This is a genomic window from Arthrobacter sp. Y3221087, from assembly GCF_059089905.1.
In genome coordinates, this window is sequence record NZ_JBNHFE010000001.1 from 393,945 (window position 1) to 449,338 (window position 55,394).

Sequence of the window (55,394 nt, forward strand, 5' to 3'; positions counted from 1 at the left end):
GGGCCTTGGCCGTGCTGTGAAGGTCAGAGGAACCGGGCCGCAGCGGGTTGAACCCGGCGCCCAGCTCACCGAAGGCGTAGGCGCTCTCTGCGTGCTCGGACAGGTCCACGCCGGCAGTCTCCGCTTCGTGGCTGACCCGGAACCCGATGGTCTTGTTGATGGCCCGGCCGATGACCAGGGTGCCGAGTCCGGAGAGCAGCATGGTGACGACGACGGCCGCCGTCTGGGCGATGAGCTGCTGGACGCCGCCGCCGTAGAAGAGCCCGCCGCCCTGGCCCTCAACGGGCAGGGCAATGAAGCCAAGTGCCAGGGTGCCGATCAGACCGGCACCGAGGTGGACGCCCACTACATCCAGGGAGTCATCCAGTCCGAACCGGTACTTGAGGTCGACGAAGACGGCGCAGGCGGCACCGGCCACCAGGCCCAGGCCGATTGCGGCCACCGGGCTGATGTTGGCGCAGGACGGGGTGATGGCCACGAGTCCGGCCACCACACCTGATGCCGCCCCCAGGGATGTGGGGTGGCCGTGCCGGATCTTTTCCGTGACCAACCAGCTGAGCATGGCCGCGGCCGGGGTAACCAGCGTGTTGACCCAGATCAGGCCTGCCTGTTCGGCGGTGGTGGCAGCGCCGCCGTTGAAACCGAACCAGCCGAACCAGAGGATGGCCGCACCCAGCATGATGAAGGGCACGTTGTGCGGGCGGTGGTTCGGGTCCTTTGCGAAGCCGTGCCGCTGCCCGACGATGAGGGCGAGGACCAGGGCCGCTGTTCCGGAGCTGATCTCCACCACGGCGCCGCCGGCGAAATCGATGACCTGGCCGAAGACCGCGGTGAGGGCGCCGCCAGGGCTCAGGAGCCCGCCGCCCCAGATCATGTAGGCGAGGGGGCAGTAGACCGCCGTGATCCAGAGCGGCACGAACAACGCCCAGGCGCCGAATTTCGCCCGGTCGGCGATGGCACCGCTGATCAGGGCCACGGTAATGATGGCGAACGTGGAGCTGAAGCCGGCCTTGATCAGGTCCGGGGAGCCCATCAGGTTCTGGAGCCCGAAGCTGGTGAAGGGGTTGCCGAAGAGGCCCAGCACGCCGTCGCCGGTGGTCATGGAGTAGCCCCACAGCACCCACACCACCCCGACGATGCCGGCGGAGATGAAGCTCATCATGATCATGTTGAGGGCGGCTTTGGCGCGCGTCATGCCGCCGTAGAAGAGACCCAGTCCCGGAGTCATCAGCAGTACCATCGCGGCCGACATCATCAGCCAGACGTGTTGGGCAGAAATTTCCACCGGCGGTCCCTTCGCGCAAGATCCTCCCGGGACGATTCTGACGTCCCGGCAATTCCCCCGGGGACCAATCTTTCGTTGCCTGTGTTTCGGTTATTGCCCGGGAAAGTTGCGGCGAGGTTACGCAATTCGCTTCGGCGTGAAGTTCGCGTGTCGAAGATGTTTCGGCTGTGTTAACGGGGGCCCTCGGGGCTGTGCCGGAAATGGGTGGGCGGCTCTCGCGCGCCGGAATGGCGGGGAAGGTCCGGGGGAAAAGGTGAGGAACGCCGTCGTACGCTTCCGCCGCCATGTTTCCTGCCCGTGAACGGCGGCTCACAGCCGTGGGCTAGAACTGCCGGGCGTTGGTGAGGACCGGGAGCTTGGCGCGTACGTCCTCAACCGTGGAGGGATCGATGTCCACCACGGCGAGTTCTGGCTTGCCGCCGAGCGCTGCGAGGGTGGAGCCCAGCGGGGAGATGACGGCGCTGTGGCCGATTCCGGTGGGGGCGCTGCCGGCCGGTCCTGCGCCGGTGGTCTCGGGGTCGGCCTGGCCGCAGGCCACCACGAAGGTGGTGCTGTCCAGTGCCCGGGCGCGGACCAGGAGGTCCCACTGTTCCGCCTTGCCTTCACCGGCACCCCAGGAGGCGCACACGATGTTCACCTGTGCGCCGGCCTTCGCATTGGCCGTAAACAGGGCCGGGAAGCGGACGTCGTAGCACGTGGCCAGGCCGAAGACGGTTCCGTCCACCTCGAACGTGACGGGGCTTTCCCCGGCGTCCACGTTCTTGGATTCGGTGAAGCCGAAGGCGTCGAAGAGGTGGACCTTGTCATAGGACGTGTCCACGCCGGGGCCGGTCACCAGCAGGGTGTTGCGGACCCGGCCGTCCTTCCCGGGGGTGAACATCCCCGCCACAATCACAATCTGGAGTTCCCTTGCGATTCCCCTGACTTTGTCGGCCCACGGGCCGTCCAGCGGTTCCGCAATGTCCTTCAGGGAGTGGCCGAATGCCCGCATCGCCGCCTCGGGGAAGACCACCAGTTCCGCACCGGCCGCCTTGGCCTGTGCGGCATAGTCCCGGATCAGCTCCAGGTTGGCCGCCGGATCGGCGCTGCTGATGATCTGGGCGACTGCAAGACGCATGGAAGAACTCCAATCTGGTGCCGCAGGCAGGTGCGCCGAGCGGGGGGACATTCCCAGCTTATCGAGCTACTGCTTGTAGCCCTCCACCTCGCTGACGGGCCTCGGTTCAGCCTCATTGGGGTTCTCCCCGGAGTCCGACTTCGCCCTGCGCTGGCGCAGCAGGTCCCAGCACTGGTCCAGGCTTTCCTCCACCTGCCTGAGCCGGGCCTGGTCCGGCACCTGTCCGTCACCGGCCGCCTCGCGCAGGGAATGCTCCTCCTCCACCAGGGCCTGGATGCGCGCCAAAATGTCCTGATCGTTCATTTTTTCCCTCTTTCCCTTGCCTGTCCCTCCGGTCCCCTCAGGGTACGTAGTCGCTGCAGAACCCACCACCCCCTGCGCGGTACCATCAGGTTCATGCCTACTGTGCTTGATATGGCAGGTCCAATCCTGGAAATGCTGACCTGGATGTGCCTGCCCACCGGCCTGGGCCTGCTGTTCTACACCGGATTCCTCCGCCGCTTCGTGCACCCCTGGGCAGTGGCCGACGCCGTGGTGTACTCGGACAGCACCGGCGTGGGTTTCCGCTGGCTGGACCGGAAGCAGCAGATGCACCGGGCACCCATGTCGCCCTATGACATCAAGCACCTATCCGAGGGCGATACGCTGCCTATCTACTACCATCCCAAACGTCCCACCCAGTGGCAGACCGTGGAGCCGGAGGAGGCCGGCCGGACGGCTGCGGTGCTGGGGCGTGTGCTGACCGGCATCGGGGCCGTGGCCCTGCTGGCCGGTTTTGTCCTGCCGATGTTCTGAAAGGGGCGCCCGGCGGCCGGCAGCTAAGCGGCGAGGACCACGCCGATGCCCAGGCCGCCCAGCACAACCCCCGCGAAAGCCGTCCACAGCACCGCGGCGATGTCGGCGTCGACACGTTCCCTGGCTATGCCGCGGGAGCTGGTGCTGTAGCGCCGGCGCTGGGTGAGGTAGATGGCCAGGGCGGCAGCCGAGGAAACGGCGAACAGCAGCAGGATGGGAAATCCGTGCACCGGAAGCCAGCGCAGGAAAATCGCGCTGACCGTCACCAGCGCCATCATGGTGCGGCCCCACGCAAGGCTGGTTCGTTCAGGCTGCAGGCCCGGATCACCGTGAGGGCCGGGGCGGGAACGTGCCATCGGTCAGCGCCAGAGGATGAAGACAAGCACGACGGCGGCCGCCAGGGCGCCTGCCCCGGCAAGCAGCGGCACAATGAGGGGCAGCGGCAGGGGTGCTTTGTTGCGCATGCTCCGTTCCACCCGGAGCCACCGTACGGCCGCCCCGGCGCTGAGCAGCATGCCCAGCAGCAGCAGGACTATGGCCAGGCCCTTGCGGACCGGCTCCAGGAACAGGTCGGCGGTGAACGCCTCAATGGCGATCCCGCCCGCCAGCAGCGCCAGGGATGTGCGGATCCAGGCAAGGAAGGTGCGCTCGTTGGCGAGGGTGAACCGGGGGTCCGGCTCCTCCCCGCCCGGCAGCAGCCGCTCGGCGATCTTTCCGCGCGGCGGCGGCGTAGGTTCGCTGGATGCCGGCTGGGAGTTGGTCACGGTGCCAGTCTAGGCGGTGCGACCGGACCTCCTTTAACTGCCGCTCCTAACTGCCGCTCCGTGGTGCGAACATGATCACGGCCACGCCCAGCAGGCAGATGAGGGAACCGGCGATGTCCCAGCGGTCAGGCCGGAAACCGTCGAAGACCATGCCCCAGGCGAGCGAACCGGCAACGAACACGCCCCCGTAGGCTGCCAGGATCCGGCCGAAGTGGGCGTCCGGCTGCAGGGTGGCCACAAAGCCGTAGGCGCCGAGGGCGATGACGCCCAGCCCTGCCCACCACCAGTCCTTGCCTGCCCGCACGGATTGCCACACAAGCCAGGCCCCGCCAATTTCCGCTGCGGCGGCCAAGGCGAACAGCAGGACGGCCTTGCCAATGGTCAATGTCGTGTCAGGAGTACCCACACAGCCATCATGCCAGCCGGGAATGCCACCGGGGTCGCGGAGGTTGGGGACAGGTATGGAGCGCATTGGATTCTTGTCATTCGGCCACTGGGGTCCCGGCCAGGGCTCCCGCACCAGGACCGCGGGTGAGGCGCTGCTCCAGGGCATCGAACTGGCCGTGGCCGCGGAGGAGCTTGGCGTGGACGGCGCGTTCTTCCGCGTCCACCACTTCGCCCGCCAGCAGGCCTCCCCGTTCCCGCTGCTGTCCGCCATCGCGGCCCGCACCAGCCGGATTGAAATCGGCACCGGGGTGGTCGACATGCGCTACGAAAACCCCCTTTACATGGCAGAAGAGGCAGCAGCCGCCGACCTGATCAGCGGCGGCCGGCTCCAGCTGGGCATCAGCCGGGGATCACCCGAGCCGGCCCGGCAGGGCGCATCAGCTTTCGGCTACGTGCCGCAACCGGGTGAAACCGACGCCGATATGGCCCGGCGGCACACGGCCCTTTTCCGGAAGGCGATCAGCGGCGCCGGTGTGGCAGAGGCTGATCCGCGGTACGCCGGCGATGCCACCGGACTGCTGCCGGTCCAGCCCCAGTCGCCCGGCCTCGCCGAACGCATCTGGTGGGGAGCAGGGAGCCGCAAGACCGCCGTCTGGGCTGCCGAGCAGGGCATGAACCTGATGAGTTCCACCCTGCTGACCGAGGACACCGGCGTTCCGTTCCACGAACTGCAGGCCGAGCAGATCCGGTTGTTCCGGGATGCGTGGGCCGCGGCCGCCCACCGGCACGAGCCCCGGATCTCCGTCAGCCGCAGCGTGCTGCCCATCGTGGATGCCGAGGACAGCCGCTACTTCGCGGGCAGCGCCCTGCGGGACAGCCGGGACCAGGTAGGGATCATCGACGGGCTCACCGCCAGGTTCGGCAAGAGCTATGTGGGCGAACCCGACCAGCTGGCAGAAGAACTGGCCGCAGACACCGCCGTCCAGGCAGCGGACACCCTGCTGCTGACGGTCCCCAACCAGCTGGGCGTGGAGTTCAATGCCAAACTTCTGAATAACGTGGCCAGGCACATCGCCCCGGCGCTGGGATGGAGCCCCTCCCGCTCCTGACCGGCCGTAATCTCTCCCGGGTGGCACGTAATGTCCGCCCGTCAGAGCCTCTCCAGGGTATATACTAAGCATGCTTACGATGAACGCGGGAACCGTCTGCGCACGCCAACCGTTACTCTTAGAGTGCGGCTTGGGGGCTTAGCGCCCCTTTTACAGCGTGACTGCGGAACGGTCATATGACGGAGAGAGAGAAATATGGCTCGCGCCGCTCTAGGCTTAATCGCATGATCCGGCTAAGACAGCTGGCCCAGGCGGCCTCAGTACTCACCACGCCCCTGGCGCCCGAGGACATCCTAGCCCTGTTCAACCCGGTGTACTCCGCCCGGCAGCTGCGCGGGGTGGTCACGCGCGTGGTGCAGGAAACCGCGCAGTCTGCCACCATCTTCTTCCGGCCCGGCCGCGGCTGGCACTCCCACCTCGCGGGGCAGTGGGCGCGCATCGGCGTCGAACTCAACGGCGTCCGGCACTGGCGCTCCTACTCCCTCAGCGCTCCCGCCGGCAAGGACCCGGCCATCACCGTCACGGACGTGGGCGCCGTGTCCGGAACGCTGGTGCGCACCACGCGTCCCGGCGATGTCCTCTTCCTGGCACCGCCGCAGGGCGACTTCGTGCTCCCGGAGCACCCGCGGCCCCTGCTGATGGTCACAGCGGGCAGCGGCATCACTCCGGTGATGTCCATGATCCGCACGCTTGTTCCGCGGCGCCCGGATGCCGACGTCGTGCTGGTCCACTCGGCCAAAACGCCCGGCGACAGCCTGTTCCGCGAGGAACTTGCCGAGCTTGCCGACCAGTTCCCCAACTTCAGGCTGGCCCACTGGTTCACCGGTGAGCAGGGGCGCATGGACCTGACCAGCACAGCCCAGCTGGACGAGCTCTGCCCGGACTGGAGGGAACGCGCGGCCTACGCCTGCGGGCCGGACAGCTTCCTGGATGACGCCGAAGCGCTCTGGAAGCGGGCAGCGCTCACCACCGCGGCGCCTGGCTCCGAAATAGCCGTGGCCGGCAGTGCAGGCAACCTGATGATCGAACGGTTCAACACCACGTTCAATGTCGGTGTAGGACATGACGGCGGCTTGGTCACCTTCGAAACGTCCGACCGGGAAGTGGAAGCCGACGGCGACACCCCCCTCCTGGACGTGGGCGAGGACGCCGGAATCCTGATGCCCAGCGGCTGCCGGATGGGCATCTGCCACAGCTGCCTCACCCCGCTCCGGGCCGGCCAGGTCCGCGACCTCCGCACCGGGGAAGTCCACGGCGAACCCGGCCAACTGATCCAAACGTGTGTCTCGGCAGCCGCCGGACCCGTCAACCTCGAACTCTGAGGAGCATCACGGTATGTCTGTAATTTCACCCAGCAAAGCCACTCCCTCGTCCACCAAGGGCAGCGCCGCCGGCGGGTCCAGGACGCGCCCCGGAAAGCTGGCTGAGTCCGGCAGCCCCACCGTCCGGCCGCCTGCAGCGGCGCACCTGAGCGACGAGCAGGTGGCGGAGCTGGGCCGTGAACTCGACGCCATCCGCGACGAAATCCTGGCCAAGCGCGGCGCCGAAGACGCGGCCTACATCCGCCGGATGATCAAGATCCAGCGCGGACTGGAAATCTCCGGCCGCGCCGCGCTGCTGGTCAGCAAGAACAAGGCCGCCTGGGTCACCGGCACCACCCTGCTCAGCCTCGCCAAGATCCTGGAGAACATGGAGCTGGGCCACAACATCCTCCACGGCCAGTGGGACTGGATGCGCGATCCGGACATCCACTCCACCACCTGGGAATGGGACTTCGTCACCCCCTCGCGCTCCTGGCAGCACACGCACAACGACCTGCACCACCGCTGGACCAACGTGGTGGGCAAGGACAACGACGTCGGATACAACCTCCTGCGCATGGACGAAGCCCAGCCGTGGAAGCCCATTAACCTGGCCAACCCGCTGTTCAATGCCATCCTGGCACCGGTCTTCGAGTGGGGCATCGCCATCTACGACCTCGAACTGACCGAGTACAAGGAAGGTACCAAGTCCAAGGAAGCCCTGCTGAAGGACCTCAAGGCTTTGGGCAAGAAGGTGGTCACGCAGTTCACCAAGGACTACGCTGCCACCCCTGCCGTGGCAATGCTGACCGGTTCCGGGAAGCAGGCCCTCTACGGCACCATCACGGCCAACGCGATCCGCAACGTCTGGGCGCACGCGGTGATCTTCTGCGGCCACTTCCCCGAAGGCACGGACACCTTCACTGAGGAAATGGTGGAAGGCGAAACCCGCGGCGACTGGTACGTCCGCCAGATGATCGGTTCGGCCAACATCTCGGGCTCGAAGTTCATGCACATCATGACCGGCAACCTGTCGCACCAGATCGAGCACCACCTGTTCCCGGACCTGCCCTCCAGCCGGTATGCAGAGGTGGCTCCGCGCGTCCGCGAAATCTGCCAGCGCTACGGGCTGAAGTACACCACCGGACCGCTGATCAAGCAGGTGGGCTCTTCCTGGGCCAAGGTGTTCAAGTTGGCACTGCCGGGCAAAACCGCCAAGGCCTGATGTTTTGGCTGCCCCAGCCGCATAATTGATCCCACAGCCGCCGCGGCCTACGGAGGAATCATGCGGTTCTTGGGAGCACTTCTTGTCATCTGGTTGATCATCGGCGGGGTGGCCGCCTGGCAGCGCGGCTACTTCGGCGGGGCACCAGGGAACTGTGCCGAGGCGGGAACGGTGCTCGTCACCATCGTGGCCGGGCCCTTGAATTACATGGGGGTCAACCCGCAGATCTCCTGCGAGCTGCCACAGCCGTCGCAGTAGCAGGATCGGCACCCAACGCCATTCGCGGCCCTAGAGTGGGGAGTGCGCGGGCTCCGCACAACGTTGCCCGCACCGACCAGCCTCGAAAGGAATCTGCCCGTTATGGCTTTCATCACCGTTGGGACCGAGAACAGCACTGACATCGAGCTCTACTACGAGGACCACGGCTCGGGCCAGCCCGTTGTTCTGATCCACGGCTACCCCCTGGACGGCTCGTCGTGGGAGAAGCAGGCAGCTGCCCTGCTGGACGCCGGCTACCGGGTCATCACCTATGACCGCCGCGGCTTTGGCAAGTCCAGCAAGCCCACCGAAGGCTACGACTACGACACGTTCGCTGCCGACCTCAACGAGCTGCTGACCTCGCTGAACCTGAATGACGTGGTGCTGGTGGGCTTCTCCATGGGCACCGGCGAGGTGGCGCGCTACCTGGGCACCTACGGTTCCGCCCGCGTGGCACGTGCTGCCTTCCTCGGTTCCCTGGAGCCGTTCCTGCTCAAGACCGACGACAACCCGGACGGCGTCCCGCAGGAAGTCTTCGATGGCCTGATGGAAGCGGTGAAAGCGGACCGCTACGCCTTCTTCACCGAGTTCTTCAAGAACTTCTACAACACCGACACCTTCCTGGGCACCCCGAGGCTCAGCCAGGAGGCCGTGAACGCCAGCTGGAACCTGGCCTCCAGTTCAGGGGCAACGGCATCCGTTGAAGCCCAGCCCACCTGGATCACGGACTTCCGCCAGGACATCCCCAAGATCGACGTTCCGGCTCTCATCCTGCACGGCACCGCGGACAACATCCTCCCCATCGACTCCACCGGCCGCCTCTTCGCGAAGGCACTGCCCAGCGCCGAGTATGTGGAGATCGAGGGCGCCCCGCACGGCCTGCTCTGGACCCACGGCGCCGAGGTGAATGAAGCACTGCTCCGCTTCCTCGCCAAGTAGCGCCCCGAGCAAGGAACTTTCGACGACGGCGGGAGGCCGCCGTCGTCGAAAGTGCGAGCGTTGGCCTGCTCGGCAGTAAGTCGCCGAAGAATTCGCCCTATATGCGAGGGGCCTGTGAAACGGGAGCGGGGGACAGCTGCAGAGCCAGGTCCCGGAGCTCCGTGGGCCGGAACGGTTTGGTGAGGTACGCCGCGGCACCGGAAGCCATCCCGGCCAGCAGGTCGTCATTTTCAGACCGGGCCGTCAGGAACAGCAGGGGGGCCTTGCTGACCTCCCGGATGGCGCGTGCCACAATATGGCCGTCCATGTCCGGTAGGCCAAGGTCCAGGGTGACAAGGGCAATAGCCGGATCTTCGGCCGCGGCTATGGCCTCGGCACCGGTCGGGACCGAAAGCACCTCGAATCCGGCGCGCGAAAGCACCACGGTGATCAGTCCACAGATGTCTTTGTCGTCTTCCACGACAAGGCAGACCCTTTTATTTTCCATCAAAGCCCCCCGGCGAAAGTTTGCCTTATTCTACCTGCGCCGCGGTGCTTTGCGGATGTGTTAATTAGCCGTCGTAATGTGTGCGCGCCGGGCCCTGGCCCAGAGCGTTGACGACGGCGGCCGCCACATCATGCAGCTTCGAGTTGCGGGTGCTGGACGCCGTCTTGAGGATCTCAAAGGCGTCAAGCTGGCTGCAGCGGTTCTGGGCCATGATGATGCCCACGGCCATGTCGATCACGGTGCGGGATTCCAGCGTGGCGCGCAGGTTGGCTGCCGTCTCGCTGTAGTGGGCGAAACGCACGGCCAGGCGGAGCGCGAGCGACGTCTGGCTGACGAAATCCTCAGCGAATTCGAGGACCCGGCTGTCAAAGCGGTTCGGCCTGCGTGAATACAGCAGCAGGGCAGCCTTCGTCTCGCCTTCCAGGTGGAACGGCAGCGCCACCACGGAGCGGACCCCCTCTGCGGCCATGGCGGCGGAATACTCGGGCCACCGACCGTCCGCTTCGAGATCCGGAACGTGCACGGTCTCCCGGGTGGTGGAAGCAGTGAGGTTGGGAGCTTCTGCGAACTGGTGCTCAAGGAGGCCAAGGGCCTTGGCCTCCGGGCTGCTGCTGGCCACCGTGGCGGCCTTGCGCTGCCGGAGCAGGGTGATGGCGCACAGCATTTCGTCGCCGGGCTCGGAAAGATTGCGGGCAGACACCTGCGCCAGTTCGTTGAGGAAATCCTCGACGTCCGAGCTGTTCAGGACCAGCTCGTGCAGGTGCTCTTTGATGGATGTATCGGTTTTTGCTGTTGACTCGCTGGCCACGGTTTTTCTGGTGCCATTCGCTCAGGTCAAACAACCCGGCAACACACACCGGCCCTGCCGCGAAGACGGGAACCGGAGGAGGTCGCTGGATCGATGAACTGTCCAACGGCCTGCTGCTAAACCGATATTCCGAGTATATACATCCCGTGTCCGCCCGGACGTCACATTCACCCGGGCCGGAACACGCCACTCTGGCGCACCGCCGGTGTTCCCGGCAGAATGAAGCAGGTGCCGACGCCCCGGCGGCAGGCCGGGAGGCCCGCGCCAGCTTCCCCGGAAGGGACACGAACATGCCCAGGCTACTCATCATCGGTCCGCCCGGCTCGGGCAAGGGGACCCAGGCCGAACACCTGGCCCGGCACTTCGGCGTCCCGGCGGTCTCCACCGGGGACATCTTCCGCAGCAACGTGAGCCGGGGGACGGACCTGGGTGCCCAGGCGGCCAGGTACCTCGACGGCGGCGACTTCGTTCCGGACCACCTCACCAACGCCTTGGTAAAAGACCGGCTGCTGGACAGCGACGTCCGGTCCGGCTTCCTGCTGGACGGGTATCCGCGCACGGCCCCCCAAGTGGTGGAACTGGACAACCTGCTCGACTCCCAGGGACTGGCCCTGGACGCCGTCATCGAGCTGCGGGCACCGGACGCCGAACTCGAGCAGCGGATGCGCGGGCGCGCCGATGAACAGGGGCGGACCGATGACACGGTGGACGTGTTTCGCCGCCGGCTGGACCTATACCACCGCGAGACCCACGAGGTGGTCTCTGTCTATGCGGGCAGGGGGATCCTGGTCTCCGTGGACGGCAGCGGCGACCCGGCGGACATCACCACACTGGCGATCGCCGCCGTCGAAAAGTTCCTTGCCACACCCCGGGCCTGATTCCTGCCCATCCAACCAACCGAAGGACATCCTGATGAGAATTGCCGTCACCGGCGGAAGCGGAAAACTAGGCCGGCACGTGGTCCGCCGGCTCACCGACGACGGACACCAGGTCCTCAACCTGGACCGGGAAGGAGCCCGGAGCCCCGGACTGCTGCTGGTGGACCTGCGCAACTACGGCCAGGTGGTGGATGCGCTGCTCGGGGTGGACGACAGGCACACCGGGTTCGACGCCGTGGTGCACCTGGGCGCCATCCCCGCGCCGGGCATCCTTCCGGACGCGGCGACGTTCGAAAACAACATGCTCTCCACCTACAACGTCTTGCAGGCCGCCCGGCGCGCCGGCATCAAGAAAGTGGTCTACGCCTCCAGCGAGACGGTGCTGGGACTGCCGTTCGACGTCGATCCGCCTTACATCCCTGTGGACGAGGAATACCCTGCCCGGCCGGAAAGCACCTACTCCCTGGTCAAGCACCTTGAAGAGCAGATGGCGGTGGAGCTGACGCGCTGGGACCCGGAACTGAGCATCGTAGGCTTGCGCTTCTCCAACGTCATGGACGTGGAGGACTACGCCCGGTTCCCCTCGTTTGACGCCGACGCAATGCTGCGGAAGTGGAACCTCTGGGGCTACATCGACGGCCGGGACGGTGCCCAGGCAGTGGCACGGGCCCTGGAGAACGGCAGGCCCGGGTTCGAAGCGTTCATCATCGCGAATGCGGACACGGTCATGGACCGGTCGAGTGCCAGCCTCGCCGCCGAGGTTTTCCCGGCAGTGAAGGTGACCAAGGAACTGGGCGAGCACGAAACCATGCTGTCCATTGACAAGGCCAGGCGGCTTCTGGGATTCGAGCCGGAACACAGTTGGCGGGACCACCGGCCGTAGCCCGGCGGGCATGGTCCGGCGGGGGAAAACCTGGCGCGCGCAGGAATGTCCAAGGGTTCCCGCAGGATCCTGCGAAGACCCGCCTGCGGGCCCACCCGGGCTCCTATTCTGGTGATAACAGCGGTGGTTCCCCGGCCCCCGCACCCCCCAACACCATCACCAAGGACCCCAAAATTCGCACCCCATCTTTTGTACTGTCCGCAGCCGCAGCACTGGTCTCAGCCGTCGCCCTGACCGCCACGTCCGTCCCAGCCACAGCGGCACCCAAAGAGGATACGGGCACCGCGGGCCGCTACATCGTCCAGTTCGCGGCGAATGCCGATGTGGAAGCCGAGGCGGCAAACCTCCGCGGGCAAGGGCTCGCCGTCGGCCGTACCTTCAAAAACGCGCTCCGCGGCGCGGTGATCACGGCCAACCCTGCCCAGGCCGAGGCGCTGGGCCGGTCCGGCCGCGTCCTGTCGGTGGAGGCGGACGCCCCCGTCAGCATCTCCGGCACCCAGCAGCCCTCGCCCTGGGGCCTTGACCGGGTGGACCAGCGCGGTCTGCCGTTGTCCGGCTCCTACTCGTGGACCGCTGCCGGGACCGGCGTGACCGCCTACGTGGTGGACACCGGCGTCCTGGCCTCCCACGCCGATTTCGGCGGCCGGGTGGCCGCAGGCTGGAGCGCGGTGACTGACGGCCTGGGCTCCGGCGACTGCAACGGCCACGGCACCCACGTTGCCGGAACCGTGGCGGGATCCACCTATGGCGTGGCAAAGGCCGCAACCGTGGTGCCCGTCCGGGTGCTCGACTGCAAGGGCTCCGGCTACAACTCGGACGTGGTGGCCGGACTGGACTGGATCGCGGCCCACCACCCGGCAGGCGTGCCGGCGGTGGCCAACCTCAGCCTCGGCGGCCCCGCCAGCACGGCGGTGGACACGGCCATCCAGGCAGTGATGAACGACGGCGTCTCCGCAGTGGTTGCCGCCGGCAACTCCGCAGTGGACGCCTGCGGCAGTTCACCCGCCCGGGTGTCCGCGGCCGTCACCGTGGCTGCCAGCGATTCGGCAGACCGGCAGGCGTCCTTCTCCAACTACGGCTCCTGCGTGGACCTGTACGCCCCAGGCGTGGGCATCACGTCCACGTACTACACCTCCGCCACGGCAACCGCCTCCATGTCCGGTACATCCATGGCCGCGCCCCACGCCGCCGGCGCTGCCGCCGTGCTGCTCTCGCAGAACCCGGCCCTCACCCCAGCCCAGGTAGCCGGTTCACTCGTGTCCAACGCGACCGCCGGCGTCATCACCGGCGCCACCGGCGGAACCCCGAACCGGCTGCTGTACGCCGGCACCGTGGCTGCCGCGCCCGCGCCAGCTCCCGCGCCCGCGCCTGCTCCCGCGCCCGCTCCTGCGCCCACCGTCACGGCCGTGGCTCCCGGCGCGAACGCCACCTCGGTGGGGACCGGTGCCAACGTGACGGCCACCTTCAGCACTGCAGTGCAGGGCGTCTCAGCCGCCACCTTCGTGCTCAAGAACGCGGGCGGCAGCAGCATTCCCGCCACCGTCACCTACAACGCCACCACCCGGACCGCCACCCTGGACCCCTCTGCCAGCCTCGCCGCCGACACCGTGTACACGGCTTCGCTGGTGGGTGGCTCCGCCGCCATCAGGGATGCGGCCGGAACCCCGCTGACCTCCGCCAGCTGGAGCTTCCTGACCGGACCGGCCCCGGTGGTTACCGGCACCACCCCGGGCAGCAATGCTTCACTCGTGCGCCGCGGCAACAACATCAGCGTGAGCTTCAGCGAGGCGGTCCAGGGCGTCAACGGCACCACCTTCACCGTGAAGAACTCCGCCACGGGGGCCGTGGTACCGGCCACCGTTGTCCGGAACGGCACCACCAACCAGTGGATACTGGACCCGCAGCAGGCCCTGGCCGCCAAAACCAAGTACACCGTGACGGTCACCGGCGGCGGGACGGCCGTTCGCGACCTGGCCGGAAACCAGCTGGCCACCCGCACCTGGCAGTTCACCACCGGCTCGTTCTAGGCCGGGGAGGGTTAGGGGATTATCCCGCCCTGCGGGGATAATCTTCACCCTAGGCAATCTTCACCGCGCAGGGATGGGCACAGTGGCACAGCAGGAACCAGCAGGCTCCGGAACAGCTTCCGGAAGAACCGGGAAGCACGCCGGCAAGTGGCGGGCCTTCCACGACAAGTTCGTGGTGGAGGAACGCTACCTGGATCCCGCCGACCGGCGGGACCTCTACCGGGCGGCTGTCATCCTTGTGGCTGCCGGCGTGGCGCTCTTCGTGGCCACCCTCATCAGCGTGCTGCAGGCGGACGGGCTCTCCGCGGCAGACGGCCCGGTCCGCGACTGGTTGCTCGGCCTGAGGTCCAACACCCTGACGGTCATCATGATCTTCCTGGCCGTGGTGTTCGGGCCCATCGCCCTTCCCATCATCATCCTGATAGTCGTTCTCGCGTGGGGCTTCGCCGCCAAGCATGCCTGGCGGCCCATCCTGCTGGCCTCCGCGATGCTGACGGGCGTCATCGTCTCGCAGATCATCCTCCAGATCGTCCGGCGCTCGCGGCCACCCGTGGACCAGATGCTCTTTGGCATCGACCACACTTTTTCGTTCCCCTCCGGCCACGTCCTGGGGGCATGCGACTTCCTGCTGGTGGGTGCCTTCCTGATCTTCTCCCGGCGGAAAAACACCCGCGCTGCGGTATGGGGCTTTATTGGGGCGGGCTTCGGCATTGTCCTGGCGGCGCTGAGCCGGCTGTACCTGGGCTACCACTGGCTCAGCGATGCGCTCGCCTCGGTCTCCCTGTCGCTCATCATCCTGGGCGGCGTGATTGCCGTGGACACCTGGCGGACTGCGCGGATCCCGGGGGAGCGGATCACCGGGGAGCTGTCCAAGGCGGAGACGCAGGGCGAGTAGCCCCGCCTATTCAGGCGGGCGGCCGGGACCGGGCCCGCTTCAGGGCGCGGTGCAGTTTCACGTTGGCAGCCTCCAGTTCCAGCACCTTGGCCACGCCTGCAAGGTTCAGGCCCTGTTCCAGGAGTTCGCCGATGCGCAGCAGCACGGCGATGTCGTCGTCGCTATACTGGCGGGTGCCACCCGCGGTCCGGGACGGGGTCAGCAATCCCTTGGTCTCGTACAACCGGATGTTCTGCTGGCCCGTCCCCGCCAGCTTGGCCGCAACCGAAATGGCGTAGAGCGCACGCCCGCTGGCTGGGCGCGGCGCCCGTCCTGCTCCGTCTGCCATGGGGCCTCCAAAATCGTCGTGCGGCGGTATTGCCTCAGTTTCCCACGGGTGCTATAAAAAATCTATATCCACCACCATAGATCGGCGGAGGATACAGAACGGATCCAACACTTACAAGCTGAAGGAGTGGGAAAAATGATGTTGATGCGTACGGACCCGTTCCGCGAGCTGGACCGGCTCACGCAGCAGGTCTTCGGAACCGCCGCCCGCCCGGCTGCCATGCCCATGGACGCCTGGCAGGAAGACGGTGAATTCGTTGTGGCATTTGACCTCCCGGGTGTCAAGGTTGACTCGCTGGACCTCAATGTCGAACGCAACGTCCTCACCGTCCGGGCCGAGCGCCAGGACCCCACGCAGCCGAACGTCGAGCTGGTGGCTGCGGAGCGTCCCCGCGGTGTCTTCAGCCGCCAGCTGATCCTCGGCGACACGCTGAACACGGACAACATCAAGGCAAGCTACGACCAAGGTGTCCTGACCCTGCGCATTCCCGTCGCCGAGCAGGCAAAGCCGCGCAAGATCGAGATCGACACGCAGCAGGGCCAGAGGCAGCAGATCTCAACCTAGCTCCCGGACACCGCCAGGCAGGCGCACGGCGCCGCCCTGGCGGCGAAGTCCATGTCCGAACGGCGGCACCCGGGCCTTTCGTGCCCAGGCGCCGCCGGTGCGGAGGGCAAGATGACTGACACTCCCGATTACTACGCCACCCTGCACGTCCGCCCGGACGCCAGCCAGCAAGAAATATCGAGGGCCTACCGGGCCCTGATGCGCAGCCACCATCCCGACATGGAGGGCGCCAGTGACCCGGAAGGCGAACTGCTGCGGATCATGCAGGCGTTCAGTGTCCTGCGCAATCCGCAGCGGCGCGCCGCCTACGACAAACAGCAGGCGGCCTCCGGTCCGCGGGTGATTCCCGTGCGGAAAGTGCCCGCCCGCGGCGGAGCCTCCGAACCTGCATTCAGGGTTACCCCCGTCCGCTGGGAGAGCGGGCCCTGGTCCTAGCAAACGGCGTGCAGGCAGCGTTCCGGGTGTCACCAACGGAAAAACGGCAGCAACTAAAACCGCGAGGAGGCGGAGATCTGCATGAGCGATTGGCGGCGCTACGATTCACACCTGATTCCGGCATTCCATGAGCGCTTCGAGCAGCGGTGGGGTGTTGGGACGGCACCTTTCCTCGACCCGGAAGCGCATGAGGAACCCCTGCCCCGGGCGCAATGGATCAATCCGGCCACGGGTGCGGCGCTGGCCGTGGTGCCGGTGTGGACGGCCGAGGAGAAGCAGCAAAGGTCGTTTGGCGTGTTCTACCTGCCGCCTGGCGGGGACATCTGGGTCCTCCGGCCCGGCTATACCGGCTACCTGGAACCGGCGGACGGCGAACCGGAACATCTGGTGACGCTCCGCAATGACGCTTTCCGCAAGGCCGTTGCGCACGCCAAGGAGTTCATCTTCGGATCCCAGTAGTTGCTGGCTGCGGCGGCTGCGGCAACCGTTTCGCGCCGGGGGCAGGCCTGCTCGTCAGCAGGCTTACTGTATGCCATCCTGAGACGTACTTATTCGACCGTGACGAAGGCCCGCCCCATGCACATCACCGCCAAGGAACTCGCAGCCCTCATCCCTCCGGGGTTCACGCTGGGTGTTGCCACCGCTGCGTTCCAGATCGAAGGGGCACTGGATGAGGACGGCCGCGGACCCGCCGGCTGGGACGTGTTTGCCGCCAAGCCCGGCGCCATCGTGGAGGACCACAGCCCGGTGGTTGCCTGCGACCACTACCACCGGATGCCCCAGGACGTTGCCCTGATGAAGCAGCTGGGCGTGGATTCGTACCGGTTTTCGTTCGCGTGGCCGCGCATCCAGCCCACGGGCAGCGGGCCCGCCAACAAAGCGGGCCTGGCTTTCTACGACCGGCTCCTCGACGAGTTGCTGGCCAATGGCATTTCGCCCATGGCCACTATCTACCACTGGGACACCCCTCTGGCGCTGGATGAGGCGGACGGCTGGCTGAACCGGGACACCGCCTACCGGCTGGGGGAGTACGCCGGGATCCTGGCCGATGCCTTCGGTGACCGGGTGGCCCGGTGGGTCACCATCAACGAACCCGCCACGGTCAGCACCAACGGCTACTCGCTGGGTCTGCACTCACCGGGCAAGGAGTTGCTCCTGGGTGCCTTTCCCACTGTCCACCACCAGCTGCTGGGGCACGGTTTGGCCATGCAGGCTCTGCGGGCCGCCAAGGTTGCGGGCGAGATCGGCATGGCCAATGTCTACTCACCCATGGTCCCCAACTCGATCAACCCGCTGGACCGCATCAGTGCCGGGCTGATGGACCTGGCCCAGAACCGGCTCTACGCGGACCCCGTGCTCACCGGCAAGTATCCAGACCTGATCCGGGCCGCAAAGTTCTTCTCCTCCTTCGACCACCCGGAGGAGGACATGGCAGTCATTTCCCAGCCGCTGGATTTCTACGGCCTCAACTACTACATGCCCACCAAGGTGGCGGTGGGCCCGGGCGGCGGCGCGGTGCCCGCGAGCATGGCCGAAGCCATGGGCAGCGACCTCAGCGCGGCCGGCAGCGGCGGCACCCCCTTCCACGTGGAGACCTGGCCGGAGGCGGACATCACGTCCTACGGCTGGCCGGTGAAGCCGGAGTACATGGCGGTGGCCCTGAAGGAGATGGCCGAGCGGTACCCCAACCTGCCGCCGGTGATCCTTACCGAGGGCGGTGCCAGCTTCGAGGACATCATTGTCCGGGACAAGTCCACCAACACCCGGTTCATCCCGGATGAGCGCCGGCTGAAATACCTCTCGGACCACCTGGAAACGGCGCTGCGGGCAACCTCCCCGGGCGGCGAGGCGGAGTCCGTGGACCTGCGCGGCTACTACGTCTGGTCACTGCTGGACAACTTCGAGTGGTCCGCTGGCTACAACCAGCCGTTCGGGCTCCTGCACGTGGACTTCGAGACGCTGGAGCGGACGCCGAAGGCCTCGTACTTCTGGCTCCAGGAGCTGATCGAGGAACGCGACCTGGCCGTGGCGGCAGGTGCTGCCATAGCGCAGGCCTTGGTGCCGGAGGAGTTTGAAGCGGAAGCGCCCGACGACGGCCTGTCCCCGCTGGGTGCCAGCGCCTAGGCCTGCGCCGGTTTCAGAGCATTCCCAGCATGGTCAGCTGCTTGGCCATTCCGGCGCCGTCCGGGGAGTAGATCCACGGGACCTTGGAAGCGGTGTGGTCGCCGTCCTCCGAGTGGCCGCCGGCAAACACGGACTCGCTGACGGAGAGCTGGCGGATGGCAATGGCCGCCACCTTGTCCGGGTTATCGCTGGCAAAGCCCGAATAGATGGCTTCGTCATGCTGGCCGTTGTCTCCGATCAGGAGCCACTGCATGTCCGGAAACTCCTTGCTCAGCCGTTCCAGGTTGCGGCGCTTGTGCTCCTGCCCGCTGCGGAACCAGCGGTCCTGGGTCAGGCCCCAGTCCGTCAGCAGCAGGGCCCCCTTCGGGTACATGTTGCGGTTGAGGAACCGTGCCAGCGTGGGAGCAGCGTTCCATGGGCCGGTGGACAGGTACACCACCGGCGCGTCGGGGTGTTCAATGGTCAGCCGGTCCAGCAGGACTGCCATGCCGGGGGTAGCCATACGGGCCCGCTCGCTGAGCACGAAGGTGTTCCAGAGGGCCAGGAACGGGCGGGGCAGGGCCGTCACCATGACGGTGTCGTCAATGTCCGAAACGATGCCGAATTTCACGTCGGGGGCGATCACCTGGATAAGGGCCTCGGCGGGCTCGGTCCCTTCGGCCCGCAGCACGGCGGTGTGCCAGCCGGGAGACAGCTGGACGCTGACTTCGGTGTCAATGATCCCGCCCCGGTCCGCACGCACGTGGGTGACAACATCGCCAATGGTGATTTCGACGTCGATGAACTGCAGCGGCACACCGGTGAACGCCCGCCAGCCGCGGATGTTCTGGTTACCGTTCTTTGCAGCGGTTTCGGCCTTGCTGCCCGGGAGCGGCTTTTGCGTCATCAGGACCCTGCCCAGCACCCGGACCAGGGTGGTGGACCCGTAACCCTGGTAGGCGATGGTCTGGGGTACGAACTTCCAGCGCCTGGCCAGCTTGATCCGGACCCCGTTGAAGGCGTCGGAGATCCGGTGGGCCAGGCGGAAAACCTGGTTGCCTGACGGTCCAAGCCGATTGTCCATGTCCTGGCTGGAAGGGTTGGCGGGGTTCCGGTGCGAGTCCTGCGGAGCGGTGTCCATGGCTCCACTCTGCCACAGGGCGCCGCCGGCGAGGAGGCCGTGGTAACCTAACGCCGCTCCGTGGCGCTGCCCTGCGGCGTCAACCCGTGCCAAGGATGCCGCGCAGGGTCTCCGCGTTCCGCACTGCGTTGCCGCCGCCGTCGTTATTGAAATAGGCGTAGACATCGAGGCCGTCTGCCGCCCATCCGCGGATCCGGTCCGCCCACCAGTGCAGGTCCGCGTCGGAGTAGGAGCCTGCGTAGAGGTGCTGGTGGTCCGGCCCGTGCAGCCGGACGTAGGCGAACGGGGCCGTGGTGCGCAGGAGGCAGGGCAGGTTGGCGCCGCTCATGATGCAGTAGGCGGCCTGGTGCCGTTCCAGCAGCGCGAATACCTCCGGGCTGTCCCAGGTGGGGTGGCGGAATTCCACGGAGACCCGGATCCAGGGCGGAACCGCCGCCAGGAAGTAGTCCAGCCGGGCATCGTCGCGTTCCATCTGCGGCGGCAGCTGGACCAGCAGGACCGCCCGCTTGTCGCCCAGTTCATGCCAGCAGCGTTCGATCCGCTCCAGCCATACCTCGGGGGAGTAGAGCTTCCTGGCGTGGGTGAGGCCGCGGGGAGCCTTGACCGACATGCTGAAACCCGGGGGCAGGCGCTGGTTCCAGCCGGCGAAGGTGGTGTCCCTGGGCCAGCGGTAGAAGCTGGCGTTGAGCTCGACGGTGTTGAAGCGCGCGACATAGTGCTGGAGCCTGTCCTTCACCGGGAGCCGGGGCGGGTACAGGACGTTCTCCCAGTGGTCGTAGCTCCACCCTGACGTGCCGATATGGACTGCCACCTCTGCAGGCTACACCGAATTGTGCCTTTCAACGGGCCCCCGGAAGGGCGCCACTGTGGCAGGGTAAGGTCATGGCGCGAATAGAGGATTACGCGGTGGTGGGGGACCTGCAGACCGGTGCCCTGGTGAGCAACGAGGGCTCCATCGACTGGCTGTGCCTGCCCCGCTTCGATTCCCCCGCCTGCTTCAGCGCGCTGCTGGACACGCCCGACGCCGGCCGCTGGCTTTTGGCGCCGAAGGACGGGGGGCCCTGCACGCGGCGGGGCTACCGCGACGGCACTCTGATCCTCGAAACGGAGTGGGAAACCCCCGAGGGGACGGTGCGGGTCACCGACTTCATGCCGCCCCGCGACGCGGTGGCTGACATCGTCCGCATCGTCGAAGGCGTCAGCGGCAGCGTGAAGATGCGCGGCGAACTGGTCATGCGGTTCGACTACGGCCACATCATTCCCTGGGTCCGCCGGGACAAGTTTGGGCTGCATGCCATCGCGGGCCCGGATGCCGTCTACTTCGTCACCCCCGCGCCCCTCCAAAGCGAGAACATGCACACCATCAGCGAGTTCACCGTCAGCGCGGGGGAGCGGATCCCGTTCGTGCTGACCTGGGCGCCCAGCCATGTGGGCCGGCCCCACACCGTGGACGCGGAGAAGGTCCTGGCCACCACCTATGCCTTCTGGCGTGGCTGGGCTTCGCAGTGCACCGTCAAAGGCGAATACCAGGAGGCCGTGCTGCGTTCCCTGGTTACCCTGAAAGCGCTCACCTACGCGCCGACCGGTGGAATTGTGGCAGCTGTGACCACGTCCCTGCCGGAGCAGCTGGGCGGACCGCGCAACTGGGACTACCGGTACTGCTGGCTGCGGGACGCCACAATGACGCTCCAGGCGCTCCTTGCGGCCGGATACAGCGCCGAAGCAGCCGCCTGGCGGGACTGGCTGCTGCGCGCCGTTGCCGGCGACCCCGCGGACCTGCAGATCATGTACGGGATCCACGGCGAACGGCGGCTGCCCGAAATGGAGCTGTCCTGGCTGAAAGGCTACGAAAACTCTTCACCGGTCCGGATCGGGAATGGTGCCGCGGAACAGCTGCAGCTGGATGTCTGGGGTGAGGTGCTGGACTGCCTGGCGCTGACCCGCAACTCGCTGCTCAAGCACACGGACGAGGCCTGGGACCTGCAGTGCGCCCTGATGGCGCACCTGGAGACCATCTGGGACCAGCCGGACAACGGGCTGTGGGAGATGCGCGGCCCGCGCCGGCACTTCACGCATTCCAAGGTGATGGCCTGGGTGGCCGCGGACCGGATGGTAAAAGGTGTCCGTGAATCCGGGCTGCCCGGCCCCGTGGAGCGGTGGGAAACCCTGCGGGACACCATCTACCGCGACGTGATGGCGAACGGGTTCGACGCCGCCCGCAACACGTTTGTCCAGTCCTACGGCAGGCCGGAGCTGGACGCCAGCCTCCTGCTGATCCCGCGGGTGGGGTTCCTGCCGCCGGACGATCCGCGGGTCATCGGAACCATCGAGGCCATCCAGCGCGAGCTCACCGAAGGCGGCTTTGTGCTGCGCTACCGTCCGGCCGAGAGCGACGACGGGCTTCCGGGGGACGAGGGGGTGTTCCTGGCCTGCTCCTTCTGGCTGGTGGAGGCGCTCCTGGGGGCGGGCCGGCACGAGGAATCAAGGCAGCTTTTCGAACGCCTGCTGGAACTGCGGAACGATGTGGGGCTGCTGAGCGAGGAGTGGGCGGTCAAGGCCGGCCGCCAGCTGGGTAATACTCCGCAGGCTTTCAGCCACTTCGCCCTTGTGACTAGCGCTTTGGAGCTGCATCAGGATACGGTTCGCCGGAGTGATACCCCCATTCCGCCGGAATCGGCGGAACGGCGCAGAGGCGGCGCCGACAGGGGTACAGCTTCTCCTTCGCAGAATAGATAAGTATACTTACTAACACCTCATGGAGTGCTCCAAAAAGCACAGTGCCGTGACTGACGGAGGAGTGATTTTTATGGCCGGGTATTTTGAGCTCGTGGACGCGCCCGATGGCGGCTACAGGGTCCGGATGATGGATGGAACCGGAAACCTGATGGCCATCTCGGTGACCTTTCCCACCAAGCGGGCGGCAGTGGCCGGTGTGGCGATGGCCCGCGAAATAGCAGGCACCGGCCTGATCAGGGACAAGAGCCACGACGGCGCGGGCACCATCATCCGGGAGCGTGTGCGACCGGTTAACACCGCGAAAGAGGCAGCCGCCCGGCACAAGAGGGTGCCGGAGGCCAAACGGGCAGCGGTGGGCTGATGGTCCAGCCGCGGAAGTCACCCCCTGGCGGGCAGCGCCGGGGGGTTCTCTTTGACGTCGACGGGACGCTGATCGACTCGTCCTACATCCACACCATTTCCTGGTGGGGAGCCTTCCGCCAGCAGGGCTACGACATACCCATGGCTTCTATCCACCACTTCGTGGGCATGGGCGGGGACCGCCTGGTGGATAACCTCCTGCCCCCGGACCGGGACCGGGAGGCGGACAAGGACGTCATGGCCAGCCACGGCGCGCTGTATGCCTCCCACTGGCCGGCGCTGCGGGCCTTCGACGGCGCCAGGGACCTGCTGGCCCGCTGCCACGACGACGGGCTTGCTGTTGCGCTCGCCTCCTCGGCGCGGAAGAAGGACTTGCAGGTCATGAAGGGCATCCTGGGCGCCGATCCCTTCATAGACGGTGCCACCAGCGCCAACGACGCCGAGAACAGCAAGCCGGCCCCTGACATCCTGGTTGCCGCCCTGGAAAAGATCGGCGTGGAGGCCCGGAATGCAGTCTTCGTGGGCGACGCTGTATGGGACATGAAGGCCGCCGCAGCCCTCGGCATACCCTCGGTGGGAGTTACCTGCGGCGGTATCAATGCTGCAGAGTTGCGCGAAGCCGGCGCTGTTGAGATTTACGAGGGCCCGCGGGACCTTCTGGAGAATCTCGGGTCAAGCGCCATCGGCCAGCTGCTGGGGCAGGATTCCTAGGTCACTCAGACCGTCTGCCCGCCCGTGACCGTATCCTCGTCCCCGGCATTGGCGGGCTTTGCCCAGGAGACCGCAACCCGCACGGAACCGTCGTCGTTACGGTCAATGTCTGTGACGATATCTGCCGCGCTGGCGCCCATCTCCAGGATTCTGGTGCGGTAGGTATTCACCAGCGCCTCGAGGCTCTCCTCCGTCCACTCGCCCGGCCGTATGCGGGTGGAGATCTCGACCGGTTCCGGCTGGTACAGCGACATGGTGTTCCTCTTTCACTCGCACGGGCGTAGGGCTGGCCCTTCCTACGCTAGAAGCCCCCGGCCGGGACGACAAGTATTTGATCAGCCTGCTTACTTTTTCTGGCACAAGCCGATAGCGTCGAAGGACGGGCGTTCCGCTCCGCGGGAACACCAGAAGAGAAAGGGAAACCGTGAAAGCTCTGACCTGGCAAGGGAAACGCTCGGTAAGCGTCGAGGAAGTGCCGGATCCAGTGATCCAGGAGCCTACCGATGCGATCGTGCGCATCACCTCGACGGCGATCTGCGGCTCGGACCTCCACCTGTACGAGGTCCTGGGCCCCTACATGCACAAAGGCGATGTGATCGGCCACGAACCGATGGGCATCGTGGAAGAAGTGGGCAGCGCAGTCACCAACCTTCGCCCCGGGGACCGCGTGGTGGTGCCCTTCAATATCTCCTGCGGCCGCTGCTACATGTGCGAACAGGGCCTGCAGTCCCAGTGTGAAACCACCCAGGTGAAGGAGAAAGGTTCAGGAGCGGCCCTCTTCGGCTACTCGGAGCTGTACGGCTCGGTCCCCGGCGGGCAGGCCGAGTACTTGCGGGTCCCGCATGCGGACTACGGCCCGGTAAAGGTGGGAACAGAGCTTCCCGATGAGCGCTATCTTTTCCTCTCCGACATCCTTCCCACCGCCTGGCAGGCCGTGGAGTACGCGGACGTCCGGCCAGGCGGCACCCTTGCCGTGTTCGGCCTGGGGCCGGTGGGCCAGTTCGCCGGCCGGATCGGCGTCCACCGCGGCTTCCGCGTGGTGGGTGTGGACCCCGTCCCGGAGCGCAGGGAGATGGCCGCGCGGCACGGGGTGGAAGTGTTCGACTACACCAAGACCATTTCGGACGAACTGCGGGACATGACCTCCGGCCGCGGCCCTGACGCGGTGGTGGACGCCGTCGGCATGGAAGCCCACGGTTCGCCGGTGGCAGGCTTCGCCCACCAGGCGCTGGGCCTGCTGCCGGACAAGCTGGCCCAGAAGGCGATGGAGACCGCCGGCGTGGACCGCCTGGCGGCCCTGCACACTTCGATCGACGCCGTGCGCCGCGGCGGGACCATCTCGCTCAGCGGGGTGTACGGCGGGCAGGCGAGCCCCATGCCGATGCTGACGCTGTTCGACAAGCAGATCCAGGTGCGGATGGGCCAGTGCAACGTCCGGCGCTGGACCGACGACCTGCTGCCGCTCGTTGAGGACGACGCCGATCCGCTGGGGGTGATGGACCTGGTCACCCACCGTTCAGGCCTGGAAGGTGCCCCTGCACTGTACGAAAAGTTCCAGAAGAAGGAGGACGGCTGCATCAAGGTGGTCTTGAACCCGGGCGCCTGAGCCGTTTACCACCGGAGGCAGGGGGCCGGGAGGCCTGGAGTCAACAGAGGCTGTTCATGGCCTCCTGGGCAACCTCCTGCATCTCGAACAGCAGCGGGTTCACCCCGAGGGTGGGCGGCCCGGGAGGGTAGGCCACGGCAATGGCCAGCTGTTTGCTGCCGTCCTCGCTGGTCATGGCGATGGTTCCGTAGCCGTCCACATCCCCGGGAAGCCCGTAGTAGAAGCGGTTGTTGCAGGTGTTGTTCCAGCGCCGCAGGGCAAAGCCGTAGTACTGCGAGTAGCCGCCCTTCATGGCGGTCACGGTGTCAGGTGCCAGCAGCCTGCCCTGCAGCAGCGCCGCGAAGAACCTGTTCACTTCCTGCACTGTGGACACGGCTCCATTCGAAGGTGCCTCGGCCAGCCAGGCGGGCGCGGCCGCGTCCCTGGGGATGCCCTCGATGGTGACGTAGCCGTGCACCATGCCTGCTGGCTGCGGGCCCCCAAGCGTGGTTGCCTCCAGCCCCAGGGGGCCGGCAATGTCGGCTGCCAGGACCCGCCCGATGTCCTGGCCGCGGAGCCGCTCAACAATCAGGGCCAGCGCCGCGTAGTTGGAGCGGGAGTAGTCGAAGATCCGTGCCAGCCTGCCGTCCCACGGCAGGCTGGCGGCGAAGCCCAGCTGCTGTTCGAGGGGAAGCGGCCGGCCCGCCAGCTCCTCCCAGTGTCCGGATGCCAGCAGGGGGAGGGAGAAGTCCGGGAGCCCCGATTCATGCGTCAGCAGCTGCCGGACGCTGACGGGGCCGGGCGGCTTCAGGACGGCGCCGAACTCCGGCAGGTATTCGCTGGCCTGGCCGTCAAGGTCCAGCCTGCCCTCCTCCACCAGCTTCAACACGGAGACGGCCACCATGGACTCCGTGATGGTGCCGACGTGGACGGGATCGGCCACCGTTGCCGCTTCACGGGTCTCCAGGTTCCGGACCCCGGCGGCGTGGGTCCACGTGTCCTCGCCCATCGTGACGGCGATGAGGACTGCCGGGGCGCCGTCGTCGACCATCCTGGAACTGAAAGCCTCCAGCAACGCGATGGCGGCGGGCTTGTCCGGGTCCGGGGGCTCCGGCTGCCCAATGCAGCCCGGACCGGCCAGCAGGATGACGGCACACAGCACAGCCGTCATACACTTTGTGATGCGGCCCCTGCGGCTACCCATGGAACTATTCTTCCCCCAACTAAGTAGCGCCACCTGTCGTTTTGGGGTTCCAAAACGACAGGTGGCGCTATTTGGTTGGGGAGTGCGGCTCAGGTGAGGCGGACCTGCCGGTTCATGTCCTTGTAGAGCAGGTACCGGAACTCGCCCGGGCCGCCGGCGTAGCAGGCCTGGGGGCAGAAGGCGCGCAGCCACATGAAGTCGCCTGCCTCTACCTCAACCCAGTCGTTGTTGAGCAGGTACATGGCCTTGCCCTCAAGGACGTACAGGCCGTGTTCCATGACGTGGGTTTCGGGGAACGGGATCACGCCGCCGGGCTGGAACGTCACGATGTTGACCTGCATGTCGTGCGCAAGGTCGTTGGAGTCGGTGAAGCGGGTGGTCTTCCAGACGTCGTTGGTGTCCGGCATCGACGTCGGCTCCACGTCCTTCTCGTTGGTGACGAAGGACTTGGCCTCGTATCCCTCCAGGCGTTCGTAGGCCTTGCGGATCCAGTGGAAGGAGACGATATCGTCCGAGACGTTCTCCAGGCCCCACTGCGAGCCAGCGGCCAGGTAGGCGTAGCCGCCTTCCTCGAGCTGGTGCAGCTCGCCGTCCAGCGTCAGGTTGAGTTTGCCCTTGGTGACAAAGATGACGCCCTCCACGCCTTCCTCGAACTCAGCGCGCGGTGCTCCGCCGCCCGGGGCGATCTCCACGATCAGCTGGGAGAAGGTGGTGGCAAACCCGGAGATGGGGCGGGCGATGATCCACGAGCGGGTGTTGCTGAAGCCCGGCAGGTTGGAGGTGACGATGTCCGTCAGCACCCCCTTGGGAATCACTGTGTAGGCCTCGGTGACGATGGCGCGCTCGGTGGTGAGGTGGGTCTGCGGCGGCAGGCCGCCTTGCGGGTAGTAGTACTTGCCCATGGAGGGATTCCTTTGCTTAGGAGTTGGAGGTGGTGGCAAGCCTCGGGTGGGCCAGCGCGGTGAGCTGGGGAAGCCCGACGCCGGCGAGCGCCTGGACCTCATCGGCCCCCACGGCACCGCACTGGACGCCGCGCAGGACGAACGCGGCCAGTGCCCGGGCGGTGGCGGGTTCGTCCATGACGCCGCCCGCGGTCTGTTCCACGTAGTTGCGCAGTCGGGCTGCCGCCGCGGGCAGGCCCTGCCGGTAGAAGGCGTACGTGGCGGCAAACCTGCTGGGCAGCTGGGCAGGGTGCAGGTCCCAGCCCTGGTAGTAGCCGCGTTCCAGGGACCGCCGGACCAGCCGGCCGTGCAGTTGCCAGGCGTTCTCCACGTTGTCGCCCACGGGGATGATGTTGGTGGAGCCGTCCGAGAGCCGGATGCCGGTGCCGGCCACCGCGAGCTGCATGACCTCCTTGGCGAAGTCCGCCACGGGGTGCTCCATGGACTGGTACTCCGCGGAGATCTGCAGCGACGCCGAGTAGTCGTAGGTGCCGTAATGCAGGCCGCTGATCCGGCCGGGCACTGCGTGCGGCAGCTGCGCCACCGGTGACGTGCCCTCCGGACCGAGGATGAGCTGGGGCGTTTCCACCTGGACCTCGAAACGCAGCCGGCCGGCGGGCAGCGAGTGCACCTGCTCCAGCCGGGACACGGCGAAGTCCATGGCCTGGACCTGGGCCACGGTGGTCACCTTGGGCAGGGTCAGGACCAGCCCCTCCGGCAGCTCTCCGGCGGCGGCCAGGCCGGAGACGAACAGGTCCAGGGTGCGCAGCCCGCGGGCCCGGGTGGCCGCTTCGAAGCACTTGAACCTGATACCGATGAACGGGGGAGCGGACCCGGCCGCGGCTGCGGCGGCCACAGCGGAAGCCGCGGCAACCGCCGCTGCGTCCTCGGCGTCGTCGCCCCTGTCCCCGAACCCGTCCTCGAAGTCGAGCCGGAGGTCCTCGATGGGTTCGGAGGCCAGCTTCGCTTCCACCCGCGAGGCGACGGCCTCGGCGAGGCCGGGTTCCTGGCCCAGCAGGTTCCCCAGCTTCCCGAAGCCGCCGTGGGCCTCAACGGCAGCCTTGGCTTCGGTGCCCCACTCCGCGGCAAGCGACGTCGTGAAGCGGTCCGCGGGCACGTAAACCGTGTGCACGGGCTGGCGGGAGCCGTCGTCGCCGGGATAGTTGTGTTCCAGGAGCCGGTCCGTGGCGGCCAGCTGGCCGTCGATGTGCGCCAGGTCCCCGGGTGTGAGCGAGGGGCGGGGTGATCCGGGCATGCCTCAGCCCACCAGTTCGTAGGCGGGGGTGGTGAGGAAGTCGGTGTAGTCGTCCGAGAGGCAGATGTCCGCGATCAGTTCGCTGGCCGGCTGGTAGTAGCGGCGGAACGCCTCGTCACCGAACTCGGTGCGGAGCCGCTCGGTCTCCTCGCCCAGGATCCGCTCCACCAGCTCCTTGGTCACCGTGTTGCCGGTATCCGCCAGGACGGACTTGTTCCGGATCTGCTGCCACACCTGGGAGCGGGAGATCTCGGCAGTGGCGGCGTCCTCCATCAGATTGTGGATGGCCACGGCGCCGTTGCCGGAGAGCCAGACGGCGGTGTAGGCCACGGCAACGTAGAGGTTCAGCCGCAGGCCGGCCTCAGTGACCTGGCCTTCGGCGGAGGAGACGTCCAGCAGCTGGTCTGCGGTGACGTTGACCTCCGGGCGCTGCTTGTCCAGCTGGTTCGGCTTGTCACCGAGGACCGAATCGAACACCTCGCGGCAGGTGGGAACCAGGTCCGGGTGGGCAACCCAGGAGCCGTCGAATCCGTCGTTCGCCTCGCGGGTCTTGTCCGCCCGGACCTTCGCAAACGCTGCCTCGGTCACTTCGGGGTGGCGGCGGTTGGGAATGACGGCCGCCATGCCGCCCATCGCGAAGGCGCCGCGCTTGTGGCAGGTCTTGACCAGCAGTTCGGTGTAGGCGCGCATGAACGGCGCGGTCATGGCCACCGAGGCGCGGTCCGGCAGGACGAACTCTTCGCCGGCGTCACGGAAGTACTTGATGAGGCTGAACAGGTAGTCCCAGCGGCCGGCGTTCAGGCCGGAGGCGTGGTCGCGGAGTTCGTAGAGGATCTCGTCCATCTCGAACGCGGCCGGGATGGTTTCGATCAGCACCGTGGCGCGGATGGTGCCCTGGTGCAGGCCCAGGAAGTCCTGCGCGAAGACGAACACGTCGTTCCAGAGCCGGGCCTCGAGGTGGCTCTCCATCTTGGGCAGGTAGTAGTACGGGCCGTGACCGTTGAGGACCAGCTGCTTGGCCACGTGGTAGAAGTGCAGGCCGAAATCCACCAGCGCACCTACGGCGGGTTCGCCGTCGATCAGCAGGTGCTTTTCCTGCATGTGCCAGCCGCGGGGCCGGGCCACCACGACGGCGAGCGGCGCGTCGGTGCGGAGCCGGTACTCCTTGCCCTCGTCGGATGTGTAGCTCAGGTTGCCCTGGGCTGCGTCACGGAGGTTGAGGATGGCGTCAATGACGTTGCCCCAGGTGGGGGTGCTGGCATCCTCAAGGTCCGCGAGCCACACCTTGGCACCGGAGTTCAGGGCGTTGATGGCCATCTTCGCCGGCGACGCCGGGCCGGTCATTTCTACCCGGCGGTCCTGCAGGGCCGCCGGTGCCGGCGCGACCTTCCAGTCGCCGTCGCGCACGGCCTGGGTTTCCGGCAGGAAGTCCAGCTTTCCGGTCTCCGCGACGCGCTGCCGCTTGGCGGCGCGGGCCGCCAGCAGCTCGTTGCGGGTTCCGGCAAAGCGCTTGTGAAGCTCCTCCACGAAAGCCAGCGCCTTGGGGGTGAGGATCTCCTCGGCGCGGTTGATCGGCCGGGGATCTGTGACGGTGATGGCCATTTCTGGTCCTTTCCTATGGCTGGAAGTCGGGCGGTCAGGCGTTGGCGAGGGCGGCCACGGGAACCTCGGCGGCATCCGTGCCCTTGGTTGCCACGTTGGCGGAACGGGCGGCCGCTGCCACTGCTGCAGCCACGTCGGCGGCCACATGGGGATCGAAGACGCTGGGGATAATGTAGCTGGCATTGAGCTCGTCGTCAGCAACCCGGTTGGCGATGGCCTCGGCGGCGGCCACCAGCATGTCCGGCGTGATGTCGCTTGCCCCGGCGTCCAGCAGGCCGCGGAAGAATCCGGGGAAGGCCAGCACATTGTTGATCTGGTTCGGGAAGTCGCTGCGCCCGGTGGCCACCACGGCGGCGTGCTTTGACGCAATGACGGGGTCGATCTCAGGGGTGGGGTTGGCCATGGCGAAGACGATCGCGCCCTCGGCCATGGAGGCCACCTGCTCCTCGCCGATGACGTGCGGGGCGCTGACGCCGATGAACACGTCCGCTCCCTTGAGGGCGTCGTGGAGGTTGCCGGAGAAGCCGTCCTGGTTTGTGTTCGCGGCAATCCAGGTGCGGTGCTCGTCGTCGTACTTTTCGCCCGCGTGGATGGCACCCGAGCGGCCGGCGGCAATGATGTGCCGGGCACCCTGCGCCTTGAGGAGTTGGATGATGGCGGAACCGGCGGCGCCGACGCCCGAGACCACGATTTTCACCTCGGAGAGCTTCTTGCCCACCACCCGCAGGGCGTTGACCAGTGCGGCCTGGGTGACGATCGCGGTACCGTGCTGGTCATCATGGAAGACCGGGATGTCCAGTTCCTCGCGGAGCCGGTTTTCGATCTCGAAGCAGCGGGGCGCGGCGATGTCCTCCAGGTTGATGCCGCCGTAGACCGGGGCCATGGCCTTGGCAATTTTGATGATCTCCTCGGTGTCCTGGGTGTCAAGGCAGACCGGCCAGGCGTCCACGTTGGCGAACTGCTTGAAGAGCGCAGCCTTGCCCTCCATGACGGGAAGGGCTGCGGCGGGACCGATGTTGCCCAGGCCCAGGACGGCCGAACCGTCGGTGAGGACGGCGATGGTGTTGCGCTTGACGGTCAGGTTGCGGGCCGCTGCCGGGTCCTCGGCGATAGCGAGGCAGACGCGCGCGACGCCGGGAGTGTAGGCGCGGGAAAGATCGTCGCGGTTGCGCAGGGCAACCTTCGGGACGACTTCCAGCTTGCCGCCCAGGTGCATCAGGAAAGTGCGGTCCGAGACGTGCTGGACCGTGACGCCGTCAAGCGCGTTCAGGGCGTCCTTGACCCGCGCGGCGTGCGCGTCGTCGGTGGTGTTGCAGGTGACGTCCACAACCAGTGTCTCGTGGTGGGACTCGCTGACGTCCAGGGCCGTGATGGCGGCGCCGGCTGCTCCGACGGCTGCGGCCAGTTCGCTGGTGGCGCTGAAGCTTGACGGTGCTTCCACGCGCAGGGTGATCGAATTTCCGGGGCTGGGGTTCGCCATTGAATGTCCTCCTGTTGGGCCATGTCCGGGTTGCTGACCAACTCGAATGTTTTCGTATTATGGATATTATTATCTACTTTGTGGAAAGACAAGCCCTGTTTGTGACTGATCGCATCGGCACGGTCCGTGCTGTATCTTGAAACAACTAGGGCAACTCTTTTCACGATGCGGATAAGACTTGTCGGAATCCGAGCCACAGGAGACTTGGTTATGGCTGAGAAAGCCGCCGGAGGCGTGCAGTCCGTTGAGCGCGTCTTCGAACTCTTGGAATTGATCACCGACGCTGGCGGCGACGTCACGCTCAGTGAGTTGTCCTCGTCCACGGACCTGCCGCTGCCCACCATCCACCGGCTCCTGCGCACCCTCGTCGCGCTGGGCTACATCCGGCAGTTGCCCAACCGCCGCTACGCCCTGGGCCCGCGGCTGATCCGGCTGGGCGAGGGGGCCAACAAGCAGCTCGGTGCCCTGGCCCGCCCACAGCTCAAGACGCTGGTTGACCGGCTGGGCGAGACCTCCAACATGGCCGTGCTCGATTCGGACATGGTCATCTACGTGGCCCAGGTGCCGTCCCTGCACTCCATGCGCATGTTCACCGAGGTGGGACGCCGGGCGCATACCCATGCCACCGGCGTCGGAAAGGCCATCCTGGCCCAGCTCGACGACGACGTGGTCCGCGGCATCGTTACCCGCGCCGGCATGCCCACGCCAACAGTCAAGAGCATCCGCGACGTCGACGACCTCCTTGCCGACCTGAAGCTCATCCGCGAGCGCGGCTACTCCATCGACGAGGAAGAGCAGGAGCTCGGCGTGCGCTGCTTTGCCATGGCCGTGCCCAACGCCCCCACTCCCACGGCGATCTCGGTCTCCGGCCCGGTGTCCCGCGTGGACGAGCACTTCGCCGACAAGGCTGTTCCCGTCCTGCGGGAGGCAGCCGAGGCAATCTCCGCGGAACTCAACCGCTCCTGATCCCCTCCCCGGCCAGTGGCTTAATGCATGCCTCCGGCGACCGTTGACCGTGTTCGCAGCTGGGCGTACCATGTGCGGCATCCATCGGATTCGAACCCATCGGGGGTTGTCATCATGACGAAATTCATGGACGTTCACCACAACATGGTCGGCATCACTGCCGAACAGCTCAGGGCTGCGCATGATGCGGACCTGGCGATCCAGGGTGAAGAAAGCGTCGATTTCCAGCAGGCATGGGCGGACCCTGAATCGGGCCTGGTCTACTGCCTGTCGGAGGCTCCGTCTGCCGAGGCGGTCCGGCGCATTCATGAGCGGACCGGCCATCCGGCGGACGAGATTCATCCCGTGCCGCTTGTGGTCTGATCCGCAGGAAAGGACAGCCTCGGAGCCAAAGGCCCCGGGGCTGTCCCTTTGCCTTCTCTAGTGTTCTGACGCCTTCTCCGCGGACTCGATCTTGACTTCCTTGCCGTCGCAGTCGATGAGCTTGCCGCCCTCGAAGCGGTCGCCGTCCATCAGGCACTTGATGTCCTGTTCCTGGACTACCCGCTCGGTGCCGGCCACGAATACGGACTGGTTCTCCGAGTTGCCGGCCTTCAGGTGGTTGAACAGCAGGTTCAGCAGGATGGCCATCACGGCGGCGGAGCTGATGCCGGAGTGGAAGATGGTGCCGAACCAGGACGGGAACTGGTCGTAGAACGCGGGGGCGGCGATGGGAATCATGCCGAACCCGATCGAGGCGGCCACGATGATCAGGTTCATGTTGTTCTTGTACTCCACCTTGGCCAGGGTGCGGATGCCGCTGGCTGCCACGGTTCCGAAGAGTACGACGCCGGCGCCGCCCAGGACGGGGGTGGGCACTGCTGCGACCACCCGGCCGAGGACGGGCAGCAGGCCGAGGATCACCAGGATCAGGCCGCCGGCGCTGACCACGAAGCGGCTCTTCACCCCGGTGATGGCCACCAGGCCGACGTTCTGGGCGAAGGCGCTCTGGGTGAAGGAGTTGAACAGCGGGGAGATGGCGCTGGAGAGCATGTCCGCGCGGAGGCCGTCGCCGATCCGTTTGGAGTCCACCTTGGTGCCCACGATCTCGCCCACGGCGATGATGTCAGCGGACGTTTCGGTCAGGGTGACCAGGATGACGATCAGCATGGAGATGATGGCCGCAATTTCGAAGACCGGCGGGCCGAAGGCGAACGGGGTGGGGAAGGCGACGATTTCGCCCTGGCCCACCTTGGAGAAGTCGGCCATGCCGAAGGCGAAGGCGATGGCGGTGCCCAGGACCATGGCGAGCAGGATGGAGAGCCGGGAGATCGCGGCGCTGCCCACCTTGCTCAGGAGCAGGACGATGGCCATGGTGGCTGCCGCGAGGCCGATGTTGGCCATGCTGCCGTAGTTGGGGGCCTTGCTGTTGCCGCCCATGGCCCAGTTGGCGGCCACCGGCATCAGCGTGAGGCCGATGGTGGTGATGACCGTACCCGTGACCACCGGCGGGAAGAACCGGATGATCTTCGAGAACAGCGGAGTGATCAGCAAGCCGATCAGCGACGCGGCGATGACCGATCCGAATACCGCCTGGATCCCGCCGCCGCCGTGCACGATGGCCACCATGGTGGAGACCCCGGCGAAGGACACACCCTGGACCAGCGGCAGCTGCGAGCCGAAGAACGGAACGCCGACGGTCTGCAGAATGGTGGCGAGTCCGCCGACGAACAGGCAGGCAGCAATCAGCAGTCCGATGTCCTGCGAACTCATCCCGGCCGCCGCGCCAATGATCAGGGGAGGGGCGATGATGCCGCCGTACATGGTGAGGACGTGCTGGAAGCCGTAGGCGAAGGTGCTTCCGATCGACAGCCGCTGGTCCTCCGGCCGGGCCTGCTGGGCCCCTTTACCGGCGGCCGCAGCGGCCAGTTTCTTTTTGGTGTTCATGGCAGACTTTCTGGGTTCATGGCAGACGTCATCGTCTGGCTAACTGTGTCTGGCTAACGGGTGTAAATCTGTGGGTCCGGAGTTTTTGTCCACTTATGGGGACTTTAGAGGTGCTGAAGTCGACTTATCTGGACAAAAACTCCGGACGGGGTGGGGTGATGCAGGCGGTCTAGCAGAAGCCGGCGATGCCGGACCAGGCGGCGGGGGCCGGGGCGGCATCCTCGCGCTGGACGGTGGCCTCGATCAGGCCGTAAGGACGGTCGGCGGCGTAGAAGACCTCGTTCGGGTTGTCCAGGCCGAACGGGGTGAGGTCCACCAGGAAGTGGTGTTTGTTGGGCATGGAGAACTTGATCTCGTCGATCTCGGTGTGGGCCTCCAGGACCTTCTGGCCCATGTCGAACAGGGTCTGCTGCAGGGCGTGGGAGTACTTCTCGGTGAAGCCTTCGAGCAGGAGTCCCTTTACGTCGTCGTAGCTCTTGTTGAAGTCAAGGTTGCTGAAGTCGGTTCCGGTCTTGAAGCGCCAGCGGGCGGAGACGTCCGTGGCCAGGATGCGGTCCGTGGTTTCCGGCAGGGTGGTGTAGCGGTCCCGCGGGTAGCCGACGAAGCCGGACTGGGTGGACTTCAGGACGGTCAGGTCCTTGAGCCCGGAGACCAGGTGCGTTGTGGCGCCGTCGCGGACCAGGACGGCGGTCCGGACTTCCTGGCCGTTGCGGACGAATGAGTGGTCGTGTTCGCTGCCGTGGGCCTGGATACGGTTCCACGCGTAGGACTCGGCTTCCCAGCGGCCGCCGGTCACCCAGTCGAAGCTGGACGTGAAGTGCTCGCCGAGGCGCAGCAGGAAGGCCTCGGGGGAGCCGACGCCGTCACGGGCGAAGGCGTAGATGGTGTTCTTCTGGGTGTCCGTGGCAACCACGTGGGCGTTGTCGCCCTCCAGGTGTGCCGCGGTGAAGTCGCCGCGCAGCTGCGAGGTGACGTTCAGGTCCTCGATCTCGTGGCGGTTGGTGTCGCGGGTGATCTTGACGACGCGGACTTCGGCCTTGCCGTACTGGTTTTCGCCGAGGATGATCTTGCTGCTCATGGTCATTTCCCAATCTCCGGTAAGTGGAACCAAGGTTCCATCACTGAAATTAAGCGCGCGTTTCTGGCGCGTTTCCGGTGGAGCCGACCCAACAAAAAAGAGCCGGCATCCATTGATGCCAGCTCATTACGACCCTGCCTGCTGCTCCCAGGTTACGTGACGTGCGCCACGAGTTGCCTTCCAGCGTACCCCCGCAATCCGGTGGTGTACATCACAAGGCCAAAATTCGTTTTGTGACCGGGCTGGCCTCGGCGCTGCAACAGAAGCTATTGACGGTCTCCGCCCGGCGCGTCTAATCTTTCGTATAGCAAGATTTATTTTCCGCTATACGAAAAGCAACCCGAGGAGGGCCAGATGTACCAGCAGGACACCACGCCGGCACCAGCACCGGCGGCCGCCCAGACAGCGTCGGAGTTCTACCTCCCGCTTGGCGGCGGAACGGATCCCGATTTCTACGTGCCCGAGGACCGGGTCCACGAACGCAGCCGCTTCTCGCGCTGGATCCACGCGCTGCCGGGATTCAACCGCCGCTGACGCCGTCAGGACGCCGGACGTCCCGGCCACTCCTTTCCGACCCAGGGGTCGTAATCTGCAATGAGCTCCTCCTGGGGCGGCCGCTCCGCCTCGGGAACGTGCTGCAGGTTCACCCGCACCCGGTACCAGAGCGAGCTTGAGCCGCGCATCCCGTCCACCAGCACGTCGGCGGGGGCGAGTGAAGGAACGACGGCGGCGTGCCGGGTTTTCCACTCGTCCAGCGCAGCCAGGGCCTCCGGCTTCGTCCGGGTCCGGGCCACTTCGATCAGCGGCATCGTTGACTGCCGGCGGCCCGAGCCGTTGGCTCCCCGCGGTGCCTTCTCGGCCGGACCCAGCTCCTTGGCGAGGGCCAGCAGCCCGTCCAGGGAACCGGCGGCGTCGTCGATGCCCGCGTGCGGGTCGCCGACGTCCGCAAACCGCTCCAGCATGGTGGGCACCGTGAACTGCTCCGGACGTGCCGACCGGACCTCTTCCCACGACAGCGGCGTTGATACCCGCGCGTCGGGTAGCGCCCGGACCGAGTAGGCGGAGGCCACCGTCCGGTCCTTGGCGTTCTGGTTGAAGTCGACGAACACGCTCTCGCCGCGTTCCTCCTTCCACCACCGTGCCGTGGCCAGGCCGGGCGCGCGGTTCTCCACTTCCCGGGCCAGGGTTTCGGCGGCGAGCCGCACATCCCGGTAGGACCACTGCGGCGCGATCCGCACCAGGATGTGCAGCCCCCGCGAACCGCTGGTCTTCGGCCATCCAACCAGCCCCACGTCGTCGAGGATCTCCTGCGCCACGTAGGCGACGTCCACGATCTGCGACCACTCCACGCCCGGCATGGGGTCGAGGTCCACCCGCAGTTCGTCGGGGTGCTCCAGGTCCTCTGCGCGCACGGGATGCGGGTTGAGGTCCAGGCAGCCCAGGTTGATGACCCAGGCCAGGCCTGCCGCGTTCCGGATCACCGCCTCCTCGGCCGACGTCCCCGACGCGTAATGCAGCGTGGTGGTGTCTATATAAGGAGGGTGGTTTTCCGGCACGCGCTTCTGGAAGAAGGGTTCCTCGCCGATGCCCTTGGGAAACCGCTTGAGCACCATCGGCCGGCCGCCCGCCCCGCGCAGCGCGCCGTCGGCAACTGCCACGTAGTACCGCACCAGGTCCAGCTTGGTCAGGCCGGGCTCCGGGAACACCACTTTGTCCGGGCTGGAGATGCGGACCTCTTCGCCATCGATGTCCAGGATCTCGGCCGGCGTCTTTGCTGGGGTCATGCGGCCACGCTAGCAACGATGTGATCCCGCGGCATAGGGCCGCTTCGACGGTTCTCTGCCGGGACGGCGTCACCGAACATCGTGTGCGCAGGGAACCGTCGAAACGGCGGAACACGCCCTAGCCCTTCACCAGGCGGCGGGCGGCAGCCGAATGCTCGGCGATGAGCCCGGCGACGTCCAGGCCCGGGATCTGCCCGTCCACCACGCGCCACTGCCCGCCCACCATCACCCTGTCCGCCCGGTCCGCGGCGCAGAGCAGCAGTGCGGCCACCGGATCGTGGCTGCCGGAGAAGCGAAGTTCGTCCAGTGTGAACAGTGCAAGGTCCGCCTGCATGCCGGGAGCCAGCTGGCCCAGCCCGCTCCGCCCGAGGACGGCGGCCGAGCCGCGCGTCGCCCAGCCCAGTGCCCGCTCCACCGGGACATCCGCGCCGTACCGCAGCCGCTGGAGATACAGCGCCTGCCGGGCTTCCAGGATCATGTTCGAGGCATCGTTCGACGCCGAGCCGTCCACGCCCAGCCCCACCAGGACTCCCGCGTCCTCAAGTTCCAGGACCCGGGCCGTGCCCGAGGCCAGGCGCATGTTGGAGGTGGGGCAGTGCGCGACGGCGGTCCCGGCTGCCCCGAGCCGGCTGATCTCGGTGTCGCTGAAGTGGATGCCGTGGCCCAGCCAGGTGCGGTCGGTCAGCCAGCCAACGCTGTCCAGGTAGTCCACGGTGCGCAGGCCGAACATCTCCCGGCAGAAGTCCTCCTCGTCGAGGGTTTCGGCCAGGTGGGTGTGCAGCCGGACGTCCAGGCGCTCCGCGAGGGCGGCACTTTCGGCCATGATTTCCTTGGTCACCGAGAATGGCGAACAGGGGGCCAGGGCGATCTGGATCACCGCGTCCTCCCCCCGCTCGTGATACGCGGAGACCAGCCGCTCGCTGTCTTCCAGCACCACCTCCGGAGCCTGCACCGTTGACTGCGGCGGAAGGCCGCCGTCGTCCGTCCCCAAAGTCATGGAGCCGCGGGTGAGCGTGGCGCGCATACCCAGCCGGCGGACCGCCGCCACCTCGATATCGATGGCATCCTCCAGCCCGGCGGGAAAGAGGTAATGGTGGTCGGCGGCGGTGGTGCAGCCGGAGAGCACCAGCTCGGCCAAGGCCACGGTGGCGGCCAGCTCCAGGTCTTTGGGGGTGAGCCGCGCCCAGACCGGGTACAGGTTCTGCAGCCAGGGAAAGAGCGGGGCGTTGGCCACCGGTCCCCAGGCGCGGGTGAGGGTCTGGTAGAAGTGGTGGTGCGTGTTGATCAGCCCCGGCAGCAGGACGTGCCGGCCGGCGTCGAACGTTTCGTGGACGGGCGCCGCCGGCTGCTGCCCCGCAGCGACGACTTCTTCGATCACGCCGCCGCTGACCACGATTCCGCCCGAGGCGTCGAGGCTGTTTGCGGTGAAGGCGGCCTGCGGATCCTTGATCCAGAGGCGGGAGCTGGTGGCAGGGGAGGAGTTCATGGGGCTGTCCCTATCTGAGCGCAGTTGCAGTAAATCCAGCTCAGTGAAGCCCTGTCTGCTGATCCAGGGCCGCGGCTCCGATGCGGGGCGCGGGTGGCTTCAGCGTAGGGAGCCGGCAGGATTCCGTCAACGCGCGGATTGTGACTGCCGTCAGTTTTCGCACCAGTGAAGGGGTGGAAACGCAGATTTCACATTGCGGAATAAAGTTTTCAGAAAACTATGGCGCGGACCACAATCCGGTGCTAATCTCGATTTTGCCAAAGGCGGGCACCCGGATCCCGGGAAGCTATCTACCAGGCGCAACTTAACCTTCACAGCACATGCTGAAGCCTGGTAACCGTCGCACCTGGTTCTACTGGTACTGCAAGCGGCACCGGGCTTCCCGGCAAAAGGAAGTCGCATCATGAGTACCACCGTCACGGCCGAGCAGTTCCTGGCCAGATCCATCCGGCTGGCAACGGCCAACGTCCTCAACAGCGGCGGGCCCTTCGGCGCCATGATCGTCACCGCGGACGGCAAAACGTTCGACGGCGTCAACCGCGTCACCGCGGACAACGATCCCACGGCGCACGCCGAAGTCACCGCAATCCGCACCGCCTGCCGCGAGCTCGGCACCTTCGACCTCAGCGGCGCCGTCCTCTACACCAGCTGCGAGCCATGCCCCATGTGCCTCGCCTCGGCACTCTGGGCCCGCGTGGAGCGGGTGGTGTACGCCGCAGACCGGCACGACGCCGCATCCGTCGGCTTTGACGACGCCGTCTTCTACGAATACTTCAATAACCAGGACAGGGATTCCCTGATGCCGGTCTCCAAGCTCGAACTGGGCGATCCCCAGGCGCCGGCGCCGCTGGAGCCGTTCAACACCTGGAACACGCTCGAAACCAGGATCGACTACTAGGCCCGGCGGCTCACCATGACCATCCTGGATTCCTCCCACGAGGAGCATTCGGCTCCAACACCCCGCACCTCCCAGCCGGCACCGCGTTCCCCCAAGCCGCCGGCGTCGAACTCCATCCTTGACCGTTTCTTCCAGATCACGCAACGCGGCTCAACACTGGCGCGTGAATTCCGCGGCGGCCTGGTCACCTTCTTCACCATGGCGTACATCGTCATCCTGAACCCCCTGATCCTGGGCGGCTTCAGCGGGGACAACGCCCCCACCGACGTTGCCGGCGGCTGGCTGTCCGCAGCGCAGGTCGGGGCCGTCACGGGCCTCACCGCCGGCGTCATGACCATCCTTTTCGGCCTGGTGGCAAACCTTCCCTTCGGCCTCGCCGCAGGACTGGGCATCAATTCGTTCCTTGCCGTCTCCGTGATCCAGGAAGTCACCTGGGCCGAGGCAATGGGCCTGGTGGTGATCAACGGCATCCTGATCGTGCTCTTCGGCGTCACCGGTGCCCGTACCGCCATCTTCCGGGCCGTCCCCAAGGAACTGAAGGCCGCCATCACGGTGGGCATCGGCCTGTTCATCGCCTTCATCGGCTTCGTGGATTCCGGCTTTGTCCGGGCCACCGCCGGCGGGCCGCCCGTGCAGCTGGGCGACGGCGGCTCCATCACCTCCGTGCCCACCCTCGTGTTCGTCGTCGGCCTGCTCAGCATGGGCATCCTGGTGGCGCGCAAGGTCCAGGGCGGGCTCCTCATCGGCATCGTGGGCACCACCGTGCTCGCCGCCGTCGTCGAAGCCATCTTCAAGATCGGCCCGGCCAGCGCCACCAACCCCGGCGGCTGGCACCTTAACACCCCCGTGCTCTCCGGCCAGCTGGTGTCCGCCCCGGACCTGGGCCTGGTGGGCCAGTTCGACCTCTTCGGCTCGTTCGCCCGGATCGGCGGACTCGCGGCCACCATGCTGGTGTTCACCCTGGTCTTCACCAACTTCTTCGACGCCATGGGCACCATGACAGGCCTGGCCAAGAGCGCCGGCGTGGCTCACAAGGACGGCACGTTCCCGCGGCTGAAGTCGGCCTTCATCGTGGAAGGCGTGGGCGCGGTGGCCGGCGGCGCCACCTCCGGCTCTTCCAACACCGTGTACATCGACTCCGCGGCCGGCATTGGCGAAGGCGCCCGCACCGGCCTGGCATCGGTGGTCACGGGCGTGCTGTTCCTCGGCTCGATGTTCCTCACCCCGCTTACCAGCGTGGTTCCGCTGGAAGTGGCCGCCGCGGCCCTGGTGGTGGTGGGCGCCATGATGATGGCCCAGATCCGCGAGATCAAGTTCAGCAAGTTCAGCGTGGCCCTGCCGGCGTTCCTCACCATCGTGACCATGCCGCTGAGCTACTCGATCGCCAACGGCATCGGCGTCGGCTTCGTCAGCTGGGCCATCATCGGCGCGGCATCAGGCAAGGCCAAGAAGATCCACCCGCTGATGTGGGTGGTCAGCGCAGGCTTCCTGGTGTACTTCGCCCGCGGCCCCATCAACGTCCTGATGGGCGCCTGATCCGCCGCTGTTCCCGGCCGTTTGGGACATCCGCATCCGTCATCCGGGTGCGGATGTCCCGGCCATCAGCTTTTCCGAACCAATTGCTTTCCGTACCACCCGACAGGAACGACAATGGACACCACCGCCGCGCGGAAGAAGGAGTGCCGCCATGCTTGACCTGATCCCTTCCCTGGGCGCCTGGCTGCCCCACCTCGCGCACCAGCCGTTCGCGGTGGCAACCATCCTCTCGGCTACCGGCTCTGTTCCGCGGCCCGTGGGCACCTCCATGATTGTCACCGAGTCCGGGAACGTGCTGGGCAGCCTGTCCGGCGGCTGCGTCGAGGGCGCCGTGGTGGCGCTCGCCCAGGAGGCAGTGGACGACGGCGGGACCCGCCGCCAGGCGTTCGGCTTCAGTGCCGCCGACGCCTTCGCCGCCGGGCTCACCTGCGGGGGGTGGCTGGACATCCATATCGAACCGGTGCCCGCGGGCAATGACGCCCCGCTGCGGACTGCCCTGCACCTGCTCGCGGACCGCGGCCCGGACGAACCCGTGGCCCTGGTGCGCCGGCTGGGCACCGGGGGAGGAGCCGCCGTCGTAATGTCAGATCCGGCCCGCGCCCAGGCACACGCCGGGCTCGCCAACCTGCTGCAGCCCGGCACCGCTCCGGATCCCGAATCCGTCCGCAAGATCCAGGCCATCCTCCGCAGCGGCGGAACGGGCGTGGTCCCGCTGGCTGGCGCCGGCACCTGCCCGCCTGACAATTTTGCCCAGGACCTGCCCCGGGACGCGGCGATGGTACTGGTGGAAGTGCGCCTCGCCCCGCCGCGGATGCTGGTGTTCGGCGCCAACGACTTCGGTGCCGCCCTGGTCCCGGCCGCCAGGCTGCTCGGCTACCACGTGACCCTCGTGGACGCCCGCCCTGCCTTCACCGCACAGCCGCGTTTCGCGGCGGCCGACGAAGTGGTGACGGACTGGCCGCACCGCTACCTCGCCGCGGAATCGGCGGCCGGGCGGCTGGACAGCCGCGCCGTGGTTGCCGTGCTGTCCCACGACCCCAAATTCGACCTTCCGCTGCTGGAAACGGCGCTGGCCCTGGACCTCGCCTACGTGGGCGCCATGGGCTCCCGCCGCAGCCACCTGCAGCGGGTGGACCACCTGCTTGCCGCCGGCATCCGTCCCGAACGGATCGCCGAACTTCACTCGCCCATCGGACTGGACCTCGGCGCCGTCACGCCGGCGGAAGTGGCGGTGTCCATCACCGCCGAGCTTCTCGCCTCGCGCAACCGCGCCGCCCGCTGCATGCCGCTGCGGGACACCTCCGGTCCCATCCACCAGCAGCCCGCACCCGGGCAGCCGCACACCGCCACCCCACAGGAGATCGCATGGACATGAACACCATTGAGGCGGTGGTTCCCACCACCGACCCCGCAGAATGGCGCGACGGCGACGCCTGGCTGGCCGGCGGAACCGTCCTGTTCTCCTATGGCAGCCTCGCCTTCGGCCCCCGGCCGCTGCGCCGCCTCCTGGACCTCGGCACCGCCGGCTGGACGCCCGTCACTGTTTCCGGCGACGGCATCGACCTCGCCGCGACATGCACCGTTGCCGAGCTGTACAAGCTCCCGGAGTCAGCCGAAGCCGCGGGCCGCCCCTGGCCGGGGCTGGACCTGGTCCGGCCGTGCTGCGATTCGTTCGTGGCTTCCTTCAAGGTCTGGAACACCTCCACGGTGGGCGGCAACCTGTGCACCTCGCTTCCGGCCGGGCCCATGATCTCGCTCAGCGCCGGGCTGGACGGGGTGGCCACCATCCTGGGACCCGGCGGTGCCAGCCGCACCGTTCCGGTGGCGGACTTTGTCACCGGCGACACGAAGAACTGCCTGGCACCCGGTGAACTGCTCCGCAGCATCCACCTCCCGGCGTCGGCCCTTGCCTCGCGGGTGGCGTTCCGCCGCCTCTCGCTGAGCAATCTGGGCAGGTCCGGGGTGCTCCTCATTGGACGGCTCGACGGCGGCACCTCCCTGGTCCTCACCGTCACCGCCGCAACAAAGCGGCCCGTGCAGCTGCGCTTCGACGGTCTCCCGGAACAGGACCAGCTGGCGGCGGCACTTGACGACGGGATACCGCAGGAGCTCTACCACGACGACATCCACGGACTGCCGGCCTGGCGCCGGGACATGACCTACCGGCTCGCCGAGGAAATCCGCGCCGAACTCGCCGCCCCGGAAGGGGCGGCCGGGCTCCAGGTCTCCGGAGACTTCTGGCCACCCCGGACGCTTCCACCGCGGGCCGGCCGCGACGCACTTTCGAAAGGGGCCTGAGCAATGGCCATCGAGATCAACGGAACATCAGCGGATGCCGCACCCCGCCCGGGGCAGTGCCTCCGGACCTTCCTGCGCGAGCAGGGCGCGCTCGGTGTGAAGAAGGGCTGCGACGGCGGCGACTGCGGGGCGTGTACCGTCCACGTGGACGGCACCCCGGTGCACAGCTGCATCTACCCCGCCGTGCGGGCAGAAGGACACGCCGTCACCACCATCGAGGGCCTGGCCGCCACATCCGGCGCGGAGCTCCACCCGGTCCAGCAGCAGTTCCTTGAGCGGCAGGGCTTCCAGTGCGGCTTCTGCACCGCGGGCATGATGATGACCGCCGCCACGTTCGACGACGAACAACGGGACAACCTGCCCCGGAACCTCAAGGGCAACCTCTGCCGGTGCACCGGCTACCGGGCCATCGGTGACGCTATCTGCGGCCACGCCGGCCACCCCGATCCGCACGGCCCGGGTTCCGGCACCGCCGGGGAAGGCCAGCCCGATCCCGAGCCCGGACGGCTGGGCGACGACGTCCCGGCCCCCGCCAGCCGGGCCGTGGTCACCGGCACCGCCCGGTACACCCTGGATATCCCCGTGGACCAGCAGCAGGCCCTGCTGCACATGAAGATCCTGCGCTCGCCGCACGCGCATGCGCGGGTCATCTCCATCAACAAGGACGCGGCCCTGCAGGTGCCGGGCGTCGTGGCAGTCCTCACCCACGAGGATGCCCCGGCCCAGGCGTTCTCCACCGCCCAGCACGAGCTGTTCACCGACGACCCGGACGATACCCGCGTGCTGGATGACGTGGTGCGGTTCATCGGACAGCGGGTGGCCGCCGTCGTCGCCGAATCCGTTGCTGCCGCCGAAGCGGGAGTGCGCGCCCTGCAGGTGGAATACCGGGAACTGCCCGCGGTCATTACGCCGCAGGCCGCCCTGGAACCCGGCGCACCGCTGGTGCACGGCGACAAGGACGGCAGAACTGCCCGCATCTCCCGGCCGGACCGCAACGTGGTGGCCGAACTCCACTCCGAACTGGGCAGCGTGGCGGACGGTTTCGCCGCCGCCGACTTCGTCCACGAGCAGACCTACCGCACCCAGCGCGTCCAGCACGTCGCCCTGGAAACGCACGCCGCCATCGCCTCCGTGGACGATGGCGGCCGGCTCCAGGTGCGCACTTCCAGCCAGGTCCCCTTCCTCGTCCGCCGGACACTGTGCCGGGTGTTCGGGCTGGAGGAGGACAAGGTCCACGTGGTGGCCGGCCGCGTTGGCGGCGGGTTCGGCGGCAAGCAGGAGGTGCTGGTGGAGGACCTGGTGGCGCTGGCAGCCCTGAAGCTGCAGCGTCCGGTCCAGCTGGAGCTGACCCGCACCGAGCAGTTCACCGCCACCACCACCCGCCACCCCTTCACCATCAGGCTCAAGGCCGGAGCCACCTCGTCCGGCGACCTGACCGCACTGGAACTGGACGTCCTTACCAACACCGGCGCCTACGGCAACCACGGCCCTGGCGTGATGTTCCACGGCTGCGGCGAGTCCCTGGCCGTGTACAAGTGCGCCAACAAGAAAGTGGACGCGCATGCCATGTACACCAACACCGTGCCCGCCGGTGCGTTCCGCGGGTACGGGCTGAGCCAGATGGTCTTCGCCATCGAATCCGCCATGGATGAACTGGCTGCGGGCATCGGGATGGACCCGCTGGAGTTCCGCCGCCGGAACATGGTCCGCGAGGGTGACCACATGCTGTCCACCCAGCCGGAACCGGAGGAGGACGTCCACTACGGCAGCTACGGCCTGGACCAGTGCGTCGACCTTGTCCGTGACGCGCTGGACCGGGGCCGCGAACGCTACCGGGCCGCCGGCCTGGCCGAGCTGGGCCCGGACTGGCTGACCGGGGAAGGTGCGGCGCTGTCCATGATCGACACCGTCCCGCCGCGCGGCCACTTTGCCCACTCCAGGCTGAGGCTCCTGCCGGACGGGACCTACCAGGCCGACGTCGGCACCGCCGAGTTCGGAAACGGTACCACCACCGTCCACGCCCAGCTCGCCGCCACCGCCCTGTCCACCGAGGCCTCGCGGGTGGCGGTACGGCAGTCGGACACGGACCTGATCGAGCACGATACCGGTGCGTTCGGCTCGGCCGGCACGGTGGTGGCCGGGAAGGCCACCCTGGCGGCGGCCGAGGAACTGGCCGTCCGCATCCGGGCTTTCGCGGCCGGCATCCGGCAGACCCAGGCCGCCGCGTGCGTCCTTGACGGTGACGCCGTGGTGATCGACGGGACGCCCCTGGCCCTGGCGGAACTGGCGCAGGCGGCCGCGGAAGCCGGCGTCGAACTTGCTGCCGAGGGCCGCTGGGGCGGGACGCCGCGTTCCGTGGCGTTCAATGTCCACGGCTTCCGGGTTGCGGTGAACCGCGGGACCGGCGAGCTGAAGATCCTGCAGAGCGTGCAGGCGGCCGACGCCGGCGTGGTGGTCAACCCCCGCCAGTGCCGCGGCCAGATCGAGGGCGGCATTGCCCAGGCGATCGGCGCGGCCCTGTACGAGGAAGTGGTAGTGGACGACGCCGGCAAGGTCACCACGGACATCCTGCGGCAGTACCACATTCCCACCTTTGCGGACGTGCCGCGCAGCGAGGTGTATTTCGCCGAGACCAACGATTCCCTGGGGCCGCTGGGCGCGAAATCCATGAGCGAAAGCCCCTTCAACCCCGTGGCACCCGCCCTGGCCAACGCCATCCGCAACGCCACCGGCGTGCGGTTCGCGTCCCTGCCCATCGCGCGGGACCGGATTTACCTGGGGCTGAAGGAAGCGGGGCTGGTGCCTGCCGAGCGCGTGCTGTCCTGAGGCGACGCGGGGTCACAAAATACCCTCCGGCGCGACATCCTTGGACCGGATGTGGCCCCGCGTTGCATATAGTCGAGGGATGGAACAGCGGATTTTAGGCAAGACCGGGCGGAACGTGTCCGTCGTGGGGCTGGGTACGTGGCAGCTCGGCGCTGACTGGGGCAACGTGGACCCCGCCCAGGCGCAGGCCATCCTGGCGGCTTCCGTGGAAGCGGGCGTCACCATCTTCGACACCGCGGACGTCTACGGTGATGGACGCAGCGAACAGGCCATCGGGAAGTTCCTCGCGGACAACCCCGGGTTGGACATCACCGTGGCCACCAAGATGGGCCGCCGGGTGGACCAGGTTCCGGAAAACTACACCCTCGCGAACTTCCGCCAGTGGGTGGACCGCTCACGGACCAACCTCGGCACCGACACCCTGGACCTGGTCCAGCTGCACTGCCCGCCCACGCCCGTCTACAGCAACGCCGAGGTCTACGACGCGCTGGACACACTGAAGGCCGAGGGTGCCATCCGCGACTACGGCGTCAGTGTGGAACGGACGGACGAAGCCCTCGAGGCGATCCGGCATGAAGGCACGGCCTCCGTCCAGATCATCCTGAACGCCTTCCGGCTCAAGCCGCTGGACGAGGTACTCCCCGCCGCGAAGGCCGCAAACGTGGGCATCATCGCCCGGGTGCCGCTGGCCTCCGGCCTGCTGTCCGGCAAGTACTCCAAGGAGACCTCGTTCGCCGCGGACGACCACCGGAACTACAACCGCAACGGCGAGTCCTTCGACGTCGGGGAAACATTCTCCGGCGTGGACTACGAGCTTGGGTTGAAGGCCGTGGCGGAATTCGAGCAGCTGGTGCCCGCGGGGGCCACCACGGCGCAGGCGGCCATCGCGTGGATCGCCGCGCAGGACGGCGTCACCACCGTGATCCCCGGCGCGCGGAACGTTGAGCAGGCGGCGGCGAACGCCGCTGCTGCGTCAGTGGACATCGGCGGGCAGTTCGGCGAAGGCGTCCGCTGGATCTACGACCACTACTTCCGCGAGGCCATCCACCCCCGCTGGTAGGGTCCGCTGCCTGATGGGTTCCGCTGCAGGCCTCGACAAGTTCGTTGCGGCCCTTGCTGCGGCGGAGCCCGGGCCTGCATGCACCAACTTTTTCGACCACTCGGTGCCCGCTAATGCAGTTCGCCGGGCGAACCTGCGGCTGTACCTTTCGGCAATGCTGGACTTCTCGCCGGACGTGCTTCTGGTGGGCGAAGCGCCCGGCTTCCGCGGCATGCGCATCACCGGGGTCCCGTTCACCAACCGGACCATGTTTGAAGGACCGGCCAACAGTTTTGGCCTTTTCGGCGCGGGCACGGGATACGTCCTGCCGCCTGATGCTGCGGGTGTCCCGGCCGAGCCGACAGCAACCGTCATGTGGCAGGTCCTGGCCGAGCTCGAGTTCCTGCCCTTGCTGTGGAGCGCTTTCCCCTGGCATCCGCACCTGCCCGGGTTGCCGCAGACCAACCGGACGCCACGGCCTGCGGAAACAGCCTTGGGGACGCCGTTCTGGCAGGCGCTGGCTGAGCTGTTCGCCATCCGCAGGCTCGTGGCCGTGGGCAATGTGGCGCACCGCAGCCTGCTCCAGGCCGGCCTGGACGTGCCCAAAATCCGGCACCCGTCCCACGGCGGCCGGACCGGCTTCAAGCAGGGACTGCAGGGACTGCTACTGGAGTAGGCCCAGCTGGTCCGGGGTGTCCACGTCCTCGCCCGTGGACTGGTCGCTGCAATCCACCTCGTCAACCAGCCCAGGATGCGACTTTAGGAAGGTGCGCGCCCCGGCGTCGCCCGTCACCGTTGCGCTGACCGCCTTCCGCAGCGAGGCATCGATGAGCAGGGGATGGCCGCGGCGCAGCGCAGGCGGCAGGCCGGCGTCGGGCGCCTGCGGGGGGCGGTAGGCGGCGGCGGTGATCCGTCCAGGCCGGTGGGAGGCGAGGAGCCTGCCCACCGTTGTCCGGGTCAGGCCGGGCTGGTCCACGAGGGCGATGAGGAGGTGGTCCTCGGGGTCCGCTTCCATGTCGCCGAGCAGGAACGAACTGCCCATACCCGTGCGCCAGTCCTGGTTGACGATGACCCGGTAGCGGTCCAGTTCGGCCTTGGCTGCGACGTCCGGTGCGCCCGCTCCAAGGACCACCACCACCTCGCGGCAGCCGCCGTCGAAAAGGGTTCCGGCAATCGCTTCCACCAGCGGCCGGCCGCGGTAGGGGAGCAATGCCTTGGGACCCAGCCCCAGCCGGGTCCCGGCCCCGGCGGCCAGGACGACTCCGGTGGTGCGCATGTTCCCCATAGCTGCACCCTAATGGAATTTTTGTCCAGAAACGGCGGGTTGCGAGGCCGGGAAGTCACCTTATCTGGACAAAAACTCCACGGTTGGTCAGGCCTCGCCCCCGGCTCCTCCGGTGGTTCCGGCGTTGACGTCCAGCAGCTTGTAGCGGTCCATCGCGTACGACGGCGCTGCCTCCTCCACCTCGCCCCTCGCCGCCAGCATCTGCAGGGCTTTGACCACGATGGAGTGGGTGTCGTTCTTGAAGAAGCGGCGGGCTGCGGCGCGGGTGTCCGAGAAGCCGAAGCCGTCGGCGCCCAGGGTGGCGAACTGGTGCGGCAGGAATTGCCGGATCTGGTCCGGGACGGCCTTCATGTAGTCGGAGACGGCGACGACAGGGCCCTGTGCCTCAGCCAGCTGCTGCGCCACAAAGGGGATCCTGGCGGGTTCGCCCGGGTTGAGGAAGGCTTCCTCTTCGGCGGCGAGGCCGTCGCGGCGGAGTTCGTTCCAGGAGGTGACGGACCAGACGTCGGCGGAGACGGACCAGTCCTCGGCGAGGATCCGCTGGGCTTCGAGGGCCCAGGGGACGGAGACGCCGGAGGCCAGGAGCTGGGTCCGGGGGCCGTCGATCTTGGCGGGGGCGAGCAGGTAGATGCCCTTGATGACGCCCTCGACGTCCAGTTCCTCGGGTTCGGCGGGCTGGACGATGGGCTCGTTGTACACGGTGAGGTAGTACATGAGGTTCTTGTCCGTGCTGTCCGGGCCGTACATCCGTTCGAGGCCGTCGCGGATGATGTGGCCCATTTCGTAGCCGTAGGCGGGGTCGTAGGTGACTACTGCCGGGTTGGTGGAGGCGAGCAGGGGGGAGTGGCCGTCCGCGTGCTGGAGGCCTTCGCCGGTGAGGGTGGTCCGTCCTGCGGTCGCGCCGATGATGAAGCCGCGGGTCATCTGGTCCGCGGCTGCCCAGAAGGCGTCGCCGGTGCGCTGGAAGCCGAACATGGAGTAGAAGACGTAGACCGGGACCAGGGGCACGCCGTGGGTGGCGTAGGCGGTGCCTGCGGCGGTGAAGGCTGCCACGGCGCCGGCTTCGTTGATGCCGGGGTGGATCAGCTGGCCTGCGGGGGATTCCTTGTAGGCCAGGACCAGGTCACGGTCCACGGACAGGTAGTTCTGGCCCTTGGGGTTATAGATCTTCGCCGTCGGGAAGAACGCATCCATGCCGAACGTACGGGATTCATCAGGCACGATGGGAACCAGCCGGTGCCCGAACTTCTTGTCGCGGAGCAGGTCCTTCAGGAGCCTGACGAATGCCATGGTGGTGGCTGCCTGCTGCTTGCCCGAGCCGCGCTTGGCCACCTCATAAGACTTGGCATCCGGCAGTTCCACGGCCTGGTGGTTTGAACGCCGTTCCGGAGTGAAGCCGCCTAGCTCCCGCCGGCGGTCCAGCAGGTAGGCGATCTCGGGTGCGTCCGCTCCCGGATGGAAGTAGGGCGGGCGATAGGGGTCAGCCTCCAGTTGGGCGTCGGAAATGGGAATCCGGAGGTAGTCCCGGAATTCCTTCAAATCCTGAAGCGTGAGTTTTTTCATCTGGTGGGTGGCGTTGCGGCCTTCGAAGTGGGGTCCGAGTCCGTAGCCCTTGACGGTCTTGGCGAGGATGACGGTGGGTTTGCCCTTGAATTCGGTGGCTGCCTTGTACGCGGCGTAGACCTTGCGGTAGTCGTGGCCGCCGCGCTTGAGGTTCCAGATCTGGTCATCGGTGAGGTCCGCGACGAGGTCCTTGGTGCGGGGATCCTTGCCGAAGAAGTGTTCGCGGACGAACCCGCCGGACTCGGCCTTGTAGGTCTGGTAGTCCCCGTCGGGGGTTTCGTTCATGATCTTCACCAGCGACCCGTCGGTGTCGCGGGTGAGCAGGTCATCCCATTCCCGGCCCCAGACGACCTTGATCACGTTCCAGCCCGCGCCGCGGAAGAACGCTTCGAGTTCCTGCATGATCTTGCCGTTGCCGCGCACCGGCCCGTCCAGGCGCTGGAGGTTGCAGTTGATCACGAAGTTCAGGTTGTCCAGGTTCTCGTTCGCGGCGAGCTGGAGCAGGCCGCGGGATTCGGGCTCGTCCATTTCGCCGTCGCCCAGGAACGCCCAGACCTGCTGGTCGGAAGTGTCTTTCAGACCCCGGTTGTGCAGGTACCGGTTGGACTGGGCCTGGTAGATCGCGTTCATCGGCCCGATGCCCATGGACACGGTGGGGAATTCCCAGAACTGCGGCATCAGCCGCGGGTGCGGGTAGGAGGACAGGGCATGGCCCTCGCGGGACTTTTCCTGCCGGAACCCGTCCAGGTCCTCCTCACTGAGGCGGCCTTCCATGAACGCGCGGGCGTACATGCCCGGGGACGCGTGGCCCTGGAAGAACACCTGGTCCCCGCCGCCGGGGGCATCCTTGCCGCGGAAGAGATGGTTGAACCCGACCTCGTACAGGGTGGCCGCGCCGGCGTAGGTGGAAATGTGCCCGCCGACGGCGATGTCCGGCCGCTGCGCCCGGTGCACCATCACCGCGGCGTTCCAGCGCATGTATGCCCGGTAGCGGCGTTCGTATTCCTCGTTGCCCGGGAACGGTGCTTCCTGGTCCACCGGGATCGTGTTCACGTAATCGGTGGTGGTCACCATCGGCACCCCGACGCTCTGCGCGCCCGCGCGCTGCAGCAGGCTCCGCATGATGAATTGGGCACGCTCGGTACCCTGTTCCCTGATTAGCGCGTCCAGGGACTCAACCCACTCGGCAGTCTCTTCCGGATCACGATCAGGCAGCTGGTTAGTCAACCCGCTGAGGATATGGGAGGTATCTTCTCCTGCAGCCACGGGAGCCTCATTTCATCGTCGAATGGCTCATGTTTTCGTATTGTGAGAAAACATTCTTGCTTTACGAGATTAGCTAGTTGCCTGGGACCGGGTCAATAAGGACGGGCTTCAGACCGGCCGGAAGGGCCCTGGGAGCAGCTTCCGACCGATTATGACCGGGCGGCCGGCGGTGCGATGCTTGACCGCTGGTGACCCACATCATACTCTTGCTTTCACTATTCAATATCTTGATTCCGCAGAGTGGAATAACAGAAACGGCTCCAGGGCCGGCCTCACCACCGCGGACCCTTTCAGAATTGAGAAACCCTATGCAGACCCCTCCACCGGCGGGCGTTGACGCGGCTCCGGACCTGACAGCGCCGTCAGTTGCCTCCACCCACCCTTCCGTCAGCGTCGAAGCCCTCTGCGAATCGGCCAGTGCAGCGTCCGGCCAGGCCATCAGCCCAACGCTTTACAACGTCGATCTCGCCCCCACCAAGCGCGCCGGCCGCAGCTGGTCCGGCTACAGCATCTTCACGCTCTGGGCCAATGACGTGCACAGCCTCGGCAACTATGCCTTTGCCATCGGCCTGTTCGCACTCGGCCTCGGCGGATGGCAGATCCTGCTGGCACTGGGCATCGGGGCGGCCCTGTTGTTCGGCCTCCTTAACCTCTCCGGCTTCATGGGGGTCAAGACGGGCGTTCCGTTCCCCGTCATGAGCCGCATCAGTTTCGGGATCAGGGGCGCGCAGATCGCCGCCCTCCTGCGCGGCGCGGTTGCCGTGGCCTGGTTCGGCATCCAGACCTACCTGGCCTCCGTAGTCTTCCGTGTCATGCTCGTGGCAATGTTCCCCGCCCTGGCGGAACTGGACAAGGACTCGGTCCTGGGCCTTTCGACGCTGGGCTGGCTGGCCTTCCTGGTCCTGTGGGTGGTCCAGCTGGTGATCGTCAGCTTCGGGATGGAGATGATCCGCAAGTACGAGGCCTTCGCCGGTCCCGTCATCCTGGCCACCATGGCGGCTATCGCCGTCTGGATCTTCGTCGAGGCGGGCGGCGCCATCGCCTGGTCCTCCAACAACGCCCTCGAAGGGCCCGAGATGTGGCTCACCATCTTCGCGGGCGGCTCACTCTGGGTTTCCATCTACGGCACGTTCGTCCTGAACTTCTGCGACTTCACCCGGTCCGCCGTTTCCAAGAAGGCCGTGGTGCGCGGCAACTTCTGGGGCATCCCCATCAACATGCTGGTGTTCGGCGCCATCGTGGTGGTCATGGCCGGTGGGCAGTTCAAGATCAATGGCACCATCATCGAGAGCCCGTCCGACATCGTCCAGACCATCCCCAATACCCTCTTCCTGGTGCTGGCCTGCCTGGCGCTGCTGATCCTCACCATCGCCGTGAACCTCATGGCCAACTTCGTGGCACCCGTCTACGCCCTGACCAACCTGTTCCCCAAGCACCTGAACTTCCGCAAGGCCGCCATCGTCAGCGCCGTGATCGGCCTGGTCATCCTGCCGTGGAACCTCTACAACAACCCGCTGGTCATCGTGTACTTCCTGGGCGGCCTCGGCGCCCTGCTCGGCCCGCTGTTCGGCGTCGTAATGGCGGACTACTGGCTGATCCGCCGCGGCAAGGTCAACGTTCCCGAGCTGTACACGGCCGCCCCGGAGGGTGCCTACTTCTACCGGAACGGCGTCAACCCCCGCGCGATCACCGCCATGGTGCCGGCGGCCGCCGTCGCCCTCCTTATCGCTTTTGTGCCGGCACTGGCCTCCGCCGCCCCCTTCGCCTGGTTCTTTGCCGCCGGCATTGCGGCAGCGGTGTACTTCTTCATCGCCGACCGCTCGCAGCCGCTCGAAGACCGCGACGGCGAGGCAATCGCCGTCGCCAGCACCCACTAAGGACTCCCATGCGCATCCTCGTAGCCAACGTGAACACCACCGCATCCATGACCGACTCCATCGCCGCTTCGGCCCGCAGTGTTGCGGCCACCGGCACCGAGATTGTGGGGATCACGCCCCGGTTCGGCGCCGATTCCTGTGAGGGCAATTTCGAAAGCTACCTTGCAGCCATCGCCGTCATGGACGCCATCACCTCCTACCCTGAACCGTACGATGCCGTCATCCAGGCAGGCTACGGGGAGCACGGGCGTGAAGGACTGCAGGAACTGCTGGACGTCCCGGTGGTGGACATCACCGAAGCAGCCGCCAGCACCGCCATGTTCCTGGGGCACAAGTACTCCGTGGTCACCACGCTGGACCGCACCGTTCCCCTGATCGAGGACCGGCTCAAGCTGGCCGGCCTGGACGCCCGGTGCGCGTCAGTGCGGGCCAGCGGCATGGCCGTCCTGGAGCTTGAGGAGGAACCGGAGCGGGCGGTGGAAGCCATCATCAACGAGGCCCTCCTGGCGGTCACGCAGGACAAGGCCGAGGTGATCGTGCTCGGCTGCGGCGGGATGGCCGGCCTGGACGAGCAGATCCGGCAGCGCGCCAGCGTGCCCGTTGTGGACGGCGTTGCCTCGGCAGTGACCATCGCCGAATCCCTGGTCCGGATGGGCCTGTCCACCTCCAAGGTACGGACGTACGCTGCGCCGCGGCCCAAGACCGTCATAGGCTGGCCGCTGAACAGCACCGCCGTACCCGCCCCGCTCTAGCAACTCCAGGAGAACAGCGTGAACACTGCACGTCCCGTCGGCCGCATCGCCGTCGTCACGGGGGCCGGCTCCGGCATCGGCCGTGAAGTGGCCCGGCAGATGCTGGCGGACGGTTACGGGGTGGCCCTCGCCGGGCGCCGCGAGGCGCAGTTGAAGGAAACGGCGGACGGCAGCCCGGACGCGCTGGTGGTGCCGTGCGACGTCACCCGGCCCGACGACGTCGAGCGCCTTTTCGAGGCCGCCCGGCAGCAATGGGGCCGGGTGGACGTGCTGTTCAACAACGCCGGCGTGTTCGGCCCGGCGGCCAGCGTGGATGAGATCAGCGTGGACGACTGGAACGCCACGGTGGCCGTGAACCTCACCGGGTCCATGCTGTGCGCGGCGGCCGCCGTCAGGATCATGAAGGCCCAGGAGCCGCAGGGCGGGCGGATCATCAACAACGGCTCCATCTCCGCGCACTCGCCCCGGCCCCGCACTGTGGCGTACACCGTCACGAAGCATGCGATGACGGGACTGACCAAGAGCATTGAACTGGACGGTCGCGGTTTCGGCATTACCTGCGGCCAGATAGATATCGGCAACACGGCCACGGAGATCATGGACACTATCGGCGTCTGCTCGGGCGCACTCCAGGCGGACGGCAGCCGCCGGGTGGAACCGATGTTTCCGGTGGCGGACGCAGCCCGGGCGGTACTGATGATGGCCAACATGCCGCCAACAGCCAGCGTGGGCTCAGTGGTGGTAACCGCCGCGGGCATGCCCTTCATCGGCCGCGGCTGACCCCTTCTCCTTCCCACCCATAGAGTTTTTGTCCACATATGGCGACTTCCGTGGCCGCGAGCCCGCCATTTCTGGACAAAAATTCCCGGAGCCGGGGATCTTGCTGTGGATAAGTGATCACCGGTGGTCCGTTGGTGACTCAATGGATGCATGGGAAGACTTTCACCGTTGCCTCCGGAAATCAGCGATAGGCCCTTCGTCCTTCCGGACGCGGTGCAGGCCGGAATGTCGCCGAGCCGGCTGAAGGGGGCCGATCTTTACCGGCCCAGCCGGGGCATCCGGGTACCGAAGTCTTTTTCGCCCGAAATCGCTGCCCTTGTCCGTTCCCACACGTGTCTCGACACGGATACCTTTGCCAGCCTCACCACCGCCGCGGAGATTCTTCGGCTTCCCCTGCCCCCGTGGGCCGAGTTCCGGCCCGACGGCGGCGG

General features: G+C 67.0%; 55 protein-coding genes (2 of these 55 cut by a window edge). 32 read left to right on the forward strand and 23 right to left on the reverse strand.

Annotation, left to right across the window (positions count from 1 at the left end):
- From AC5RUO_RS01825 to AC5RUO_RS01835, 3 genes are all read right to left on the reverse strand, one after another.
- Positions 1-1,285 carry the 5' portion of an ammonium transporter gene (locus AC5RUO_RS01825; protein ID WP_494102652.1) on the reverse strand. Its footprint begins 38 nt before the window's first position, so the window shows 1,285 of its 1,323 coding nt (coding positions 1-1,285); the start codon lies at positions 1,283-1,285; the stop codon falls past the left edge of the window.
- A 322-nt stretch (positions 1,286-1,607) separates the two neighbouring features.
- A complete protein-coding gene (locus AC5RUO_RS01830; RefSeq protein WP_494102653.1) occupies positions 1,608-2,402 on the reverse strand; it encodes a carbon-nitrogen hydrolase family protein in 795 nt (264 codons plus the stop codon).
- Between the two features lie 66 nt (positions 2,403-2,468).
- Positions 2,469-2,705 carry a DUF2630 family protein gene (locus tag AC5RUO_RS01835; RefSeq protein WP_494009500.1) on the reverse strand — a complete coding sequence of 79 codons (237 nt, stop codon included), beginning with the start codon at positions 2,703-2,705 and terminating at the stop codon, positions 2,469-2,471.
- Positions 2,706-2,798: 93 nt separating this feature from the next.
- Between AC5RUO_RS01835 and AC5RUO_RS01840 the strand changes: the two genes are divergently transcribed.
- Positions 2,799-3,197, forward strand: a complete 399-nt coding sequence (locus tag AC5RUO_RS01840) for a hypothetical protein (protein ID WP_494009499.1) — start codon at positions 2,799-2,801, stop codon at positions 3,195-3,197.
- Positions 3,198-3,220: 23 nt separating this feature from the next.
- Here the strand turns inward: AC5RUO_RS01840 and AC5RUO_RS01845 are convergent, their stop codons facing one another.
- From AC5RUO_RS01845 to AC5RUO_RS01855, 3 genes are read right to left on the reverse strand one after another with little or no spacing between them, the layout of a single operon-like run.
- The gene (locus tag AC5RUO_RS01845) at positions 3,221-3,553 is read right to left on the reverse strand and encodes a DUF202 domain-containing protein (protein WP_494009498.1); all 333 of its coding nucleotides are present in this window, start codon (positions 3,551-3,553) and stop codon (positions 3,221-3,223) included.
- Between the two features lie 3 nt (positions 3,554-3,556).
- The gene (locus tag AC5RUO_RS01850; protein WP_494009497.1) at positions 3,557-3,961 is read right to left on the reverse strand and encodes a YidH family protein; all 405 of its coding nucleotides are present in this window, start codon (positions 3,959-3,961) and stop codon (positions 3,557-3,559) included.
- Between the two features lie 46 nt (positions 3,962-4,007).
- A complete protein-coding gene (locus AC5RUO_RS01855; protein ID WP_494103361.1) occupies positions 4,008-4,346 on the reverse strand; it encodes a YnfA family protein in 339 nt (112 codons plus the stop codon).
- 76 nt (positions 4,347-4,422) lie between these two features.
- Here AC5RUO_RS01855 and AC5RUO_RS01860 point away from each other — a divergent pair, with 76 nt between their 5' ends.
- From AC5RUO_RS01860 to AC5RUO_RS01880, 5 genes are all read left to right on the forward strand, one after another.
- On the forward strand, positions 4,423-5,457 hold the full coding sequence (locus AC5RUO_RS01860) for an LLM class flavin-dependent oxidoreductase (RefSeq protein ID WP_494009496.1): 1,035 nt from the start codon (positions 4,423-4,425) through the stop codon (positions 5,455-5,457).
- A gap of 224 nt (positions 5,458-5,681) precedes the next feature.
- Complete coding sequence (locus tag AC5RUO_RS01865; protein WP_494009495.1) at positions 5,682-6,779, forward strand: ferredoxin reductase; 1,098 nt, start codon at positions 5,682-5,684, stop codon at positions 6,777-6,779.
- A gap of 13 nt (positions 6,780-6,792) precedes the next feature.
- The gene (locus AC5RUO_RS01870) at positions 6,793-7,983 is read left to right on the forward strand and encodes a fatty acid desaturase family protein (protein ID WP_494009494.1); all 1,191 of its coding nucleotides are present in this window, start codon (positions 6,793-6,795) and stop codon (positions 7,981-7,983) included.
- A gap of 60 nt (positions 7,984-8,043) precedes the next feature.
- Positions 8,044-8,241 (forward strand): hypothetical protein, encoded by a 198-nt coding sequence (locus AC5RUO_RS01875; RefSeq protein ID WP_494009493.1) that lies wholly within the window; start codon positions 8,044-8,046, stop codon positions 8,239-8,241.
- A gap of 102 nt (positions 8,242-8,343) precedes the next feature.
- Complete coding sequence (locus AC5RUO_RS01880) at positions 8,344-9,180, forward strand: alpha/beta fold hydrolase (RefSeq protein WP_494102654.1); 837 nt, start codon at positions 8,344-8,346, stop codon at positions 9,178-9,180.
- A 97-nt stretch (positions 9,181-9,277) separates the two neighbouring features.
- On the opposite strand, the gene AC5RUO_RS01885 is transcribed toward AC5RUO_RS01880, so the two are convergent.
- A complete protein-coding gene (locus AC5RUO_RS01885) occupies positions 9,278-9,640 on the reverse strand; it encodes a response regulator transcription factor (protein ID WP_494009491.1) in 363 nt (120 codons plus the stop codon).
- Between the two features lie 91 nt (positions 9,641-9,731).
- Positions 9,732-10,475: a GAF and ANTAR domain-containing protein gene (locus AC5RUO_RS01890; RefSeq protein WP_494102655.1), complete on the reverse strand. Its 744-nt coding sequence runs from the start codon at positions 10,473-10,475 to the stop codon at positions 9,732-9,734.
- 290 nt (positions 10,476-10,765) lie between these two features.
- Here AC5RUO_RS01890 and AC5RUO_RS01895 point away from each other — a divergent pair, with 290 nt between their 5' ends.
- The 4 genes from AC5RUO_RS01895 to AC5RUO_RS01910 all read left to right on the forward strand — a co-directional run bounded on the left by AC5RUO_RS01895 (position 10,766) and on the right by AC5RUO_RS01910 (position 15,158).
- The gene (locus AC5RUO_RS01895; RefSeq protein WP_494102656.1) at positions 10,766-11,353 is read left to right on the forward strand and encodes an adenylate kinase; all 588 of its coding nucleotides are present in this window, start codon (positions 10,766-10,768) and stop codon (positions 11,351-11,353) included.
- A gap of 34 nt (positions 11,354-11,387) precedes the next feature.
- Complete coding sequence (locus tag AC5RUO_RS01900) at positions 11,388-12,236, forward strand: NAD-dependent epimerase/dehydratase family protein (protein ID WP_494102657.1); 849 nt, start codon at positions 11,388-11,390, stop codon at positions 12,234-12,236.
- On the forward strand, positions 12,215-14,263 hold the full coding sequence (locus tag AC5RUO_RS01905) for a S8 family serine peptidase (RefSeq protein WP_494102658.1): 2,049 nt from the start codon (positions 12,215-12,217) through the stop codon (positions 14,261-14,263). Before AC5RUO_RS01900 ends, AC5RUO_RS01905 begins: the two co-directional genes overlap by 22 nt.
- 73 nt (positions 14,264-14,336) lie before the next feature.
- Entirely contained in the window at positions 14,337-15,158 is an 822-nt protein-coding gene (locus AC5RUO_RS01910) for a phosphatase PAP2 family protein (RefSeq protein ID WP_494102659.1), read from the forward strand.
- Positions 15,159-15,168: 10 nt separating this feature from the next.
- Here AC5RUO_RS01910 and AC5RUO_RS01915 read toward each other — a convergent pair whose 3' ends face one another.
- Complete coding sequence (locus AC5RUO_RS01915) at positions 15,169-15,486, reverse strand: MerR family transcriptional regulator (RefSeq protein ID WP_009358512.1); 318 nt, start codon at positions 15,484-15,486, stop codon at positions 15,169-15,171.
- Between the two features lie 138 nt (positions 15,487-15,624).
- Between AC5RUO_RS01915 and AC5RUO_RS01920 the strand changes: the two genes are divergently transcribed.
- From AC5RUO_RS01920 to AC5RUO_RS01935, 4 genes are all read left to right on the forward strand, one after another.
- Complete coding sequence (locus AC5RUO_RS01920; RefSeq protein WP_494009902.1) at positions 15,625-16,050, forward strand: Hsp20/alpha crystallin family protein; 426 nt, start codon at positions 15,625-15,627, stop codon at positions 16,048-16,050.
- A gap of 111 nt (positions 16,051-16,161) precedes the next feature.
- Positions 16,162-16,485, forward strand: coding sequence for a J domain-containing protein (locus AC5RUO_RS01925; RefSeq protein WP_494009485.1), 324 nt, complete (start codon positions 16,162-16,164; stop codon positions 16,483-16,485).
- 81 nt (positions 16,486-16,566) lie between these two features.
- Positions 16,567-16,944 (forward strand): hypothetical protein, encoded by a 378-nt coding sequence (locus tag AC5RUO_RS01930; RefSeq protein WP_494102660.1) that lies wholly within the window; start codon positions 16,567-16,569, stop codon positions 16,942-16,944.
- A gap of 117 nt (positions 16,945-17,061) precedes the next feature.
- On the forward strand, positions 17,062-18,609 hold the full coding sequence (locus tag AC5RUO_RS01935; protein WP_494009483.1) for a glycoside hydrolase family 1 protein: 1,548 nt from the start codon (positions 17,062-17,064) through the stop codon (positions 18,607-18,609).
- Positions 18,610-18,622: 13 nt separating this feature from the next.
- Here the strand turns inward: AC5RUO_RS01935 and AC5RUO_RS01940 are convergent, their stop codons facing one another.
- Complete coding sequence (locus tag AC5RUO_RS01940) at positions 18,623-19,729, reverse strand: App1 family protein phosphatidate phosphatase (protein WP_494009482.1); 1,107 nt, start codon at positions 19,727-19,729, stop codon at positions 18,623-18,625.
- A 79-nt stretch (positions 19,730-19,808) separates the two neighbouring features.
- Positions 19,809-20,540, reverse strand: coding sequence for a DUF72 domain-containing protein (locus tag AC5RUO_RS01945; RefSeq protein ID WP_494009481.1), 732 nt, complete (start codon positions 20,538-20,540; stop codon positions 19,809-19,811).
- A 71-nt stretch (positions 20,541-20,611) separates the two neighbouring features.
- On the opposite strand from AC5RUO_RS01945, the gene AC5RUO_RS01950 reads away from it, so the two are divergent.
- The 3 genes from AC5RUO_RS01950 to AC5RUO_RS01960 all read left to right on the forward strand — a co-directional run bounded on the left by AC5RUO_RS01950 (position 20,612) and on the right by AC5RUO_RS01960 (position 23,536).
- On the forward strand, positions 20,612-22,465 hold the full coding sequence (locus AC5RUO_RS01950) for a glycoside hydrolase family 15 protein (protein WP_494102661.1): 1,854 nt from the start codon (positions 20,612-20,614) through the stop codon (positions 22,463-22,465).
- Positions 22,466-22,535: 70 nt separating this feature from the next.
- Positions 22,536-22,826, forward strand: coding sequence for a hypothetical protein (locus AC5RUO_RS01955; protein WP_494009479.1), 291 nt, complete (start codon positions 22,536-22,538; stop codon positions 22,824-22,826).
- Positions 22,826-23,536, forward strand: a complete 711-nt coding sequence (locus AC5RUO_RS01960) for an HAD family hydrolase (protein WP_494102662.1) — start codon at positions 22,826-22,828, stop codon at positions 23,534-23,536. Before AC5RUO_RS01955 ends, AC5RUO_RS01960 begins: the two co-directional genes overlap by 1 nt.
- A gap of 5 nt (positions 23,537-23,541) precedes the next feature.
- Here the strand turns inward: AC5RUO_RS01960 and AC5RUO_RS01965 are convergent, their stop codons facing one another.
- On the reverse strand, positions 23,542-23,790 hold the full coding sequence (locus AC5RUO_RS01965; RefSeq protein ID WP_494009477.1) for a hypothetical protein: 249 nt from the start codon (positions 23,788-23,790) through the stop codon (positions 23,542-23,544).
- 170 nt (positions 23,791-23,960) lie between these two features.
- Between AC5RUO_RS01965 and AC5RUO_RS01970 the strand changes: the two genes are divergently transcribed.
- Positions 23,961-25,142, forward strand: a complete 1,182-nt coding sequence (locus tag AC5RUO_RS01970; protein ID WP_494102663.1) for a zinc-dependent alcohol dehydrogenase — start codon at positions 23,961-23,963, stop codon at positions 25,140-25,142.
- Positions 25,143-25,182: 40 nt separating this feature from the next.
- Here the strand turns inward: AC5RUO_RS01970 and AC5RUO_RS01975 are convergent, their stop codons facing one another.
- From AC5RUO_RS01975 to AC5RUO_RS01995, 5 genes are all read right to left on the reverse strand, one after another.
- Entirely contained in the window at positions 25,183-26,292 is a 1,110-nt protein-coding gene (locus AC5RUO_RS01975) for a serine hydrolase domain-containing protein (protein WP_494102664.1), read from the reverse strand.
- A 122-nt stretch (positions 26,293-26,414) separates the two neighbouring features.
- Positions 26,415-27,227: a bifunctional allantoicase/(S)-ureidoglycine aminohydrolase gene (locus AC5RUO_RS01980; RefSeq protein ID WP_494009474.1), complete on the reverse strand. Its 813-nt coding sequence runs from the start codon at positions 27,225-27,227 to the stop codon at positions 26,415-26,417.
- Positions 27,228-27,243: 16 nt separating this feature from the next.
- On the reverse strand, positions 27,244-28,521 hold the full coding sequence (locus AC5RUO_RS01985; protein WP_494102665.1) for a DUF6986 family protein: 1,278 nt from the start codon (positions 28,519-28,521) through the stop codon (positions 27,244-27,246).
- Between the two features lie 3 nt (positions 28,522-28,524).
- Positions 28,525-30,123, reverse strand: a complete 1,599-nt coding sequence (gene aceB / locus AC5RUO_RS01990; protein ID WP_494102666.1) for a malate synthase A — start codon at positions 30,121-30,123, stop codon at positions 28,525-28,527.
- Positions 30,124-30,157: 34 nt separating this feature from the next.
- Entirely contained in the window at positions 30,158-31,603 is a 1,446-nt protein-coding gene (locus tag AC5RUO_RS01995; protein ID WP_494102667.1) for an NAD-dependent malic enzyme, read from the reverse strand.
- A 210-nt stretch (positions 31,604-31,813) separates the two neighbouring features.
- Between AC5RUO_RS01995 and AC5RUO_RS02000 the strand changes: the two genes are divergently transcribed.
- Positions 31,814-32,569, forward strand: coding sequence for an IclR family transcriptional regulator (locus AC5RUO_RS02000; RefSeq protein WP_494009470.1), 756 nt, complete (start codon positions 31,814-31,816; stop codon positions 32,567-32,569).
- Positions 32,570-32,683: 114 nt separating this feature from the next.
- The gene (locus AC5RUO_RS02005; RefSeq protein ID WP_494009469.1) at positions 32,684-32,932 is read left to right on the forward strand and encodes an SCO4226 family nickel-binding protein; all 249 of its coding nucleotides are present in this window, start codon (positions 32,684-32,686) and stop codon (positions 32,930-32,932) included.
- A 57-nt stretch (positions 32,933-32,989) separates the two neighbouring features.
- Here the strand turns inward: AC5RUO_RS02005 and AC5RUO_RS02010 are convergent, their stop codons facing one another.
- Both AC5RUO_RS02010 and pucL read right to left on the reverse strand, forming a co-directional pair.
- The gene (locus AC5RUO_RS02010) at positions 32,990-34,495 is read right to left on the reverse strand and encodes a nucleobase:cation symporter-2 family protein (protein WP_494051736.1); all 1,506 of its coding nucleotides are present in this window, start codon (positions 34,493-34,495) and stop codon (positions 32,990-32,992) included.
- Between the two features lie 169 nt (positions 34,496-34,664).
- Positions 34,665-35,579 carry a factor-independent urate hydroxylase gene (gene pucL / locus AC5RUO_RS02015; RefSeq protein ID WP_494009467.1) on the reverse strand — a complete coding sequence of 305 codons (915 nt, stop codon included), beginning with the start codon at positions 35,577-35,579 and terminating at the stop codon, positions 34,665-34,667.
- Between the two features lie 348 nt (positions 35,580-35,927).
- On the opposite strand from pucL, the gene AC5RUO_RS02020 reads away from it, so the two are divergent.
- Entirely contained in the window at positions 35,928-36,107 is a 180-nt protein-coding gene (locus AC5RUO_RS02020; protein ID WP_494009466.1) for a hypothetical protein, read from the forward strand.
- A 5-nt stretch (positions 36,108-36,112) separates the two neighbouring features.
- Here AC5RUO_RS02020 and ligD read toward each other — a convergent pair whose 3' ends face one another.
- Positions 36,113-37,357, reverse strand: coding sequence for a non-homologous end-joining DNA ligase (gene ligD / locus AC5RUO_RS02025; protein WP_494009465.1), 1,245 nt, complete (start codon positions 37,355-37,357; stop codon positions 36,113-36,115).
- Between the two features lie 118 nt (positions 37,358-37,475).
- Entirely contained in the window at positions 37,476-38,843 is a 1,368-nt protein-coding gene (locus AC5RUO_RS02030; protein WP_494102668.1) for an 8-oxoguanine deaminase, read from the reverse strand.
- 403 nt (positions 38,844-39,246) lie between these two features.
- On the opposite strand from AC5RUO_RS02030, the gene AC5RUO_RS02035 reads away from it, so the two are divergent.
- The 7 genes from AC5RUO_RS02035 (at position 39,247) to AC5RUO_RS02065 (ending at position 48,116) form a co-directional block, all read left to right on the forward strand.
- Positions 39,247-39,741 (forward strand): nucleoside deaminase, encoded by a 495-nt coding sequence (locus tag AC5RUO_RS02035; RefSeq protein WP_494102669.1) that lies wholly within the window; start codon positions 39,247-39,249, stop codon positions 39,739-39,741.
- Positions 39,742-39,756: 15 nt separating this feature from the next.
- On the forward strand, positions 39,757-41,277 hold the full coding sequence (locus AC5RUO_RS02040) for an NCS2 family permease (protein ID WP_494009463.1): 1,521 nt from the start codon (positions 39,757-39,759) through the stop codon (positions 41,275-41,277).
- A gap of 151 nt (positions 41,278-41,428) precedes the next feature.
- Positions 41,429-42,652, forward strand: coding sequence for an XdhC family protein (locus AC5RUO_RS02045; RefSeq protein WP_494102670.1), 1,224 nt, complete (start codon positions 41,429-41,431; stop codon positions 42,650-42,652).
- The gene (locus AC5RUO_RS02050) at positions 42,643-43,575 is read left to right on the forward strand and encodes an FAD binding domain-containing protein (protein WP_494102671.1); all 933 of its coding nucleotides are present in this window, start codon (positions 42,643-42,645) and stop codon (positions 43,573-43,575) included. Before AC5RUO_RS02045 ends, AC5RUO_RS02050 begins: the two co-directional genes overlap by 10 nt.
- A gap of 3 nt (positions 43,576-43,578) precedes the next feature.
- On the forward strand, positions 43,579-46,401 hold the full coding sequence (locus tag AC5RUO_RS02055) for a molybdopterin-dependent oxidoreductase (RefSeq protein ID WP_494102672.1): 2,823 nt from the start codon (positions 43,579-43,581) through the stop codon (positions 46,399-46,401).
- A 79-nt stretch (positions 46,402-46,480) separates the two neighbouring features.
- A complete protein-coding gene (locus AC5RUO_RS02060; RefSeq protein ID WP_494102673.1) occupies positions 46,481-47,461 on the forward strand; it encodes an aldo/keto reductase in 981 nt (326 codons plus the stop codon).
- 13 nt (positions 47,462-47,474) lie between these two features.
- Positions 47,475-48,116: a uracil-DNA glycosylase gene (locus AC5RUO_RS02065; RefSeq protein ID WP_494102674.1), complete on the forward strand. Its 642-nt coding sequence runs from the start codon at positions 47,475-47,477 to the stop codon at positions 48,114-48,116.
- On the opposite strand, the gene nboR is transcribed toward AC5RUO_RS02065, so the two are convergent.
- The gene (nboR, locus tag AC5RUO_RS02070; RefSeq protein ID WP_494102675.1) at positions 48,105-48,725 is read right to left on the reverse strand and encodes a nicotine blue oxidoreductase; all 621 of its coding nucleotides are present in this window, start codon (positions 48,723-48,725) and stop codon (positions 48,105-48,107) included. The genes AC5RUO_RS02065 and nboR overlap by 12 nt on opposite strands.
- 87 nt (positions 48,726-48,812) lie before the next feature.
- On the reverse strand, positions 48,813-51,554 hold the full coding sequence (gene aceE, locus AC5RUO_RS02075) for a pyruvate dehydrogenase (acetyl-transferring), homodimeric type (RefSeq protein WP_494102676.1): 2,742 nt from the start codon (positions 51,552-51,554) through the stop codon (positions 48,813-48,815).
- A 308-nt stretch (positions 51,555-51,862) separates the two neighbouring features.
- Between aceE and AC5RUO_RS02080 the strand changes: the two genes are divergently transcribed.
- The 4 genes from AC5RUO_RS02080 to AC5RUO_RS02095 form a co-directional block, all read left to right on the forward strand.
- The gene (locus AC5RUO_RS02080) at positions 51,863-53,431 is read left to right on the forward strand and encodes an NCS1 family nucleobase:cation symporter-1 (RefSeq protein ID WP_494009921.1); all 1,569 of its coding nucleotides are present in this window, start codon (positions 51,863-51,865) and stop codon (positions 53,429-53,431) included.
- An 8-nt stretch (positions 53,432-53,439) separates the two neighbouring features.
- The gene (locus AC5RUO_RS02085) at positions 53,440-54,183 is read left to right on the forward strand and encodes an aspartate/glutamate racemase family protein (RefSeq protein ID WP_494102677.1); all 744 of its coding nucleotides are present in this window, start codon (positions 53,440-53,442) and stop codon (positions 54,181-54,183) included.
- Positions 54,184-54,201: 18 nt separating this feature from the next.
- Complete coding sequence (locus tag AC5RUO_RS02090) at positions 54,202-54,963, forward strand: SDR family oxidoreductase (RefSeq protein WP_494102678.1); 762 nt, start codon at positions 54,202-54,204, stop codon at positions 54,961-54,963.
- A 150-nt stretch (positions 54,964-55,113) separates the two neighbouring features.
- On the forward strand, positions 55,114-55,394 hold the beginning of the coding sequence (locus AC5RUO_RS02095) for a putative endonuclease domain-containing protein (protein WP_494102679.1). It continues 733 nt past the right edge of the window; the window shows 281 of its 1,014 coding nt (coding positions 1-281); its start codon is at positions 55,114-55,116; the stop codon falls past the right edge of the window.

Excerpts from the sequence above, each read along its gene's own strand:
- AC5RUO_RS01830 (WP_494102653.1), bottom strand. The coding sequence starts at position 2,402 with ATGCGTCTTGCAGTCGCCCAGATCATCAGCAGCGCCGATCCGGCGGCC.
- AC5RUO_RS01835 (WP_494009500.1), bottom strand. The coding sequence starts at position 2,705 with ATGAACGATCAGGACATTTTGGCGCGCATCCAGGCCCTGGTGGAGGAG.
- AC5RUO_RS01840 (WP_494009499.1), top strand. The coding sequence starts at position 2,799 with ATGCCTACTGTGCTTGATATGGCAGGTCCAATCCTGGAAATGCTGACC.
- AC5RUO_RS01845 (WP_494009498.1), bottom strand. The coding sequence starts at position 3,553 with ATGGCACGTTCCCGCCCCGGCCCTCACGGTGATCCGGGCCTGCAGCCT.
- AC5RUO_RS01860 (WP_494009496.1), top strand. The coding sequence starts at position 4,423 with ATGGAGCGCATTGGATTCTTGTCATTCGGCCACTGGGGTCCCGGCCAG.
- AC5RUO_RS01865 (WP_494009495.1), top strand. The coding sequence starts at position 5,682 with ATGATCCGGCTAAGACAGCTGGCCCAGGCGGCCTCAGTACTCACCACG.
- AC5RUO_RS01870 (WP_494009494.1), top strand. The coding sequence starts at position 6,793 with ATGTCTGTAATTTCACCCAGCAAAGCCACTCCCTCGTCCACCAAGGGC.
- AC5RUO_RS01875 (WP_494009493.1), top strand. The coding sequence starts at position 8,044 with ATGCGGTTCTTGGGAGCACTTCTTGTCATCTGGTTGATCATCGGCGGG.
- AC5RUO_RS01880 (WP_494102654.1), top strand. The coding sequence starts at position 8,344 with ATGGCTTTCATCACCGTTGGGACCGAGAACAGCACTGACATCGAGCTC.
- AC5RUO_RS01895 (WP_494102656.1), top strand. The coding sequence starts at position 10,766 with ATGCCCAGGCTACTCATCATCGGTCCGCCCGGCTCGGGCAAGGGGACC.
- AC5RUO_RS01900 (WP_494102657.1), top strand. The coding sequence starts at position 11,388 with ATGAGAATTGCCGTCACCGGCGGAAGCGGAAAACTAGGCCGGCACGTG.
- AC5RUO_RS01910 (WP_494102659.1), top strand. The coding sequence starts at position 14,337 with ATGGGCACAGTGGCACAGCAGGAACCAGCAGGCTCCGGAACAGCTTCC.
- AC5RUO_RS01915 (WP_009358512.1), bottom strand. The coding sequence starts at position 15,486 with ATGGCAGACGGAGCAGGACGGGCGCCGCGCCCAGCCAGCGGGCGTGCG.
- AC5RUO_RS01920 (WP_494009902.1), top strand. The coding sequence starts at position 15,625 with ATGTTGATGCGTACGGACCCGTTCCGCGAGCTGGACCGGCTCACGCAG.
- AC5RUO_RS01925 (WP_494009485.1), top strand. The coding sequence starts at position 16,162 with ATGACTGACACTCCCGATTACTACGCCACCCTGCACGTCCGCCCGGAC.
- AC5RUO_RS01930 (WP_494102660.1), top strand. The coding sequence starts at position 16,567 with ATGAGCGATTGGCGGCGCTACGATTCACACCTGATTCCGGCATTCCAT.
- AC5RUO_RS01935 (WP_494009483.1), top strand. The coding sequence starts at position 17,062 with ATGCACATCACCGCCAAGGAACTCGCAGCCCTCATCCCTCCGGGGTTC.
- AC5RUO_RS01940 (WP_494009482.1), bottom strand. The coding sequence starts at position 19,729 with ATGGACACCGCTCCGCAGGACTCGCACCGGAACCCCGCCAACCCTTCC.
- AC5RUO_RS01950 (WP_494102661.1), top strand. The coding sequence starts at position 20,612 with ATGGCGCGAATAGAGGATTACGCGGTGGTGGGGGACCTGCAGACCGGT.
- AC5RUO_RS01955 (WP_494009479.1), top strand. The coding sequence starts at position 22,536 with ATGGCCGGGTATTTTGAGCTCGTGGACGCGCCCGATGGCGGCTACAGG.
- AC5RUO_RS01960 (WP_494102662.1), top strand. The coding sequence starts at position 22,826 with ATGGTCCAGCCGCGGAAGTCACCCCCTGGCGGGCAGCGCCGGGGGGTT.
- AC5RUO_RS01965 (WP_494009477.1), bottom strand. The coding sequence starts at position 23,790 with ATGTCGCTGTACCAGCCGGAACCGGTCGAGATCTCCACCCGCATACGG.
- AC5RUO_RS01975 (WP_494102664.1), bottom strand. The coding sequence starts at position 26,292 with ATGACGGCTGTGCTGTGTGCCGTCATCCTGCTGGCCGGTCCGGGCTGC.
- AC5RUO_RS01980 (WP_494009474.1), bottom strand. The coding sequence starts at position 27,227 with ATGGGCAAGTACTACTACCCGCAAGGCGGCCTGCCGCCGCAGACCCAC.
- AC5RUO_RS01985 (WP_494102665.1), bottom strand. The coding sequence starts at position 28,521 with ATGCCCGGATCACCCCGCCCCTCGCTCACACCCGGGGACCTGGCGCAC.
- aceB (WP_494102666.1), bottom strand. The coding sequence starts at position 30,123 with ATGGCCATCACCGTCACAGATCCCCGGCCGATCAACCGCGCCGAGGAG.
- AC5RUO_RS01995 (WP_494102667.1), bottom strand. The coding sequence starts at position 31,603 with ATGGCGAACCCCAGCCCCGGAAATTCGATCACCCTGCGCGTGGAAGCA.
- AC5RUO_RS02000 (WP_494009470.1), top strand. The coding sequence starts at position 31,814 with ATGGCTGAGAAAGCCGCCGGAGGCGTGCAGTCCGTTGAGCGCGTCTTC.
- AC5RUO_RS02005 (WP_494009469.1), top strand. The coding sequence starts at position 32,684 with ATGACGAAATTCATGGACGTTCACCACAACATGGTCGGCATCACTGCC.
- AC5RUO_RS02010 (WP_494051736.1), bottom strand. The coding sequence starts at position 34,495 with ATGAACACCAAAAAGAAACTGGCCGCTGCGGCCGCCGGTAAAGGGGCC.
- pucL (WP_494009467.1), bottom strand. The coding sequence starts at position 35,579 with ATGACCATGAGCAGCAAGATCATCCTCGGCGAAAACCAGTACGGCAAG.
- AC5RUO_RS02020 (WP_494009466.1), top strand. The coding sequence starts at position 35,928 with ATGTACCAGCAGGACACCACGCCGGCACCAGCACCGGCGGCCGCCCAG.
- ligD (WP_494009465.1), bottom strand. The coding sequence starts at position 37,357 with ATGACCCCAGCAAAGACGCCGGCCGAGATCCTGGACATCGATGGCGAA.
- AC5RUO_RS02030 (WP_494102668.1), bottom strand. The coding sequence starts at position 38,843 with ATGAACTCCTCCCCTGCCACCAGCTCCCGCCTCTGGATCAAGGATCCG.
- AC5RUO_RS02035 (WP_494102669.1), top strand. The coding sequence starts at position 39,247 with ATGAGTACCACCGTCACGGCCGAGCAGTTCCTGGCCAGATCCATCCGG.
- AC5RUO_RS02040 (WP_494009463.1), top strand. The coding sequence starts at position 39,757 with ATGACCATCCTGGATTCCTCCCACGAGGAGCATTCGGCTCCAACACCC.
- AC5RUO_RS02045 (WP_494102670.1), top strand. The coding sequence starts at position 41,429 with ATGCTTGACCTGATCCCTTCCCTGGGCGCCTGGCTGCCCCACCTCGCG.
- AC5RUO_RS02050 (WP_494102671.1), top strand. The coding sequence starts at position 42,643 with ATGGACATGAACACCATTGAGGCGGTGGTTCCCACCACCGACCCCGCA.
- AC5RUO_RS02055 (WP_494102672.1), top strand. The coding sequence starts at position 43,579 with ATGGCCATCGAGATCAACGGAACATCAGCGGATGCCGCACCCCGCCCG.
- AC5RUO_RS02060 (WP_494102673.1), top strand. The coding sequence starts at position 46,481 with ATGGAACAGCGGATTTTAGGCAAGACCGGGCGGAACGTGTCCGTCGTG.
- AC5RUO_RS02065 (WP_494102674.1), top strand. The coding sequence starts at position 47,475 with ATGGGTTCCGCTGCAGGCCTCGACAAGTTCGTTGCGGCCCTTGCTGCG.
- nboR (WP_494102675.1), bottom strand. The coding sequence starts at position 48,725 with ATGGGGAACATGCGCACCACCGGAGTCGTCCTGGCCGCCGGGGCCGGG.
- AC5RUO_RS02080 (WP_494009921.1), top strand. The coding sequence starts at position 51,863 with ATGCAGACCCCTCCACCGGCGGGCGTTGACGCGGCTCCGGACCTGACA.
- AC5RUO_RS02085 (WP_494102677.1), top strand. The coding sequence starts at position 53,440 with ATGCGCATCCTCGTAGCCAACGTGAACACCACCGCATCCATGACCGAC.